Annotated in this window: 58 protein-coding genes, 2 pseudogenes and 1 riboswitch (1 of these 61 cut by a window edge); of the genes and pseudogenes, 44 read left to right on the plus strand and 16 right to left on the minus strand. The window is 37.5% G+C overall.

What is annotated here, in order from left to right; all coding sequences use genetic code 11:
• Window positions 1-305 precede the first annotated feature (305 nt).
• From KHA96_RS21300 to KHA96_RS21310, 3 genes are read right to left on the minus strand one after another with little or no spacing between them, the layout of a single operon-like run.
• The gene (locus tag KHA96_RS21300) at window positions 306-1,103 is read right to left on the minus strand and encodes an ABC transporter permease (RefSeq protein WP_249315847.1); all 798 of its coding nucleotides are present in this window, start codon (window positions 1,101-1,103) and stop codon (window positions 306-308) included.
• 13 nt (window positions 1,104-1,116) lie between these two features.
• Entirely contained in the window at window positions 1,117-1,914 is a 798-nt protein-coding gene (locus KHA96_RS21305) for an ABC transporter permease (protein ID WP_213131362.1), read from the minus strand.
• Complete coding sequence (locus KHA96_RS21310) at window positions 1,895-2,944, minus strand: ABC transporter ATP-binding protein (RefSeq protein ID WP_213131363.1); 1,050 nt, start codon at window positions 2,942-2,944, stop codon at window positions 1,895-1,897. Before KHA96_RS21310 ends, KHA96_RS21305 begins: the two co-directional genes overlap by 20 nt.
• 260 nt (window positions 2,945-3,204) lie before the next feature.
• Between KHA96_RS21310 and KHA96_RS21315 the strand changes: the two genes are divergently transcribed.
• The 9 genes from KHA96_RS21315 to KHA96_RS21355 all read left to right on the plus strand — a co-directional run bounded on the left by KHA96_RS21315 (window position 3,205) and on the right by KHA96_RS21355 (window position 14,392).
• Window positions 3,205-4,185 carry a glycoside hydrolase family 16 protein gene (locus KHA96_RS21315; protein WP_249315848.1) on the plus strand — a complete coding sequence of 327 codons (981 nt, stop codon included), beginning with the start codon at window positions 3,205-3,207 and terminating at the stop codon, window positions 4,183-4,185.
• 48 nt (window positions 4,186-4,233) lie between these two features.
• A complete protein-coding gene (locus tag KHA96_RS21320; RefSeq protein WP_213131364.1) occupies window positions 4,234-6,738 on the plus strand; it encodes a carbohydrate binding domain-containing protein in 2,505 nt (834 codons plus the stop codon).
• A gap of 125 nt (window positions 6,739-6,863) precedes the next feature.
• On the plus strand, window positions 6,864-7,709 hold the full coding sequence (locus KHA96_RS21325) for a DUF72 domain-containing protein (protein ID WP_213131365.1): 846 nt from the start codon (window positions 6,864-6,866) through the stop codon (window positions 7,707-7,709).
• A gap of 172 nt (window positions 7,710-7,881) precedes the next feature.
• Complete coding sequence (locus KHA96_RS21330) at window positions 7,882-9,243, plus strand: bifunctional metallophosphatase/5'-nucleotidase (RefSeq protein WP_213131366.1); 1,362 nt, start codon at window positions 7,882-7,884, stop codon at window positions 9,241-9,243.
• A gap of 50 nt (window positions 9,244-9,293) precedes the next feature.
• On the plus strand, window positions 9,294-9,596 hold the full coding sequence (locus KHA96_RS21335) for a YunC family protein (protein WP_213131367.1): 303 nt from the start codon (window positions 9,294-9,296) through the stop codon (window positions 9,594-9,596).
• Window positions 9,597-9,675: 79 nt separating this feature from the next.
• Window positions 9,676-10,422 (plus strand): sporulation protein YunB, encoded by a 747-nt coding sequence (gene yunB / locus KHA96_RS21340; protein WP_213131368.1) that lies wholly within the window; start codon window positions 9,676-9,678, stop codon window positions 10,420-10,422.
• Window positions 10,423-10,494: 72 nt separating this feature from the next.
• Window positions 10,495-10,677: riboswitch (Lysine riboswitch) on the plus strand.
• A gap of 317 nt (window positions 10,678-10,994) precedes the next feature.
• Window positions 10,995-12,566, plus strand: a complete 1,572-nt coding sequence (locus KHA96_RS21345; protein ID WP_213131369.1) for a Na+/H+ antiporter NhaC family protein — start codon at window positions 10,995-10,997, stop codon at window positions 12,564-12,566.
• A gap of 189 nt (window positions 12,567-12,755) precedes the next feature.
• On the plus strand, window positions 12,756-14,276 hold the full coding sequence (locus KHA96_RS21350) for a sodium-dependent transporter (protein ID WP_213131370.1): 1,521 nt from the start codon (window positions 12,756-12,758) through the stop codon (window positions 14,274-14,276).
• Window positions 14,276-14,392 (plus strand): methionine/alanine import family NSS transporter small subunit, encoded by a 117-nt coding sequence (locus tag KHA96_RS21355; protein ID WP_213131371.1) that lies wholly within the window; start codon window positions 14,276-14,278, stop codon window positions 14,390-14,392. Before KHA96_RS21350 ends, KHA96_RS21355 begins: the two co-directional genes overlap by 1 nt.
• A 33-nt stretch (window positions 14,393-14,425) precedes the next feature.
• On the opposite strand, the gene KHA96_RS21360 is transcribed toward KHA96_RS21355, so the two are convergent.
• Together KHA96_RS21360 and KHA96_RS21365 are read right to left on the minus strand one after the other, a co-directional pair.
• Window positions 14,426-15,409 (minus strand): M23 family metallopeptidase, encoded by a 984-nt coding sequence (locus KHA96_RS21360; protein ID WP_213131372.1) that lies wholly within the window; start codon window positions 15,407-15,409, stop codon window positions 14,426-14,428.
• 71 nt (window positions 15,410-15,480) lie between these two features.
• Complete coding sequence (locus tag KHA96_RS21365) at window positions 15,481-16,152, minus strand: YhcN/YlaJ family sporulation lipoprotein (protein WP_213131373.1); 672 nt, start codon at window positions 16,150-16,152, stop codon at window positions 15,481-15,483.
• A 109-nt stretch (window positions 16,153-16,261) separates the two neighbouring features.
• On the opposite strand from KHA96_RS21365, the gene KHA96_RS21370 reads away from it, so the two are divergent.
• A complete protein-coding gene (locus KHA96_RS21370; protein WP_213131374.1) occupies window positions 16,262-16,537 on the plus strand; it encodes a YutD family protein in 276 nt (91 codons plus the stop codon).
• Between the two features lie 245 nt (window positions 16,538-16,782).
• On the opposite strand, the gene KHA96_RS21375 is transcribed toward KHA96_RS21370, so the two are convergent.
• Window positions 16,783-17,097 (minus strand): cytosolic protein, encoded by a 315-nt coding sequence (locus KHA96_RS21375; RefSeq protein WP_213131375.1) that lies wholly within the window; start codon window positions 17,095-17,097, stop codon window positions 16,783-16,785.
• 134 nt (window positions 17,098-17,231) lie between these two features.
• Here KHA96_RS21375 and KHA96_RS21380 point away from each other — a divergent pair, with 134 nt between their 5' ends.
• Entirely contained in the window at window positions 17,232-17,669 is a 438-nt protein-coding gene (locus KHA96_RS21380) for a DUF86 domain-containing protein (RefSeq protein ID WP_213131376.1), read from the plus strand.
• A gap of 396 nt (window positions 17,670-18,065) precedes the next feature.
• On the opposite strand, the gene KHA96_RS21385 is transcribed toward KHA96_RS21380, so the two are convergent.
• On the minus strand, window positions 18,066-18,566 hold the full coding sequence (locus tag KHA96_RS21385) for a phosphatidylglycerophosphatase A family protein (protein WP_213131377.1): 501 nt from the start codon (window positions 18,564-18,566) through the stop codon (window positions 18,066-18,068).
• Window positions 18,567-18,698: 132 nt separating this feature from the next.
• Here KHA96_RS21385 and yutH point away from each other — a divergent pair, with 132 nt between their 5' ends.
• Window positions 18,699-19,706, plus strand: coding sequence for a spore coat putative kinase YutH (gene yutH, locus KHA96_RS21390; RefSeq protein ID WP_213131378.1), 1,008 nt, complete (start codon window positions 18,699-18,701; stop codon window positions 19,704-19,706).
• 54 nt (window positions 19,707-19,760) lie between these two features.
• On the opposite strand, the pseudogene KHA96_RS21395 reads toward yutH, so the two are convergent.
• A pseudogene (locus tag KHA96_RS21395) lies at window positions 19,761-20,017 on the minus strand (NifU family protein).
• 79 nt (window positions 20,018-20,096) lie between these two features.
• On the opposite strand from KHA96_RS21395, the gene KHA96_RS21400 reads away from it, so the two are divergent.
• Complete coding sequence (locus KHA96_RS21400; RefSeq protein WP_213131435.1) at window positions 20,097-20,438, plus strand: YuzD family protein; 342 nt, start codon at window positions 20,097-20,099, stop codon at window positions 20,436-20,438.
• Window positions 20,439-20,481: 43 nt separating this feature from the next.
• On the opposite strand, the gene KHA96_RS21405 is transcribed toward KHA96_RS21400, so the two are convergent.
• Window positions 20,482-21,549: an NAD(P)/FAD-dependent oxidoreductase gene (locus KHA96_RS21405; RefSeq protein WP_213131379.1), complete on the minus strand. Its 1,068-nt coding sequence runs from the start codon at window positions 21,547-21,549 to the stop codon at window positions 20,482-20,484.
• A gap of 343 nt (window positions 21,550-21,892) precedes the next feature.
• Here KHA96_RS21405 and KHA96_RS21410 point away from each other — a divergent pair, with 343 nt between their 5' ends.
• Window positions 21,893-22,129, plus strand: a complete 237-nt coding sequence (locus tag KHA96_RS21410; RefSeq protein WP_213131380.1) for a YuzB family protein — start codon at window positions 21,893-21,895, stop codon at window positions 22,127-22,129.
• Between the two features lie 73 nt (window positions 22,130-22,202).
• Window positions 22,203-22,565, plus strand: coding sequence for a HesB/IscA family protein (locus KHA96_RS21415; protein ID WP_213131381.1), 363 nt, complete (start codon window positions 22,203-22,205; stop codon window positions 22,563-22,565).
• 191 nt (window positions 22,566-22,756) lie between these two features.
• On the opposite strand, the gene KHA96_RS21420 is transcribed toward KHA96_RS21415, so the two are convergent.
• Window positions 22,757-23,755, minus strand: coding sequence for an NAD(P)/FAD-dependent oxidoreductase (locus KHA96_RS21420; RefSeq protein WP_213131382.1), 999 nt, complete (start codon window positions 23,753-23,755; stop codon window positions 22,757-22,759).
• A gap of 344 nt (window positions 23,756-24,099) precedes the next feature.
• Here KHA96_RS21420 and KHA96_RS21425 point away from each other — a divergent pair, with 344 nt between their 5' ends.
• The 3 genes from KHA96_RS21425 to KHA96_RS21435 all read left to right on the plus strand — a co-directional run bounded on the left by KHA96_RS21425 (window position 24,100) and on the right by KHA96_RS21435 (window position 26,896).
• Window positions 24,100-25,317: an NAD(P)/FAD-dependent oxidoreductase gene (locus KHA96_RS21425; protein WP_213131383.1), complete on the plus strand. Its 1,218-nt coding sequence runs from the start codon at window positions 24,100-24,102 to the stop codon at window positions 25,315-25,317.
• Window positions 25,318-25,654: 337 nt separating this feature from the next.
• Window positions 25,655-25,975 (plus strand): YuiB family protein, encoded by a 321-nt coding sequence (locus KHA96_RS21430; RefSeq protein WP_213131384.1) that lies wholly within the window; start codon window positions 25,655-25,657, stop codon window positions 25,973-25,975.
• Window positions 25,976-26,200: 225 nt separating this feature from the next.
• Window positions 26,201-26,896: a 3D domain-containing protein gene (locus KHA96_RS21435; RefSeq protein ID WP_213131385.1), complete on the plus strand. Its 696-nt coding sequence runs from the start codon at window positions 26,201-26,203 to the stop codon at window positions 26,894-26,896.
• 267 nt (window positions 26,897-27,163) lie between these two features.
• On the opposite strand, the gene KHA96_RS21440 is transcribed toward KHA96_RS21435, so the two are convergent.
• The gene (locus KHA96_RS21440; RefSeq protein ID WP_213131386.1) at window positions 27,164-27,655 is read right to left on the minus strand and encodes a divergent PAP2 family protein; all 492 of its coding nucleotides are present in this window, start codon (window positions 27,653-27,655) and stop codon (window positions 27,164-27,166) included.
• A gap of 148 nt (window positions 27,656-27,803) precedes the next feature.
• Between KHA96_RS21440 and KHA96_RS21445 the strand changes: the two genes are divergently transcribed.
• The 5 genes from KHA96_RS21445 to KHA96_RS21465 all read left to right on the plus strand — a co-directional run bounded on the left by KHA96_RS21445 (window position 27,804) and on the right by KHA96_RS21465 (window position 31,560).
• Entirely contained in the window at window positions 27,804-29,309 is a 1,506-nt protein-coding gene (locus tag KHA96_RS21445; protein WP_213131387.1) for a leucyl aminopeptidase, read from the plus strand.
• A gap of 96 nt (window positions 29,310-29,405) precedes the next feature.
• Window positions 29,406-29,699: a hypothetical protein gene (locus tag KHA96_RS21450; protein WP_213131388.1), complete on the plus strand. Its 294-nt coding sequence runs from the start codon at window positions 29,406-29,408 to the stop codon at window positions 29,697-29,699.
• 127 nt (window positions 29,700-29,826) lie between these two features.
• Entirely contained in the window at window positions 29,827-30,210 is a 384-nt protein-coding gene (locus KHA96_RS21455) for a hotdog fold thioesterase (protein WP_213131389.1), read from the plus strand.
• Window positions 30,211-30,275: 65 nt separating this feature from the next.
• A complete protein-coding gene (locus KHA96_RS21460) occupies window positions 30,276-30,641 on the plus strand; it encodes a DUF2188 domain-containing protein (protein WP_213131390.1) in 366 nt (121 codons plus the stop codon).
• Window positions 30,642-30,669: 28 nt separating this feature from the next.
• On the plus strand, window positions 30,670-31,560 hold the full coding sequence (locus tag KHA96_RS21465) for an aminoglycoside phosphotransferase family protein (RefSeq protein WP_213131391.1): 891 nt from the start codon (window positions 30,670-30,672) through the stop codon (window positions 31,558-31,560).
• 242 nt (window positions 31,561-31,802) lie between these two features.
• On the opposite strand, the gene KHA96_RS21470 is transcribed toward KHA96_RS21465, so the two are convergent.
• Both KHA96_RS21470 and kapB read right to left on the minus strand, forming a co-directional pair.
• Entirely contained in the window at window positions 31,803-33,011 is a 1,209-nt protein-coding gene (locus tag KHA96_RS21470) for an MFS transporter (protein WP_213131436.1), read from the minus strand.
• 131 nt (window positions 33,012-33,142) lie between these two features.
• On the minus strand, window positions 33,143-33,535 hold the full coding sequence (gene kapB / locus KHA96_RS21475; RefSeq protein WP_213131392.1) for a kinase-associated lipoprotein KapB: 393 nt from the start codon (window positions 33,533-33,535) through the stop codon (window positions 33,143-33,145).
• Window positions 33,536-33,800: 265 nt separating this feature from the next.
• On the opposite strand from kapB, the gene KHA96_RS21480 reads away from it, so the two are divergent.
• Window positions 33,801-34,538, plus strand: coding sequence for a peptidylprolyl isomerase (locus KHA96_RS21480; protein WP_213131393.1), 738 nt, complete (start codon window positions 33,801-33,803; stop codon window positions 34,536-34,538).
• Window positions 34,539-34,631: 93 nt separating this feature from the next.
• The gene (locus KHA96_RS21485; protein WP_349305824.1) at window positions 34,632-34,886 is read left to right on the plus strand and encodes a hypothetical protein; all 255 of its coding nucleotides are present in this window, start codon (window positions 34,632-34,634) and stop codon (window positions 34,884-34,886) included.
• Window positions 34,887-34,923: 37 nt separating this feature from the next.
• Here KHA96_RS21485 and KHA96_RS21490 read toward each other — a convergent pair.
• Window positions 34,924-35,220: pseudogene (locus KHA96_RS21490) on the minus strand (IS3 family transposase); the annotation flags it as partial.
• 126 nt (window positions 35,221-35,346) lie between these two features.
• On the opposite strand from KHA96_RS21490, the gene KHA96_RS21495 reads away from it, so the two are divergent.
• Entirely contained in the window at window positions 35,347-35,886 is a 540-nt protein-coding gene (locus KHA96_RS21495; protein WP_213131394.1) for a superoxide dismutase family protein, read from the plus strand.
• 132 nt (window positions 35,887-36,018) lie between these two features.
• Here KHA96_RS21495 and KHA96_RS21500 read toward each other — a convergent pair whose 3' ends face one another.
• Window positions 36,019-37,182 (minus strand): MalY/PatB family protein, encoded by a 1,164-nt coding sequence (locus tag KHA96_RS21500; protein WP_213131395.1) that lies wholly within the window; start codon window positions 37,180-37,182, stop codon window positions 36,019-36,021.
• A 75-nt stretch (window positions 37,183-37,257) separates the two neighbouring features.
• Window positions 37,258-38,073: an alpha/beta fold hydrolase gene (locus tag KHA96_RS21505; protein WP_213131396.1), complete on the minus strand. Its 816-nt coding sequence runs from the start codon at window positions 38,071-38,073 to the stop codon at window positions 37,258-37,260.
• Window positions 38,074-38,281: 208 nt separating this feature from the next.
• On the opposite strand from KHA96_RS21505, the gene yugI reads away from it, so the two are divergent.
• The 18 genes from yugI to KHA96_RS21600 all read left to right on the plus strand — a co-directional run.
• The gene (yugI, locus tag KHA96_RS21510) at window positions 38,282-38,674 is read left to right on the plus strand and encodes a S1 domain-containing post-transcriptional regulator GSP13 (protein WP_213131397.1); all 393 of its coding nucleotides are present in this window, start codon (window positions 38,282-38,284) and stop codon (window positions 38,672-38,674) included.
• Window positions 38,675-39,120: 446 nt separating this feature from the next.
• Entirely contained in the window at window positions 39,121-40,665 is a 1,545-nt protein-coding gene (pruA, locus tag KHA96_RS21515; RefSeq protein ID WP_213131398.1) for an L-glutamate gamma-semialdehyde dehydrogenase, read from the plus strand.
• Window positions 40,666-40,705: 40 nt separating this feature from the next.
• On the plus strand, window positions 40,706-41,896 hold the full coding sequence (locus KHA96_RS21520; RefSeq protein ID WP_213131399.1) for an ornithine--oxo-acid transaminase: 1,191 nt from the start codon (window positions 40,706-40,708) through the stop codon (window positions 41,894-41,896).
• A gap of 42 nt (window positions 41,897-41,938) precedes the next feature.
• A complete protein-coding gene (locus tag KHA96_RS21525) occupies window positions 41,939-43,183 on the plus strand; it encodes a Glu/Leu/Phe/Val family dehydrogenase (RefSeq protein WP_213131400.1) in 1,245 nt (414 codons plus the stop codon).
• Between the two features lie 624 nt (window positions 43,184-43,807).
• The gene (locus tag KHA96_RS21530) at window positions 43,808-45,154 is read left to right on the plus strand and encodes a glucose-6-phosphate isomerase (protein ID WP_213131401.1); all 1,347 of its coding nucleotides are present in this window, start codon (window positions 43,808-43,810) and stop codon (window positions 45,152-45,154) included.
• A 107-nt stretch (window positions 45,155-45,261) separates the two neighbouring features.
• Window positions 45,262-45,666: a YugN-like family protein gene (locus tag KHA96_RS21535; protein ID WP_213131402.1), complete on the plus strand. Its 405-nt coding sequence runs from the start codon at window positions 45,262-45,264 to the stop codon at window positions 45,664-45,666.
• A gap of 67 nt (window positions 45,667-45,733) precedes the next feature.
• Entirely contained in the window at window positions 45,734-45,955 is a 222-nt protein-coding gene (locus KHA96_RS21540; RefSeq protein ID WP_213131403.1) for a hypothetical protein, read from the plus strand.
• A gap of 118 nt (window positions 45,956-46,073) precedes the next feature.
• Window positions 46,074-46,799 carry a TerC family protein gene (locus tag KHA96_RS21545; protein ID WP_213131404.1) on the plus strand — a complete coding sequence of 242 codons (726 nt, stop codon included), beginning with the start codon at window positions 46,074-46,076 and terminating at the stop codon, window positions 46,797-46,799.
• Window positions 46,800-47,247: 448 nt separating this feature from the next.
• Window positions 47,248-48,252: an N-acetylmuramoyl-L-alanine amidase gene (locus KHA96_RS23575; protein ID WP_481748261.1), complete on the plus strand. Its 1,005-nt coding sequence runs from the start codon at window positions 47,248-47,250 to the stop codon at window positions 48,250-48,252.
• Window positions 48,253-48,590: 338 nt separating this feature from the next.
• Window positions 48,591-49,949, plus strand: coding sequence for an ABC transporter substrate-binding protein (locus KHA96_RS21560; protein ID WP_213131405.1), 1,359 nt, complete (start codon window positions 48,591-48,593; stop codon window positions 49,947-49,949).
• Window positions 49,950-50,049: 100 nt separating this feature from the next.
• Window positions 50,050-51,015, plus strand: a complete 966-nt coding sequence (locus KHA96_RS21565; RefSeq protein ID WP_249315852.1) for a carbohydrate ABC transporter permease — start codon at window positions 50,050-50,052, stop codon at window positions 51,013-51,015.
• On the plus strand, window positions 51,012-51,887 hold the full coding sequence (locus KHA96_RS21570; RefSeq protein ID WP_213131406.1) for a carbohydrate ABC transporter permease: 876 nt from the start codon (window positions 51,012-51,014) through the stop codon (window positions 51,885-51,887). The genes KHA96_RS21565 and KHA96_RS21570 overlap by 4 nt, the downstream gene beginning before the upstream one ends.
• 13 nt (window positions 51,888-51,900) lie before the next feature.
• A complete protein-coding gene (locus KHA96_RS21575; protein WP_213131407.1) occupies window positions 51,901-52,824 on the plus strand; it encodes an ROK family protein in 924 nt (307 codons plus the stop codon).
• The gene (locus KHA96_RS21580) at window positions 52,814-53,416 is read left to right on the plus strand and encodes an SIS domain-containing protein (protein WP_213131408.1); all 603 of its coding nucleotides are present in this window, start codon (window positions 52,814-52,816) and stop codon (window positions 53,414-53,416) included. Before KHA96_RS21575 ends, KHA96_RS21580 begins: the two co-directional genes overlap by 11 nt.
• Window positions 53,409-54,068: an aspartate/glutamate racemase family protein gene (locus KHA96_RS21585; RefSeq protein ID WP_213131409.1), complete on the plus strand. Its 660-nt coding sequence runs from the start codon at window positions 53,409-53,411 to the stop codon at window positions 54,066-54,068. The genes KHA96_RS21580 and KHA96_RS21585 overlap by 8 nt, the downstream gene beginning before the upstream one ends.
• Before the next feature lie 2 nt (window positions 54,069-54,070).
• Complete coding sequence (locus tag KHA96_RS21590; RefSeq protein ID WP_213131410.1) at window positions 54,071-55,582, plus strand: FGGY-family carbohydrate kinase; 1,512 nt, start codon at window positions 54,071-54,073, stop codon at window positions 55,580-55,582.
• A gap of 1 nt (window position 55,583) precedes the next feature.
• On the plus strand, window positions 55,584-56,504 hold the full coding sequence (locus tag KHA96_RS21595) for a class II fructose-bisphosphate aldolase (RefSeq protein WP_213131411.1): 921 nt from the start codon (window positions 55,584-55,586) through the stop codon (window positions 56,502-56,504).
• Window positions 56,505-56,529: 25 nt separating this feature from the next.
• A protein-coding gene (locus KHA96_RS21600) for an alpha-mannosidase (protein WP_249315864.1) crosses the window boundary here: on the plus strand, window positions 56,530-57,671 show its start. The gene runs 1,312 nt beyond the window's last position; 1,142 of the gene's 2,454 nt are visible here — the first part of the coding sequence; its start codon is at window positions 56,530-56,532; its stop codon lies off the right edge, out of view.

Here is a 57,671-nt window from a genome sequence, read left to right on the forward strand (position 1 = left end):
CCGATGTGTTTATGTCACCAATAGCTTGATTGGTAGCCTCCGTCCTTGAAAACCGATGTGCAAAGGTCACCAATAACATGATTGTTGACCAACCTCCTTGAAAACCGATGCGCTTATGTCACCAATAGCTTGATTGCTAACCTTCGTCCCTGAAAACCGATGCGCTTATGTCACCAATAGCTTAATTGATAACCTTCGTCCTTGAAAACCGATGTGTTTATGTCACCAATAGCTTGATTGGTCACCTTCGTCATTGAAATCTTATGCCCTTAGGCCACCAAAGCTAGTTTGGTGACCTTGATAAATCAATTCCCCGCACTTTCATATCTCCGCAGCCCATGATTGAAAATAATCGCCGCCATTCCTGCACAGTATATCGCAACCAAAGGAGTCAAATAACCAAAGATGCTCCAATCGGTTTTTCCAAATAACAACGCTGCTGGAAAAAAGCTAATGAAAGCATAAGGTACAATCACTGCCACGAGAGCTTGAACACCTAATGAATAAATCGTAATGGGGTACTTTGCGAAATCACTTACAGTATGAACCATGTTTCCAAATGCGTTTCCAGGACTATGTGTCCAAAAAACAGACGAGCACGCAGCCAAATAAATAGAGACACGGATGACGATTGCCGAAATTAATAAAACGAGCGCCATCATGACCATTCCGACTGACCAATTAATCGTAATATTTCGTAGAGCTTGAGAGATAATGACGGCTCCGATAAAGATATTTCCCACTCCGTTCATTCCGACTGCAGATCCTAATACTTGCAGGATAGGGGATACCGGTCTTACAAGTAAGCGATCCATTTCCCCACGATTGACAAATCTGCTTATCGACCAAATTCCATCAAAAAATAAGGAAGCAAATCCTTCCGTAAAAAAGATCATCGCATAAATAAAAGCCACTTCCCAAAAACCCCAACCATTGATTTCAGGAATTTGTTGATAAACTACCCATAGAAAAATAAACCCGAGTACTTGAGTTAACATGGCGGCCAATAATGTAATTAAGAAGTCTGCCTGATATTCTAATATTGCTTTTAAGTGTTGGTTAAATAAACGAGAATAGATAAATAGTGATTTTTTCAGTCTCAATTCGTAAACCTCCTTATCCGCCATGAATCGTCACTTGACGGACGGCCCAATTCCACATTAATTTTCCTGCCATCCATAAGACGATTACCCAAAATAGTTGTAAGAATATCATCTGTACAGCTTCAACACCTTGTATTTTTCCCAAATAAATAGAAGCTGGTATATAGACGATTCCTTGAAAAGGCAAGATGCTCGCCAAAGCTTTTAGCCAATCAGGGAAAAAGGTTAATGGGATAAGTGCGCCGGAAAATAAATTCGTAATGGCAGCACGTGACCAGGCAATCCCAACAGCGCTCGTCGTCCAAAAACAAAGTAAGGAAAAAATATAAACGATACTAAACTTTAAAACGAGAGAAACAACTAAACTAATTGCGAAAAGCACCGTTGTTACAATATGATCTGGCACTAATACTCCAGCAAAAAGAAAGACAAAAATACTAATAAATATAGCACCGATCAATCCTTCTACTATGCTAGATCCTAATGTTTCCGCTAAACGCGCTTTTTGAAAGTTAAGAGGTTTTAGAAGATCCATCGCCACGCTGCCATCCAATATTTTTCGTGATATTCCAGTTTCTGAATACCATGAAACTAATGAATTTGTCAGAAAGGTAATGAATAAATAAGCTTTCATTTGATCCCAAGTAAATCCGCCTAATTCTGTTCTTCCAGCGTAAATCGATTTCCATAAATAAAACATTGATAATATGAAAATTAAACTAGCTATTAAACTAATGAAATAGTTGAATCGATAGACTAGCGTATTTTGCATCGTAATTTTAGCGATGGATCTATACTTTTTCTGGAACAAGACGAGTCTCCTCCTCCTCATGGCCACTATTTAAATCGAGCTTACCGTCATACACTTTTCTAATGACTTGTTCGATTTTAGGCTCATCAATCCGAAAGTCGATTACTTCGCCGTGCTGCATGACATATGAAGCAATTTCACCAGCAGAAATGTCAAAACGATTGAAGCGGACAGAAAATTGTTGTCCCAATTCATTTTCTAAAATAACTCCTGGCAAGTCATTAATTAATAAAGACAAAGAAGGAATTGCCTCTTTCATTTGAAAGTGAATCGTTCTTTCCTTTACAAAAGCATCCTTTACTGCCTGAAGTTCTCCATCGTAAATGACCCGTCCTTTATCGATAATAACAAGCCTTTCACAAATATCTTCTATATCATCCAAATCATGTGTTGTTAAAATGATAGTCGTTCCTTTTTCACGGTTAATTTCCTTTATAAAAGTCCTGATTCGTTCTTTTACTGCAATATCTAAACCGATCGTCGGTTCGTCCAAGTATACGATTTTAGGATTATGCAACAAAGCGGCAGCGAGATCGGCTCTCATCCGCTGGCCAAGAGATATTTTTCTAGCTGATAAATGGAGAAATTCATCCAGTCCGAGTAAATTTTTAAAGCGATTAAGATTCTCTTGATAAACATCCTCTGGAATTTCATATATATCTTTCAATAGTGAAAATGATTCAATGACAGGTAGATCCCACCATAACTGTGTGCGCTGACCAAAAACAACGCCAATTTTTTGGGCATTTTCCATTCTATTTTTATAAGGGGTAAGCCCATCGACCGTTATGGATCCTGATGTAGGGACAAGTATCCCAGTGAGCATTTTGATTGTAGTTGATTTACCTGCTCCATTTGGTCCTACATAGGCGACCGCTTCTCCTTCTTTAACAGCAAGATCAATATTATTAACCGCAAGTTTTTCAGCATAATTTTGTGTAAATAAATGTTTGATCGCTCCCTTTAATCCAGGATCTTTAATAGGATGCCGAAATTGTTTTGTTAACCCCTTTACTTCAATAAGATTCATGAAATTGACTCCCTTCTAGTTACAAAATTCCCCAAAAAATATAAGTTTTAGTAATCTTCTATAAAAGTAGTTGAAACCCTTTAAATTTTTCAAAGTCATAGTTACTATGTCCTTAGTCCTGTTTTCTGAAGGTTGGGAGGATTCTAACATTTAAGCGATGAATAATAAATGTAGGAAATAAATGTTTGTTCTCTAAGACATAAGGAGGAGGGATTTACATATTCTAGTGGCATATTTACTATTTTTAGGAGGATGAGTAAATGTCAAGAAAGTGGTGGAGTTTGTCGATGGTTTTTTTATTGTTTTTTTCAAATTTATTTAGTTTTAATGTAATGGCAAATGAAACAAAAGAAGCTCCTTCAAGCGATGAGTCAGATTGGACATTAGTGTGGGAGGATAACTTCGATGGTGAGGAGTTAGACTCAACTAAATGGACAATCGATACTGGAAATGGCTATGAACAGGAAGATGGAACTTGGGTTACGGGATGGGGAAATAATGAATTGCAATACTATCATGAAAATAATGTAGAAGTGGAGAACGGAAAACTAATTTTACAAGGTCGGAAGGTAACTGTTTCTGATAATAGAGGCACGTATCAATATACATCTGGTAAAATCCTTTCTCGAGGCAAGTTTAGTAAAAAGTATGGGAAAATTGAAGCGAAGATGAAGCTGCCGGAAGGAAAAGGATTTTGGCCAGCATTTTGGATGATGCCTGAGGATGATGTGTACGGAGGATGGGCTGCTTCAGGCGAGATTGATATTATGGAAGGAAAAGGTAGTAAACTGCATAACGTTGGCGGTGCGATTCATTATGGAGGAAGCTGGCCAAATAATACGTATACAGCAAAGGATTATGATTTTCAAGATGGTAAAGATATTACCGATTTTAATATATATAGCCTAGAATGGGAGCCTGGTGAACTCCGTTGGTATGTAAATGGAGAACTCTATCAAAAGCTTAATAATTGGAGTTCGACAGGAACAGGAAATGCTGCCAAGTTTTCATATCCCGCTCCGTTTGACCAAGAATTTTTTATCATATTAAATCTTGCCATCGGTGGTCATTTTGATGGAAATCCTGATGAGAGCACTGAATTTCCGGGACAAGTAGAGGTTGATTATGTAAAGGTTTATGAACTAACAGGTCGAGATTATTTAGAGCCTGCTGAACCTGGATTTGAAGTGGAGGAATTACCGAGTAATGCGAAAGAAGCCATTAATGGAAACTATATTTAGGATAATTCGTATGAAAATGGCTTCACAACTATAGCTAATAGTTCCGATTTGGAGAATAGGTGGGATTATACGAATTGGAATTTAGTTAATATGAATGATTTCAATGGAAGTGCAACTGCTTCTGTCGAGAAACTTGATGGAAAACCTTTTGCAAAAGTTGATATTAATCAGCCTGGAAATCAATCATACTCTGTACAACTTATTCAAAATGTTACTTTAGGAAAAGGTCGCTGGTATAAGTTAAGCTTTGATGCTAAATCGAATGCAAATCGAAATCTAAATATAAAGTTCGGCGGTGGACCGGAAAGAGGCTATACGGCTTATTCTCCTTCCCCAGATTTTGCCTTAACGAATAGTGCTCAGTCATATGAATTAAAATTCCAAATGCAGCATGATACGGATGCAGCGGCAAGGCTCGAATTTAATATAGGACTCAATGCAAATCCTGTTTGGATTGGAAATGTCATTCTCGAAGAAATTGAAGCTGTGGACCCATATAACGAAGAGGCACCGAAAAAGCCATTATCAAATGGAAACCATGTGTATAATGGAACCTTTGATGAAGGTAGAATGGATCGCATGACGTATTGGAATCTTTATACAGAGGGGGCTGCTGCGAATGCTTCCGTTAATCCTGATAAAAGAGAATTAGAGATAAAGATTATCGATGGTGGCAGTGTTGGGGATGCAGTTAAGGTAGTTCAAAAAGGTGTAAATCTACTAAGTAATGACGATTACGAATTGACTTTTAATGCAAGAGCTAATTCTCCTAGAGACATACAAGTTGCTTTCTTAAATGAGGATGGAACGGTTAATTTTTCTGGAAATCAAACAATTCCTTTAACGAATGCGATGGAAGCGAAATCGATTCGTTTTACAATGCCAGATATCACTGATGTTAAAGGTCAGCTTGTATTCTATCTTGGCGGAAACAACAATAATGTTAATTTGGACGATGTAAAACTTATTCGCTTAACGAATAAGAATGATCAATTAACATTAAATGATATTTTTCCTTTGAAAAATGGAAACTTTTCAAAGGGTTTAGAAGATTGGACGAAGCATGTTCAAGGGGATTATGGTGATTCTAGTTCATCAGGGATACTCCAAGTGGAAGATGGTCAAGCTAAATTCTCCATTGAAAATGTTGGCAGTAATCCTTGGGATCTTATGTTGATCCAGGAAAGAATGAATGTAAAAAAAGGAAACACATATGTAGTACAATTCGATGCCAAATCAACAGTGGAGAGAATGGTAGAAGTAATAGTTGAAAACGCATCCTATACAAGATTTTTTGATGAAAAAATTCAATTGAACGATACAATGAAAACATTCGAATTTGAATTCAAAATGAATACAGATGACGAAGTTGGCCTAAAATATTTACTTGGAAATATTGCAGGAACCCAAGCGATAAACGAGGCGCATCATGTCATCATTGACAATGTCCGCTTTGAAATAAAAGGGGAAAGAGAAAAGCATTTCCCACTTCAAAATGGCGACTTTTCCGAGGGTTTAGCTAATTGGAATCGACACGTTCAAGGAGATTATGACGGAAATTCAAGAGCAACAATGGAAGCAGTAAATGGTGAAGCAAAGGTTTCGGTTCAAAATGTTGGGACGAATCCTTGGGACGTACAATTAAATCAGCCAGGGCTAGCTTTAACTGAAGGAAAGACATATGTGGTTTCATTCGATGCGAGATCAACAATCGATAGATTACTAGAAGTAGTCCTTGATAACGGGGCCCCTTCCTACCATCGTTATTTTAACGATACTGTCCAGCTGACTGATTCTGTAAAATCATATTCCTTTGAATTTACAATGACAAAGGGCGATATGACTACCTTCCAATTTTTGCTTGGTAATGTAGGTGGCCAACAGTTAACGAATCCACATGATGTATTTATTGATAATGTGAAGTTGGAAGTTAAAGGAGCAAGGGATGCATTAGGAGAAAGCGATGAAGATCCAATAAATCCTCCTGAGCAAAAGAAGGATCAAGTTGAAGCAAAGTTTCAAATGAATGGAAATAATGCGATCATTTCGGACTCTGATTTAGAAAATCTATTAGATGAAATGAAAAATGAAGGGACAGTTATCATCAACTTATCTAACAACAAGGATAATACATTCGTCCGTCTTAGTGAAAGACAAGTAAAGTTGTTAAAAGAAAAGGCAGCAATCGTTAAAGTTAATTTGAATGAGGATGTTATTTTATCCATCCCATCACACATTTTTATAAACGAAAAAGGCAAAGCTGAGCTAAGTATAAAGAAAGAAAAAGCTGTTAACGGTGCCGTCAGTACAGTTTATAATTTGGAACTGAAGCAAGGCGGTCATACGATTTCCAAGTTTGGCGACCGAAATGTAACATTGTCCTTAAAGGTGAACAAAGGAAGCGAAGGGCTTAGCGTTTATTATTCAAATAAAGGAAAAAATGATTGGATAAAACTTGGAGGTACACATCGTGATGGACAAGTGACCGTTGACACTAATCATTTTAGTTCATTTGCAGTGTTTGAACATGATCCATCAAATAAAAAGAAGTAATAATTATAAAGAAGACGGCTTCCATTGAGCCGTCTTCTTTTATGCTGAAAACTCGTATTTCTTCAATTATATTAAAAAGTTTGATACATTTTTAATATCACTTTTTAAATAAAGAGGGTGAGCGAATGATTTATATTGGCGTAACAGGATGGGGAGACCATGATACATTGTACGACAACGGTACGACAGTACGTGATAAGTTGAAGGAATATGCTGCTCATTTTCCAACAGTTGAGGTGGATACTTCTTTTTATGCCATTCAACCGGAAAAAAATAGTGCGAAATGGGTTCATGATACACCAGATGGTTTTCGTTTCGTTGTGAAAGCTTATCAAGGGATGACAGGGCATCAAAGAGGTGAAATTCCATTTGCCACGAAAGATGAAATGTTTGAGGCTTTTCTTTTATCAATTCAGCCATTTATCAAAAGTGGAAAGTTAGCAATGGTGTTATTTCAATTTCCGCCTTGGTTTGACTGCACGAAAGAAAATGTTGCTTACTTACGATATTGCCGGGAAAAAATGCAAGATACTCCAGTTGCTCTAGAATTTCGAAATCAAACATGGTTTTATCCTCAATATAAAGAAAGCACTCTTCGTTTTATGGAGGATGAGGGTTGGATTCATAGCATTTGTGACGAACCACAATCGGGATTAGGCTCGGTTCCAACGATTTTGCATCCTACAAATAAAGATAAAACTTTAGTTCGAATGCACGGCCGCAACGTTGCCGCGTGGATGAAGCCGAATGGGAAAAATTGGAGAGAAGTTCGTTATTTATATCGCTATAATAAGGAAGAACTGCTAGAATGGAAAAAATGGATTATTCAACTACAAAAAGAAACGAAAGATATATATGTTCTTTTCAATAATAACTCTGGCGGAGATGCAGCTGATAATGCTAAACAATTTATTGAAATGTTCGGGATCGAGTATACTGGGTTAGCTCCAAAGCAGCTCGGATTATTTTAGTGAAAACTTGCTTGTGTAAGACAGAAATCTTAAAATGTGCGAAGGTATATCCGATAGGACTGAAATTCGAAAAAAATGAATTTTGAGTTCGAAAAGCCGCGTGAATTGAACTGATATTCAATAAATAGAGATGTAAGCCAGAATTTAAAAGAATCGTTGGGAAGTGTACTCTGTGAAAGAAAAGATTCACATTTATCATACGAATGATCTTCATAGCCATTTTGAAAATTGGCCAAAAATTCGATCCTTCCTAGCAGAAAGGAAAGCAATTCATGAATCGGCGGGGGAGGATGTTTTTATTTTTGACTGTGGCGATTTTATGGATCGCTGGCACCCATTTACGGAAGGCTCAATGGGAAAAGGGAATACCCAGATATTAAATGAAGGCCACTATTCGGCTGTAACGATTGGAAACAATGAAGGAATCACCCTGCCTTTTCAAGATTTAGATGGTTTGTATGAAAAGGCAAATTTTGATGTAATTGTGGCGAATTTGTACCTACCCCATTATAAGAGGCCGAAGTGGGTTCAACCATATGTTATTTATGAAACGAAACATGGTCATAAAATTGGCGTTACGGCAGTCACGACCTATTATCAAAAATTATATGAATTGCTTGGATGGGAGCTCACTGAACCTTTTACCGAACTCGAAATGCAAATTAATAGGTTGAAAGATGAAACAGATATGATTATTGTGCTATCACATTTAGGAATCCATGATGATGAAAAAATAGCAGAGTTATTCCCTAAAGTTGATTTAATATTGGGCGCGCATACTCATCACTTTTTTCATGAAGGAAATAAGGTCCATCATACGATGATGGCGGCAGCAGGTAAATATGGCCGATTTGTCGGATATGTAGATGTTGAACTTAAAGAAAAACCTTTAATGATCCAGCCGAAGCTCTTTGAAACAGATTCACTTCCTTCATTAGAAAATGAAGTGAATTTTGGATATGAATTAGAAAGTATCGGAAAAAAGCAATTGGATAGTAGAGTTACCTATTTACATAATACTTTAGAATTTTCATGGGATAAGCCTTCTGCGTTAGCAAACCTTTTATGCGAAGCATTGCAGGAATGGTGTAAAGCCGACTGTGCATTGATCAATTCAGGCTTAGTTCTAACACAGCTTCAAAAAGGATATGTGACCAAATACGATATCCATCAAATGCTGCCCCATCCGATAAATCCTTGTAATGTTGAACTTACAGGGGCTCAATTAAAAGAAGTTCTGCTTCATGCTGAAGAAGATGGTTGGTCTGATCTTGAAGTAATCGGTTTAGGTTTCAGAGGCTCGGTAATGGGGGTGTTTGTTTATTCTGGAATAGAGATAGAGAAGAATGAACAACAAGTTTTTATTAATGGCACCTTAATTGATCCCGTAAAAACGTATACACTTGCAACGACAGATATGTTTACTTTTGGGAGATTCTTTCCGGAAATTCGAAGATCTGAAGTTAAGCATTATTTTATGCCGGAATTTCTTCGCGATATTATGGAATGGAAATTAGGGCAAATGAATGATTGACCAATTTTCTTCTCCTTTCATACATATGAGTATTGGGAGGAGTGAAGGATATGGTTTCTGTAGAACCTTTAACAATAGAAGGACATACGTTTATTGCTACTTCTGTTTTACTGCCTAAGACTACATTACTGACAATATCAAATGATAAAGGCTATATAATGTGTGGTGCACTCGATGTGGCCTTATTAAATAATCGCTTAGTTGATAGGCAAATTATTGCTGGAAGAGCGGTCGGTGTAAAGACGATTGAACAGCTAATGAATGCGCCTCTCGAGTCAGTTACGATTGCCGCCGAAAAATTAGGAATTCATGCAGGTATGATCGGGACGGAAGCTTTATTAAAAATGGTATAACAAAATCTGGGACAAATTTTTTAAAACTTGCCCTAACTTGCCCCTCTTATGCATACATTTGCATTAAGGGGGGATTTTTTTGGCTGTATTTCGAGTTCGGAAGATACGGCGTGGCCCTTTGCCGTTCCGATATGTTATGCTCTTGTCTTTTGTATTTTTTATATTTTCTACCGCTTTGGGTCTTTGGATTGTAAATATTGGTATTAAACCAACATTAATAAGTTACGCCGAAGCTCAAACGAATAAAATCGCTCCTGCGGTTATTAATAAAGCGGTTCATGATGTCATACCTAATGTTAAAAATATGAACGAAGTGGCGGACATCTTACCGAGCGGTGCAGTAGTATTTAAAACGGATATTATTAACAAAACTCAAGCAGAATTATCTAGGGCAATCCAATATAATTTAAAACAAGCGGAAAAAGGAAATCTAGAGGAATTGGAAGCGGAAACGGGTATTCAAATCGATTATCAAAAATCAAGTGAAGGTGAGGGAATTGTATATTCATTTCCAATAGGTCAAGCCACTAAAAACGCCTTGCTCGGGAACTTAGGACCGAGGATTCCCATTAGGTTTACGGTAGTAGGCAGTGTATATACTAATGTTGAACATAAGGTGGAACAATATCCTATTAACAATTTATATGTATCCGTTATTATTCCGATCGAAGTAAGTGTTCAGATTATTATTCCGTTTGGCTCTAAAAAAACCGTTGTCAAACAAGAAGTTCCTCTTGCAATGGGAGTATTTCCTCTTGATGTACCAGATTTTTATAATAGTAATGAAAAGACAAACCCGTCCATCCAAATTCCTACAAAACCTTAGTCGTATTGCGGTAAAACTAAAAAAATGTTATATTAATATAAGTATTTTAACTTAATAAACCTTATCAAAATCGGATGGGGTAGAGGAGCAAAAGAAAAGAGTAGACTGTGTAAGGATGACAACGGTGATCACAGTTCGAAAGGTTTTTTTGCCGAAGCGATTATTTTTGTCAAAGGATTTTCGCTGGTGTTGCTTTGAAGAAGAGTAACACTCTCATATATAGTGATAGTACTATTGTGGGGAGCTACAGATCGCGGTGGAGAAACTGTACATTACAAATAAGAGTAATGATAGGTCTCTATCATTGCTCTTTTTTATTTTCTCTAGACGTAGATAACTGAGGCGAATGCACTCTCTTTATCTGGTTTCAAAGCTTTTCGACTAGGAAGCGGATTGTGCTTATCACTTGAGTAGATTGATTGATCCTAACGGACTCACCATGCTTTCTTAATCTCAGTTATATGTTAAGAGAAGCATCGACAAAACTTCCTTATGTCTTCATTTACGTCCCAGCGGCTGCGGGGCTTTTATGTCGATGGACAAGGAGCTTACATTTTTTTCAGGAGGATAACATGGAAAATTCAATTTTATCTTTGATTCCGCCGATATTGGCGATAGTAATGGTTATTATAACGAAGAGGGTTTTACTTTCGTTAGGCTCGGGGATTATTGTTTCGGCTTTGTTATTGTCGAAAGGGAATATACTTGAAGGAGCCGACATTTTATGGAGTGCTGTAAAAGGAATTTTTATTGAAGATGGGGCTTTGAATACTTGGAACCTATACATTTTATTATTTTTATTTTTGTTAGGGATCATTACAGCTCTCATCAATATTTGCGGGGGGAGCAGAGCTTTTGGAGAATGGGCAATGACAAAAGTGAAAAATCGCGCGGGTGCTCAGATCCTTGCCGCTGTGTTTGGAATTATCATTTTTATTGATGATTATTTTAATGCACTTGCAGTAGGACAAGTTGCCCGTCCAATTACGGATCGTCATCGTGTATCAAGGGCAAAGCTTGCTTACATTATCGATTCAACTTCAGCCCCTGTTTGTGTTGTGTCGCCGATTTCCAGTTGGGGGGCATTTATCATTGGAATTATTGGAACAGTATTAACTACACATCAAGTAACCGATATATCAGCTTTTACCGCTTTCTTAAAAATGATTCCAATGAACCTGTATGTATGGACAACGCTTTCGATGGTGTTTATAATCGCTTGGTTAAACATTGATTTTGGCAGTATGAAAGTGCATGAGGAGCGAACAATCGCCACTGGAATTCCTTACGATCCTAATAAAACGATACAAGGTGAAATAAAGGAAGAATTGCCAATTAGCGAAAATGGAAAAGTCGGTGATTTATTATGGCCGATCATTGCATTATTTGCGGGGACTTTAGCTGCAATCATTTGGAGCGGATTAAGCGCTACAGAAGGTAAAGCAACCGTAATGGATATATTCGGAAATGCCGATGTGTCAGAGGCACTTGTCATCGGTGGATTAATTGGATTATTCGTTACTATTGGATTGTTTTTCCGTCAATCATTAAAATATCGTTCAATAGAAAAGAGTCTTCTTTTTACAGGATTTAGAGTTGGAATTAAATCCATGATGCCAGCAGTTTTGATTTTATTATTTGCATGGGCGATCATTACACTTATTGATGAATTAGGCACGGGGCTATATCTTGGAAGTTTAGTTGAAAAATCGCAATTGAATCCTGCCTTTTTGCCCGTCATATTATTCATCGGGGCTGCATGCATGGCCTTTGCAACAGGAACGTCATGGGGTTCATTTGGAATTCTATTGCCGATTGCCGGTCAAATAGTTTCCGTGACAGATATGGCACTGCTTTTACCAGCTCTTGCAGCAGTCCTTGCTGGAGCGGTGATGGGTGACCACTGTTCACCAATTTCCGATACGACGATTCTTTCATCGACTGGAGCGGCGTGTAATCATATGGATCATGTCATGACTCAGCTGCCATATGCATTGGTATCTGGGTTGATCACGGCAATAGGGTATTTGGTGATTGGAATTTCAGATAGTACAATTTTAGGGCTAATCACGATTATCATTTTATTAATTATCATGTTTGTTTTATTAAGAAAAAATAATAATATTGCTGAAAAAACAGGATGAGCTACGCTGCCCATCCTGTTTTTTATATGTTTTTAGACATTGTACGGAAGAACAGAAAAAGACAAAAGCCGATATTGCATAAAAAATTTAGGTTTTGACAAGTTGGGCTTATCTGGCTATAATACTGTTAGATTAATTAATAATCTGAAAAAATAAAATCTTCCAAATAGGAAGGGAAAGGGGAATTTGATGGAGAATCGCGCGCAGTTCGGTTCGAGAGCCGGTTTCATTTTTGCGGCTGTAGGTTCTGCGATTGGACTCGGGAATATTTGGCGATTTCCAGCGGTAGCGTATGATAACGGGGGAGGAGCGTTCTTTCTTCCATATTTATTCGCTTTGCTTACAGCTGGTATCCCACTTTTGATTCTTGAGTTCGCAATTGGTCATAAGTATAGAGGATCTGCACCATTATCACTCGCGAGAGTTAAAAAAGGTGGAGAATGGATTGGCTGGTGGCAAATCTGTATTTCCTTTGTTATTGCGACGTATTACGCGGTTATCATTGCATGGGCGCTAGCTTATACGTATTTTTCCTTTAAGCTTGAATGGGGAACTGATACAACTCCATTCTTAATTGAAAATTATTTAAAAGTTGGCAGCACTGATACATTTGGAAGCTTTGTTCCCGGTGTATTATTTCCTCTTATTCTTGTGTGGCTAATTGTACTTGGGATACTTTTCGCGGGTGTTAAAAAAGGAATTGAAATGGCAACTAAGATTATGATTCCTTTACTTGTAGTTTTATTTTTAATTATTGTTATTCGTGCAGTCACTCTTGATGGGGCAATGGAAGGTTTGAATCAATTTTTTAAACCTAACTGGTCCACAATCTTGGACGGAAAAGTTTGGGTCGCAGCATACGGACAAATCTTCTTCAGTTTATCAATCGGTTTTGCAATTATGATCACTTATTCAAGTTATTTACCGAAGAAGTCCGATATTACGAACAGTGCATTTATTACAGGTTTTGCGAATTCGGGATTTGAATTGCTTGCAGGATTCGGTGTATTTGCTGCTTTAGGATTTATGGCTGCACAGCAAGGCGTTCCTGTAAATGATGTTGTAAAAGGCGGAGTTATTTTAGCATTCTCTATTTTTCCGACAATCATAAATGAATTGCCGGCCTTTAACGAAATTTTTGGTATCCTATTCTTCGTTTCTTTAACTCTTGCAGGACTAACATCATTAATTTCTATTGTTGAAACGTATATTGCTGGTATTCAGGAGAAATTTAATATTAGCCGTGCGAAGGCTGTTATTTTCGGTGGTGGCTTTACTGCTATAATTTCTCTTGCATTTGCCACGCAAAATGGTCTGAATCTTCTGGATGTTGCGGATTACTTTATTAACCAATTCGGAGTTGCGATGGCTGGATTGTTTGAAGTTATCTTTATTGCTTGGTTTGCAAAACAACTCAAACCTCTTCAAGCTCATGCTGATTCAGTATCCGATATAAGACTTGGGGCATGGTGGAGGATTAGTCTTTCGGTTATCACGCCGGTTGTATTAGGATATATGATGTTTGATAATTTACGTCAAAACTTAACCGGTGATTACGGTAGCGGAGACTACCCGCGTGAATTCTTATTTCAATATGGATGGACCGTTGCTATTGGAGCGATTCTTGTCGGAGTCTTATTTACATTAAAGCCATGGAAAGGGCACGCCATAGAACAGCCTGCTTACGAAGATAAGAAGGAGGTTTCATAATGACAGGTAGTGCAATCGTCATGATGGTTATTGGTGTCGTTATTATTTGGGGAGGCTTAGCTGCAAGTGTTGCACATGCCATTTCTAAAGCAAGGGAAGCAAAGAGAAACGCTTAAATATAAAAGCTTCGGAGTTAAAAACCGAAGCTTTTACTTTTTATTTCTTTCTTGTCTTTCCCATAATCGTAAATGTGGATATGGATCAAAAGACCATTCATTTATTCCATTATCTTTATACATTCCGAAATGTAAATGGGGCGGAAATTTTCCGGAGGTTCCTGGAGGTCCGTATCCAGAACTGCCCACGCTCCCAATAATCTGCCCAGGGGAGACAATATCGCCAATCTTTAAACCTTTAGAAAAACCATTTAAATGTGCGTAATAATGATATGTGTTATTTAAATCACGAATCCCAACTCTCCAGCCTCCATATTTATTCCAGCCTTTTAGTTCCACTACTCCATAAGCTGCAGCACGAACAGGTGCGCCATAACCTGCAAAAATATCCGTTCCTTCATGTATTCTCCTGCCTCCCCAGCCTCGTCTGTCACCCCATGTATTTTTAAATGTATAATTATAACCTTTAGGGATTGGGAATGCTTTTTCATCCAGGTCTATACGGTTGTAATTACGGTATATTCTTGCGTTTGTAATGATCGACCTAACTGACTGGTCACGTTTATAATAATCCCAGACAGCCATTCGAAATGCTTGATCATTTACCCCATACTGCGATAAATAATTGGCTAAAGTAAATAAAAGATCTTCTCCATTTTGTTTGTCAGCTTTTCCATCACCGTTTCCATCTAATCCGATGCCATTAAAAATAGTAATACTGAGTAGTTGGTTATCGGCAGAGTTTGGATTGAGGGCTCCTGCCCAATGTTCAGAGGGAACATAAAATCCTACAATGTCGTCAGGCCGTGGTAAATCTTTTCTTACATATCGGATGCTTCTTTCAAATTGGTCAACTGCTGCTATATAGTACCAAGGAACTTTTGAAGCTGCTTCCGTCTTTTTGTATAAGTGCATTCTTTGTTCATATATTTCCTTTTGAGTTAGTTCTTTGGCGTCGACATTAATAGAATAGGGCAGGAAAAAAAATAAAAGGCTGGCTAGCACGAATTTTTTCATGGATATTATTACCTCTTTTCAAAACAATTAATGAAGCTTGGCCTCTTAAAGACAGGCCAAGCATTCGAAAGTTATTTATTATTTTCAAACTGCTGCCTGTAATTGGATTGTTCCAAATGATGATTTTGGTCACCAATTGTTTCTCCATTAGAATTTTCACCATCATTTATTTTTCTGCCCTGTGGAGAGCGTTCTAGCATTAATTTTACTGTATCACGTACTGTTGTATCCTTATTGCTTGAACGAGCATTCATAGAAGCAATATTTTCTATGTTTTGGCGCAATGTTGGATCATCCGTAATGTATACATGGTAAAAACGCGGGACTGCACTGATCGCGGTTTTTTTCACTTGGTCTGCTATTTCAAAACGTTCAGAATCCCGTTTTTCATTTGTAATATAGGCAATCAAAACCTCTTGATCCGTTACAAGGACACTTGCATCCTCTACACCCGGCAGCATTACTAAAATTTGTCCAATATTATCAGCAGTTTGCTCTTTGTTCATCCCTTTCATAGGCTTCGCAGCTTCTCCCCCGGGAACAGGGCTTTTTACTTGGCGAACAAATCCAAATAAATCATCCTTCTGCTGATTGTGGTTATAGTTTTCTCCGTGTTCCGCAACATTTATGGAATTTCCACTTTTATGATAAACATGATTGTCCTCAGCAGTTTTTTTATTATTCATACCACAGCCAACCAACATTGTACTTATAAAAATAATTGGAATTGATTTGTATTTCATTTCATACACCTCCTCTTTTTATAGAATGCTCAGGAAAATATATTTTTTTCTTAGTAATTGTTGGAGATTAAGCTATAATTTAAATAACATTCGACTTTCGGAGGGAAAAATGATTACTATTAATAACTGTCAATATGAATTAGTTAATGAATTTAGAGACGGATACAATGAAGAAGCGTTTAAAGCAAGATACAGTGATGTATTATCGAAATATGATTATATTGTTGGAGACTGGGGGTACGGACAACTACGTCTTAAGGGTTTTTTCTCGGATCAAAATCAAAAAGCTTCGTTCGATACTAAAATCGGAACATTAACCGAGTATTTATACGAGTATTGCAATTTTGGCTGTTCGTATTTTGTATTAAAAAAGATGGATAAATAAAAAAGTGGAAGCTATGTTTATCGACGTATAGTCCCATGGGATGTAGGTTCGCCGACTTGACATAAAGACGTGGCTTTTTTTACTCTAAGTTCCTTTTTTAGCCTTTAATTGAGGTAAAGGAAACACGAGGTTCTTCAGCATGGATCGATGTTGACTTGCGCAAAAGATTAGGACGAGAAGTATGCTAGCCAATAGACTCTGTAGCTGAAAAAAACAGGTGCCCCTAGTGAATGGGACACCTGTTTTTAACTATCTTCATAAGGAGGTTGAGTTTCCCTTTCTGGATCATCATGTGTAATATGAGCATTCGGGCCTTTACGGGGGTGGCCCTCATGCATCGATTTAAATTCATAGTTAAAGGCACTATAAGAACGTTGCCCCTCTTCCCAAGGTGTTGATTTATTCTCTACAGGTGTATCTTCACCACGCGGAGCGCCATATGCACCTTCTGGAAGCTCCTCGGGTATTATATAATTTCTTTGATCCGCTACATTTGATAAATCAGTATAGGGAGGGTCTTCTTTATCTTGGTTATTTGCTTTAGGACGTTGATCTGCCATATTCATTCTCCTTTCTACATGTACCTTCTCCTGTAAACTTCGATTTATTCTCATTAAGACTTTCCTCATTGGACCACTGTCCATTCGTTTTGTTATGATAATAGGGATCATATAGAGTGGAGGCATCAGCACCTATGTATTTTGTAGATAGGGAAAAAATTGAAGCAACATTAATTTTTATGGAAAAGCAAATAAATCTTATTAAAAGTAACAAAAATTGGGAGTCTGCAATTGAAAAAGCAGCCTTGGAACGGACGTTACATACAATTATTGAAGCTGTTCTTGATACAGGCAATGCTATGATTGATGGATTTATTATGAGGGATCCAGGGAGCTATGAGGATATTGTTGATATTCTGACAGATGAAAAAGTAGTTGATGAGGGTTTATCAATCGTATTAAAAAGATTTATTTCTTTTAGAAAAATGCTCGTTCAGCAATATATAGAAGTGGATCACAAAGCTTTAATAAATGAAACATCAGCATCGATAACTAAACTTCAACTTTTTCCTGATTGTGTTCGTTCATATTTAACGGATGAACTTGGACCAGTATCAGCTTTTAGAAATTAATTAGAATTAAGTGTGGGAGTTTTCGAACTCTTAAAACCTTTAAATTAATGGAAGTATTGTTAATATGCGTTCTAGCGCTTCTCTATCTGCGTGCAGGATGGGAAGAATATTTGATTAGATTTGAATCGAAATGCAAAAGAAGATTCCTAAAGTTTCCGCCTTGATCGGATTCAAATCGCGAAGCAACATTAATTTTCTCGTTATTTCACAATACTCCTACAGAATTCTTTGCGATTTCTGCTCAATCGGTATTATCATTATTACTGACTCAATAAAAAACACCCGCAATATCCTAATAGTGGATTTTGCGAGTGTCTGTTTTATGGCTATTATATAAACATCTAAACAATGAATTATTTCTGTACGTCTCAGTATCCTCAAGCATTTTTTCTACTTTTATATCTCACCTTTAGAACTATGGGCAAGTCTGCTTGAAGCAGCGGCTGCAATTGCTCCAACGATATCATCTAGAAAAGTATGACATTTACCTGATGAATGATCATTTAATTTTTCCAGTATGCCCGGCTTTTGTTTATCGATATATCCGTAGTTCGTAAATCCGATGGATCCATACACATTGACAATTGAAAAGGCGAGAATCTCATCTACTCCATAAAGACTTTCATCACTTGCGATAATACTTTGTAAAGGCTCTTCAAGTTTGCCATTTTCTGCAAGTATATCTAATTGAATCCCTGTTAAAATTGCGTTTTGTACTTCCCTTTTTTGAAGAACGCGCTCAATATTGTAAATACATTCTTCAATTTGCAAGCCTGGATGATATTTTTTTTGAAGGTACATTACTAACTCTGCAATATCCTCAATTGTTACACCACGCTCTTTTAAAAGGCGGCGAGCTGTTTCTTCGGAAATACTTATGAATCGTTCATTCTCCATTTGTCTCATCCTCTCTATATTTTCATCATATAACTAGTTGGTTTCCTGGTACATCAAACTACTCGGCAAGAAAACTTTTTCTTTTCATATAATTGAACTAATAACAAAGAGCAAATGAAAGAGGGATGCTCCATGTCAGAAAAAATACTAGAAAATTATTTTGGAATAACACCAGATCAAACGATACAAGATGGAAGCTCTATTCGTTACAAGGTGGATAACTCACTGTATACTATTATGCAAGTTACTCATTTGGAACAAGAGGCATTAATTGAATTATATGAGATGTCAGATCATATGGCAAAGTATGGAGATAATAAAGTCTCCACTTTTGTTCCAGGAGTGAATGAAAAGTTTCTTGTCACACATGAAAATCAAGATTATGTACTTATGCATAATTATTATTTTCCACCATCACGAAATAAAAACACAGGAAGAAAACTAGCTAAATTTCATGAAAAGGGAAAATTGATTCAGGCTCCGCTTTCTGGAGCAAACCGGTTAGGACAGTGGAAATCATATTGGATCAAAAGACTCGAACAAATTGAAAAAGTTTATTCGAGTGTTGTTCAGGATAGAACGGGTGAAGAGTTTGAAAAATTATTTATCAAATCATTTCCTTACTATCTTGGACTTTGTGAAAATGCCATTCAGTATATAACCGACACAGAACTTGATGAAGATTTGACTTTTTCTGATATGGGAACAATAGGCCATCAAAGATTTCATGAAAATGTATGGAATAAACAAATGGAAATCAGGAATCCGTTTGATTGGGTATTTGACCATCCTTCAAGAGATTTAGCGGAATGGATTAGAGATTGTTACTTTCGAAACGTTAGATCCTTTCAACCGGATATAATTCAATTTTTACGCGGATATGAATCCGTATCACCATTAAGTGCATTTTCCTGGCGGTTGATTTATTCACGATTACTTTTCCCGATACATTATTTTACTTGTATTGAAGATCATTATTTAACTTCATCGCAATGGACTCAAAAGCAATTAGAAGAAAGATTGAATAAATATTTGCGGGATGCAAGGGATTACGAACGATTCTTAGGAAACTTCTACCAATTGGCAGAAGTAAGTCATGGACATTTTCCCGTCATTGATTGGCTGGATCCTTCTTTATGAAAATGAAAAAAGAGCCTAAATTTCTTAGGCTCTTAAACACAATGTAAATTAGTCTTAGAATACCTGCTCTACTTCTAGTACGCCAGGAACTTCCTCAACCAATGCACGTTCTATTCCAGCTTTCAAAGTGATAGTGGAGCTTGGACAAGTTCCACATGCACCAAGTAGACGTAGTTTTACAATACCGTCATCTACATCAACGAGTTCACAATCTCCGCCATCTCGAAGGAGGAATGGACGCAATTTATCTAATACTTCTTGAACTTGTTCCATCATTGTTTGTTCATACATTGATATCGACTCCTTTCCATATAACCATTATAATCAGTATGAAGAAAAAAATCTATAAAACAATTCGATTCGATCGTTCAAGAAAAAGGGGAGAGTGGTATTTTGAAGAAGGAAGTTGAAATTTTTGTTTATGGCGCTGAGCAAATCTGTGCAAGCTGTGTCGGTATGCCTTCATCTATAGAGACTTATGAATGGCTAGATGCGGCTATTTCCCGAAAATATTCTAATCAACCCTTTTCAATACGATATATAGATATTTTTAATCCACCAGAAGATGAAACACATCAATCATTTGCGAATCGGGTAATTAAAGAGGATTTATTTTATCCAGTCGTAACAATTGGAGAAGAAATTGTGGGTGAAGGGAATCCGAACTTGAAAGATATATATTTGGAGATGGAAAAGTACGGATATGAAGGGGTCAGTCCAAAGAAAGACTGACCCTAAGTTTGTATGTCGATTAGCAGGGTACTCAAGTGTTTCCTTACCCTTTATGAAATTTATACATCCACAGGACACCAGATTTAAGAATTCTAGCTATTCTTCCTGTTATAGCGCGATCTGCCATTAAGCCAAATCCTTGTTTTTTCCCTAAGGAACCAAGAACACCCTTCAATTTAATGGTAGGCATTTCCTCTGGGAGATCTTTTCCTTCCCAACGCTTAGTAAGAATTGTCACGATTTGCTCAGCTTGTCCTTCTGCTAGTTGTGCACTAGGAGCATATGGTAAGCTCGCACAATCTCCCACCACATATATATTTTCGCGATTAGGGATATTATGATATTTTGTTAATGTGACTCTGCCTTGCTTATCCTTTTCAACATCCAATTCTCGAACAAGTTTATTAGGCTGGATCCCCGCAGTCCAGACAATTACATCGGTAGAAATGGGTTCATCGTTGTTAAACAATAACTGATCTTCTACCTTAGTAATATTCGCTTCGTTGATGACATCGACACCATTCATATTAAACCAATTTTGTACATAACGGCTAATTCTTTCGGGAAAAGAAGAAAGAATCGTTTTACCGCGGTCAAATAATTTAATAATTAAGTCGGGACGGCTTTCCCGGAGTTCACTCGCAAGCTCAATACCGCTTAAGCCACCACCCACAATGCTGACAATTGAGTTGGCTGGTAGATTATTGAGTTTTTGATATGTATCTCGTGCTTTTCCGATCGTTTGAATACTATAGGTATACGTATCTGCTCCAGGAATATTGTGGAATTTATCTTCGCAACCTAGTCCGATAATCAATTCATCAAAAGGAATAGGATCTGAATTAGATAGAATAATTTCTTTTTGTTCCAAGTTTATATTTGTTACTTCACCATATAAAATATTTAAGTTTGGATGCTCTGGAAAAGCTACTCGCACTTCTTGGTCTGAAATGGTCCCTGCTGCTAGAGCATAATACTCAGTTTTTAAGGAGTGATATGGAACTCGGTCAATTAATGTAATGGTCACATCGTTCGGCAGATGATTTGGCAGTAATTCACGCAGGACACGCATGTTTCCGTATCCTCCACCGAGCAATACTAATTTTTTCATGAAAAATATCTCCTTTTTGCCGTCTACTTGAAGAAAAATGTTGATAATGATAACACATTGATATTAATCCCACGTAAAAGTATAGCTGATTCCTATTTTATATACAACAATCGAATAAGGGTTAAGGTGGTATAACTGGATTTTATTAAAGTATTTCAACCTTAATATTATATACGTACCCTTTGACTATAAAGGTCTAAACAGGTAGGATTGTACTTGTATTGTTTAGCTTTAACGCCTAACGACTAGCAAACTTGCAGCTTCTTTCTGCGATAAGGAAAAAGTTTAAAAAGTTTACATGTCGCTAAACGGGCGTTGGCGCTTTTCTTAAGAGGTGATCTCTATGAATCCAATTATCGAGTTTTGTATTAGCAATTTAGGCAGTGGGGGATATGAAGCTTTGCAGCTATTAGAGGAAGATCCAAACTTAGATATTATCGAGTATGGCTGTCTTGACCATTGTGATTTATGTGCGGAAAGTTTATATGCACTTGTTAACGGTGAAGTTGTAACAGGGGAGACACCTGAAATGCTTGTTAAAGCCATTTATCAATATATTGAAGAAAATCCAATGTTTTAATATGACTCATCAGTTGAGAATGAGCCATTTCAAGTATATACTTAATATATATGTAAATGGAAGGAGTGCACATATGAGTACAACCATAACATTAACAGAAGCCGCAGCTCTACAAATTAAAGATATGATGAAACACAATGGGGAAGAAGATGCTTATTTTCGATTTTCCATTAATGGTGGTGGCTGTAGCGGCTTATCATACGGCATGAGTTTAGACCACGAAAAATCAGACACCGACACATTTTTCGAGCAGTTTGGTATTCCTGTTGTCATAGATGAAGAAAGCGCGCCGTTATTGACTGGAACGGTCATCGACTATAAGCAAAGCTTAATGGGTGGCGGATTCACTATTGATAACCCAAATGCCCTTGTTTCTTGCGGATGCGGTTCATCTTTCCGCACTGCGAAAGTTGAAGGTACGCCTGAGAAATGTTAAGACATTTTTTTTAAAAAAGAGCCAGAGGAATTGAAGCCTCGGCTCTTTTCTTTTTCTATAGTAACGTACTCTAATGCTAGTATAAGTAAAGCCAATACGGCACCCACTTGCTCGCAACTGGACGTTAAGCCTTACACCCATCGTGGCTCAAACTGTTTCCATTAAATTAATCGATGATCCAGAAGCTTGTGTTACTGTTCAAACAAAGACGTACTATGCATTGGCTGCAAGCGTGCTTTCGGATCTAAATATGCTTTTGCATTGCTTACGGCAGTAGGAGCTTCGCCAAAACCGGTTGCGATTAATTTTACCTTTCCAGGATATGTTGTAATATCTCCTGCAGCGTATATACCTGGAATGTTTGTTTCCATCCTACTATTAACGACGATAGAATTTTTTTCAATTTCGAGACCCCAGTCCTTGATTGGCCCTAACGATGAAACAAATCCATAATTTACGATTAAAGAGTCAAGTTCTACTGAAACTTTTTTATCTCCTTTTACTTCTTCCAATAATAGTTCCCTAATTGCTTCTCCATCACAATTAAGATCAGATGCGACAAAAGGAGTTAAAATTTCCACTTTAGAATTCATCAATTGAACGACACTGCTTTCATGAGCACGGAACTTATCTCTACGGTGGATCAACGTGACTTTTTCTGCAATTGGTTCAAGCATTAACGCCCAGTCAACAGCTGAATCGCCGCCTCCAAGAATAGCGACTTTTTGGCCGGCAAACTTTTGCATATCGTCAATAAAGTAATGAAGGTTTCTTCCTTCGTATTGTAAAGCCGGCTCTATTTCAAGTCGACGCGGCTGAAAAGCACCGATGCCAGCAGTGATGATAATTGTTTTGGAATAGTGGATTTCTTCATCAGAAGTAAGTTTAAACGTTCCATCTTCTAATTTTTCTACACCTTTAATAGCTTGTCCAAGGCACACAGTCGGAGAAAACATAGACATTTGTTGTGTTAAATTATTCACTAATTCCTGGGCTTTTACTTTTGGAAAACCCGCAACATCATATATATACTTTTCAGGATAAAGGGTAGCAAGCTGACCGCCAAGCTGTGGGAGGCTTTCAATAATTTTCACACTGGCATCTCTCATGCCTCCGTAAAATGCGGTAAACAGACCTGTTGGACCTCCTCCTAAAATGGTAATATCATATATTTTTTGATCTTCTTTCAAAGAAAATCCCTCCCATAATACTTGAAAAATTCATCTTACACATCATATCACATACGAGCGAATCTTACATAATGCTATTAATTTTGTGCATATTAAGTAAATAAAATAATATAAAACAAAAGATTAGGTTTTCGAATATTACCAATTTTCGTTCTTTTTCAATATTGCTTGAAAAAGAAGTAGAAAAGCATATAATGTAAAGGAGATGTTAATAATTTATGACATTTTTCTGGCTTTTTTTTTGCTTTGTACGTGAATTGAATCACATTAGGCACTTATAACATTTTATTATAAACTCTCGTACAAACTAATAATAATACGTAGTAAAGGTGGAAGTGTATATTATGAAGAGGCCCAAGATCGTTGTATTAGGTGCTGGTTACGGGGGATTAATGACAGTAACCCGTCTGCAAAAACAGCTTGGTAATAACGAAGCTGACATCGTTTTAGTTAACAAAAATGATTACCACTACGAAACTACATGGCTACATGAAGCTTCTGCAGGTACACTTCATCATGACCGTGTTCGCTATGATGTTAAAGATGTTATCGATCGAAGCAAAGTTGATTTTGTACAAGCTACCGCTTTAAAAGTCGACCATCAAGCAAAAAAAGTAATCCTAGATAATGGTGAGCTTGATTATGATTATTTAGTCGTTGCTCTTGGTGGTGCTTCAGAGACTTTCGGCATTAAAGGTTTGGACAAATATGCATTCTCGATTGTAAATGTAAATGCAGCTCGTCAAATTCGTGAACACATTGAATATCAATTTGCCACATATAAGGCAGAAGAGGTAAAAAACCCTAATCGTTTAACAATCGTTGTGGGTGGTGCTGGTTTTACAGGCATTGAATTTTTAGGTGAATTAGGCAACAGAATTCCAAAACTGTGCAAAGAATATGATATCGATCAAAAATTAGTAAGAGTTGTATGTGTTGAAGCAGCACCGAGTGCTCTACCTGGATTTGATCCAGAATTAGTTAAATATGCGATGGCTCACTTAGAGAAAAAGGGCATCGAATTTATGATTGGTACCGCAATTAAGGAAGCAACTCCTGAAGGAATTATTGTAGCAAAAGGTGAAGAAGAAACGGAAGAGATTAAAGCTGAAACCGTTATCTGGGCAGCGGGTGTTCGTGGAAACCCAATTATTGAAGCTTCTGAATTTGAAAATATGCGTGGTCGGGTAAAAGTAGATCCTGATTTACGTGCACCTGGACTTACCGATGTTTTTGTCATTGGTGACTGCTCCTTAGTTATTAATGAAGAAATTAATCGTCCATATCCTCCAACAGCTCAAATTGCTATGCAACAAGGTGAATTAGTGGCAAGCAATATTGCAAAGTTGGTTAAAGGGAATACTCATTTGAATTCATTTACTTTTGATAATAAAGGTACTGTTTGTTCTCTTGGTCATGATGATGCTATTGGAGTAGTATTCGGAAAGAAAATTACAGGTTCTAAAGCATCATTTATGAAAAAGATGATCGACAACCGAGCGTTGCTTATGATTGGCGGAGTTCCGCTTACGATGAAAAAAGGGAAGTTTAACTTTTTTTAAGCATTATTAAAGGAAAGGGCGGAATCTTATATCGATTTCGCCTTTTTTGTTTTTGAGAGACATTTTTTGGTGCAAGCCAGCTTGAGCACTAATCGACTAGTAAGCTTCAAACGATAAGTTATCATCTGTTGGTTCTTTACTGTATTTTCTTAATCTCAGTCAAAGCCGAGAAAGGAATGTTGACTAAGACCACCACATCCTTATGCCTTCGTCAATGGACGTCAATAAGACGCATCCACTTTTGTTTTGTTCATTAAATTGTCTTAATTATGACGATTGACGCTCCTACCTTCATCTAGTAGACTTAGAAATAGTGTAAATCAAGGGGGATTTATCCATGTCAATAATTCCAATATTACTAGTATCCATGCTGTTGTTTTTTGTCTTATTTTTTGGTATTGGATTTTTATTAAATATGTTGCTGCGAATGACATGGATCATGGCGGTTATATATCCAATCATTGCAATATTAATCATAAACAAGGCAGATTTTAGTGAGTACTTTACGAACACTAGTGCATCTTTTTCAAGTTTAGGAAAAAGCATATCTACACTTGCACCATTTGATATCGCCATCTTAGTGAGTGGATTGTTAGGTGCCATTAGTTCGGGAGTAACAATGCGAGTACTTCGTGCCAAAGGCTATAGAATGTTTTAAGGACTTTCTCATATGGAAGTCTTTTTATTTTGTTTAGAAAATGGTAAATGAATACCTGATCTAGAATAGTTTATGTCTAGATGAGTGCTTAGAAAACTTCAGACTTATCATTACAATTAATCATCTTTATCGTTGTTCTACAATTTTTATTTTTCAGTATTTTATAAACTAGAGGAATAATTCCTCTCAAAATGGGAAAGTAATATTTTTGAGAGGAGTGTATAAATGTTATACTTTAAACAAATAAGTAAAAGAATGATGATGGTTTTACTATTAATTGGAGCGTTGTTTGCAACATTTGAATCTATTACGGGTATGAATGCAAGGACATTAGTAGCATCGGCTGCTCCAAATGTGATTACAGAATTTGAAAAAAAGTTTTTTGTGATCCCCCACATAACAGAAAGAAGATATTCATTAAAAAATATGTATAACGCGTTAGAGGAACAAATTACATATAAGGTAAGTTCCGCTAAAACTAGTGAACCAAAATCATTGGAAAATGAAGATTGGTCTCAATTTCCTACTATGGAAGTTGTAGCAACAGGCTATACAGCAGGTGTGGAGTCAACTGGGAAAAAACCAGGTCACCCACTCTATGGTATAACGTATTCAGGAGTAAAAGTTAAACGAGATTTATATTCAACGATTGCAGCGGATACAAGTGTTTTTCCTCTTGGTACCATTTTATATATTCCAGACTACGGTTATGGAGTGGTGGCAGACACTGGATCAGCCATTAAAGGGAATACGATTGATTTATATTATGAAACCGTAGATGATGTGTATAAAAAGTGGGGGAAACGAAAACTTGAAGTATACATCATTCAAAAAGGAAATGGTAAATTAACAGAAAAAGATTTGACCACATTAAATGAAAATGAAACAATGCAGGTGTTTCGTCAAAGGTTTCTAAAATAAATGAAAAAGAAGCGGATTATGTAAACCCGCTTCTTTTCTTATGATTTTAGGAAATTATAAACTGGAAGTATTGTGGGTAACTTTTTCGCAAATAGTTTCAGGGTCCTACTGCAGCACTAGTAAACTTCTGTCAGATAAATCAACACCCGACATCGGCTAGATTCTTCGCCGTGTTTCCAATATCTCAGTCAGAGGACATCGACTCAGACTGCCGCATCTTTATGTCTTCGTCGGCGGGCCGCTTTTGCACGTCGACGAATTTTGTTCTTAAAAAACACCTAGTAATTTATGAAGGGCTAATGCCCAAACAATTCCTGTTAGTCCACCAAAAAATACTTCAACAGGTTTATGCCCTAATAATTCTTTTAATTTTATAAATTCCATTTGTTTTTCTTTATGTGTTTTTCCTTGCCAAACATGTATATCTGAGATCATTTTTTGAAAGTCTACGGAAAGTCTATTAAGTACGGCTGCCTGTTCTCCAGCTTGTCTTCTGACTCCCGTTGCATCAAACATGACGATGATGGCAAATATAGCTGATACTGCAAAAAGAGTTGAACCTAATCCTGCATCAAGTGCAACACTTGTTGTTAATGCTGTCACTCCTGCTGAATGGGAACTTGGCATTCCACCTGTTGAGGTTATAAGTGTCCAATCTGCCTTTTTAGTCATAATAAAATGCAAGGGCACTTTAATAAATTGTGCAAAGAATATGGCGGTAAGTGCAGCCCAGAAGGGAAAATTATGCAGGAACTCCATTCAAAACATCCTTTCACATTGAAGCAATTGACGGTTCCATTTATAATACCACATTATAATAAAAGAAATCATGTTTAATTTCGCTAATAAACTTCGTTAGTCGAAATATACTTGCATATCATTTATAATTTTATTTGAGGTGAATGGGATGTTCAAAATAACAAATGAGAATCCATTTAAAAGTAAGGAAGAATGTTTAATTGTTGGGCTTTTTGAAAAACCAGAAAAGTTTACGGGGATACTCGAAAGTTTAGATGGAATATATGATGGAGAATTAACGAAACTTGTAAAGTCGGGTGACATATCGGCAAAATATAAATCACTTTCTGTCATTCATGGTTTAGGAAAATCTCAAGTGAAACGTATTATATTTGTCGGTCTTGGCAAGGAAAAAGAATTAAGCTTACATTCATTGAAGGAAGCATATGGTGCAGCAAGTAAAAAAGCGGCAAGCATGCGCCTTAGAAAGTTGGCATTAGCTCTTGATACATTCGTTTCTTCTAAAATTACAGCCGAAGATGCCGCGCTTGTGTTTTGTGAAGCATACATATTATCGACTTATCAATTTCAAGGGTATAAACAAAAATCAAACGAACCGGAAATCAATATTGAGATAATTGAGATTTTTACTGATGCTGATATTGAAGAAATTGAATTTGCTGCAGAAGTAGGCAGCGCATACGGTAAAGGGACCAATTCAGCTAGAACGCTTGTTAATTTGCCCGGTAACATGCTAAAGGCTTGTGATCTTGCAGAATATGCAAAAGAGTTGGGGCAAACTCATTCATTTGAAGTAGAAATATTAACTAAATCCGAAATTGAAAAGCTTGGTATGGGGGCTTTTTTAGCAGTAAATCAAGGTTCTACTGAGCCGCCTTTTATGATTGTCTTAAAATATCAAGGAAAAGATGACTGGAATGATGTTATTGGCCTTGTTGGAAAGGGGATTACGTTTGATACAGGCGGTTACTCATTGAAGCCAAAAGATGGTATTGTCGGGATGAAGATGGATATGGGAGGTGCGGCTTCCGTATTAGGGGCAATGGAAATAATCGGAAGACTGCGTCCAAAACAAAACGTAGTAGCTGTCATCCCAGCAACAGACAATATGGTAAGTGGAAATGCGTTCAAACCGGACGATGTGATCATTTCCTTAAGTGGAAAAACGATTGAAGTCCTTAATACGGATGCTGAAGGCAGACTCGTTCTCGCAGATGCCGTTACATACGCTAAACATCAAGGAGCAAACTATTTAGTAGATGTAGCAACCCTTACAGGGGGAGTTATAGTAGCACTCGGTTTAGATAAAACAGGAGCTCTCACAAATGATGAGGAATTATTTGAAAAGGTATTAGAAGCTTCTTATGAGGCAGGGGAATTCATTTGGCGCCTACCTTATACAGAAAAAGATAAAGAAAGAGTACGCAATAGTAAGGTGGCTGATCTAAATAATTCTCCAGGACGTGAAGGGCATGCTATTATGGGCGGTGCTTTTATTGGAGAGTTTGCAGAAGCGACTCCATGGGTGCACCTCGATATAGCTGGCACTGCGACTACAAAGAGCGATTATGATTTAGGTCCTGCCGGGGCTACTGGAGTAATGGCACGAACGCTGGCATTGCTAGTTGAGAATTTTGATTTTGAAAAAGAATAACGATGTAATTTCTTAATTGCCCATGCCATATAGTCCCTTGTCGCATAAACAGATATAGAAGGGCATTTGTTTAGAGACAAAGGAGGTTGCTAATAAATGATGTATTATCGCGGCCCCGTACCTTATGCTGATAGTCGCTTTTTTTGGGGATTTGGCGCCCCTCTAGTTGGAGGCTTTTTTGGAGGCTTGATAGGTGGAGGAATTGCCGGAGGACTTGTCAGTGCATTTACCCGTCCTCGTCCAATTATAGCTTATCCGCCGATGGCACCATATGGATACGGAGCAGTGCCGCCCCCAGGGCCATATGGATACGGAGCAGCGCCAGCCCAAGCACCTTATGGCTATGGAGGTAATGTAGGCACTGGAGGATATTCTCCATATAATTATTAAGGAAAACGTGTAGCTGTTTAGCACACTAATACGAAGGGCTCTCCGATTATAAAAGGAGAGCTTTTTGTTTGAAAAAGGATTCTTAATACTTATATAGAATACTATAAAAGGAAATGGAGTGAAGATGATGGATGAGCAAAGAACTCTTCTTGATGCCTTAGGTATTAATATTGTTGAAGTGACTAAAGGAAAAGTAATAGCTACGATGCTAGTAAATGATCGTACAAGACAGCCATACGGTTATTTACATGGAGGTGCATCAGTGGCTTTAGCAGAAACCGTAGCAAGTGTAGGAGCCGCCGCCATGATTGATGCCGAAAAAGAAATTTGCTTTGGGTTAGAAATCAATGCCAATCATATCCGGTCAAAAAAGAGTGGAATGGTAACTGCCATTGCAGAGATCCTTCATGGCGGTAAAAGCACAATGGTATGGGATATAAAAATAAAGGATGAAGAAGAACAGCTTATTTGCATTTCACGTTGCACCATCGCAATCGTAGCAAAAAGATAATATGTTTTGGTGTAATTTTTTTAGGGAAAGGTATGGTAAAATCGCTATGAAGGAGTGATTGAGACATGCCATGGTCAAAGCATGACTATCCTGTTTCAATGAAAAATTTACCGGATGAAGTTCGCAATAAGGCGATTGAAATTGCAAATGCTCTCGTTGAGGATGACAAAGACGAAGGCAGGGCGATTTCCATCGGCATAGCTCAGGCTAGGAAATATTTTGAAGATGGTCACGATGATAGGACCGAGTACCATGTAATGGGGGATGGAGAAGATTGGGTATTGAAAAGAAAAGATGGCGAGCGAGCAATAAAAAGAGAAGATACGAAAGAAGATTTATTGGAAGAAGCTAAAGAATATGTAAAGGACCATAACGGAGTCTTGTTTGTTCATAATAAGGATGGCGATATATCGCAAAAGCTTTATGATTAATTAAAGCATGGCTCGTCGCTGTTAGGGGATGGATGTTATTATTTTAAACAATAAAAAAGCGATTGATCACAACATTGCTGCATTAAATAATGATCATTTGCTAGATTTTATGATCTTGGATTGGAAAGAATTGAGTGGTGGAACTTCAAGCAATGTTTGGAAGCTAATAGGTGATAACGGCAGATCATATGTATATAAGGGAAATGAAAAGGATGTTGTCATAGAAGAAACACTTTTTTTAAATTCTTATAAACATATTAAAATGTTGCCTGAAATCATATTCATAGATGAAAATCAAGAGTTTTATATATACGAATACATAGAAGGTGAAATAAGGCCTACTTTAAATGATAAAAAATCAAATCTAGAGCTTCTTGTCGATGATCTTATTCTTCATTATGTACCATTTGCTGATAATAAATGGGGATATACATACCAACGATATGATAGTTTCAATGAATTCCTTCTTTCAGAAGTAAACGATGCAAAAAAAACGATTGATACTGTATTAACGATCGAAGATTATGAACTAGTCAAGTCATTGACTGAGACTAGGCAGATTGGCGAAAAACCGTATTTGCTTCATGGGGATTGTGGAGTTCATAACTTTTTGCAAAAAAATAATCGGCTCATTGGCGTTATTGATCCGTTGACACTTGCTGCTCCGCCACTGTTTGAACTTGTTTTTGCTTTTTGTTCTTCACCGGATCAACTAACCTATGACGTCATTTATGAGGCAGCTCGAAAGCTTCCCACTTACAATCAAAGTAGAAAGTATTTAGTGGAGGAAGTACTTATAGGACTTTATCTTCGCATAGAGAGATGCTTATATCATCATCCAGATGATTTAAAAGACTATATAGAGGCATGGACTTATTGGACGGAATTGCATGAAACGGTAAATAAAAAAAGCCAATGAGAGATAAAAGTATCTCACTCATTGGCTTTTTGTGTTTAAGAAAATAGTTTTTTCGACTAGCTCCTGCGCGCAGCGCCAAGCGAACCTTTGTTTCTTCATCCGATACGTCAACATTGGCTCGCTTTATATGTCTATGTCCGGCTACAGGCGCCATTCGCTTTTCGTTACTCACCGTGTTTCCTTTATCCCTTATAGAATCCAAAAACTTTGTACGTCCTTAAACAGGCTCTTCCGCTTTTGTTTTAATAACTCTCTTTAAAATGTTGCTGTTCGTGTTTTATATTCCACCATAAGATTCCAAATGCCAACAAGAATAAACTACCTGTGACATAAAAGACTGATGAGATGCCTGCGTGCCCTGCAACAAATCCCCCTAATGCCGGCCCAATCACATTTCCCAAAAAGCGGAAGCTTTGATTATATCCAAGAATTTCTCCTTGCATATCAAGCGGTGCTTCTATTCGAATATAAGCCGTTATACAAGGGAGCATTCCACCGACAACCATTCCATAAAGGAATCGCAATCCGACTAATTGCCACAATTCTGTTACGAGTGCTTGTGGGACGATTAAGATAGAAGAGAGAACGAGGAGGATAAGTAATACTTTTTCATAGCCAATTGAATCTCCAAGCTTTCCCCATTGACGGGTTAATAATAAATTACCAAAGCCTGTAGCTGAAAAGGCAAGTCCCGATAAAAAAGCAATGCTCGTTGCTTTCGTTAAGTCACTTACGTAAAGAGCAAGCAAAGGCTGAATACTAAAGTTTCCTACTTGAATGATTAAAGCGATGACCATTACCATAACAAGCATTTTTCGATTTAGGATTTGTTTAATAACTGCTTTTTGAGTGCGGGGAATATTAGTTTTACTACCTGTTGGCTGTTTTATTTCTTTGATTCCAAATAATACAACCGTGGTAGCAATCATGACTGATGCTGAAGTGATAATGAAGGTATAATGAAAACCGAAACTATCCGCCATCATTCCTCCAAGCAGTGGTCCAAAAAGACTTCCCGCGACATTTCCCATCTGTAAAGTACCTAATGTTTTTCCTGCTTCACTTTTAGGAGTTTGTTTAGAAATGAGTGCAATAGAGGTTGGAATAAATCCAGTGACAAAGCCCATAATCATTCTTAAAATAAATAGTCCAAAAACACTATTTATAATACCCATGAAAAAAACGGAGGAGGCAATTCCATAGCCTGTAATTAAAAGAATTGGCTTAAAGCCATACTTATCACCAATTCTCCCCCAAAGAGGCGAGACGATAAAAGCACTTAAAAACGTGACACCAAAGACGAGTCCAGACCAACGCTGTATATAATCATGACTAAAATCACCAAGTGTACCAATATATAACGATATAAAAGGAAGAACCATCGTCATACTTGCAGCAATAAGAAAATTGCAAATCCACATAATGAGGAAATTGCGTTTTTCGATACTAATTGAAAACACCTTCTTATTTAGTTTTGAATATTATTTCGACTCCCTAAATAATAGTATAAAGGTTTTTATAATAATTTCAACAGGTCCGTACGGAAATCAAAAAAACAACCCTTTTTTCAAGGGCTGTCTCATTAAAAACGTATGGAGTACAAAAGTTCATATTCTTTTATAACTCCATCTAATGCTTGAAGACTTTTTACACTGTATGCATCTTCAGGCTTAGCTTTAAGTTGAGTCTGCAGCTTTTGTACTGCGGAGATTAACGATTCTTTATAATCAAGAACTTCATCCTCATAGGGTCTGACCATTTTTAGAGGAATGTTTGCCTGTTCACGGAAGGCTAGTGCTTTTCTTTCGTGGAAAAATGGCACATCCGCCTCATTTGGATTATGCAAATCTCCTTGTCTCGGATGAATCAGTACAGCAAGACAGCGAACCGTATATGTATCCTGATTAACAGCTGTAATTTCACCAATATATTTGCCGGTTTTATTAAAAGCCGTAACAATTTGGCCAACTTGCATGTTTAATCCCCTCCCTTTCTTTCCATTATGAAAGAATGATGCATTTTTTTCAAAGTTAAAGAAGGAATCTTGTTTTATTATTGTCCTATTTAATACTTATCTACTTGTAAACTACTTGTCCATTTCTTTTGCGAAAGTTATAGGTGATGACCGCTGCGTCCTTATGTCAAGTCGACAGTACTGATTCCTGCTATCCAGAATGTTGATGAGCAAGGCACTTGCGCTTTTCGAGATTTCCTGTAAAGTAATTTTCGGAGGGCTTTATATGAAGAAATTTCTTTTTTTACTAATGTTTGTTACGATATTGTCTGCGTGCGGCATGAAGTCCCAAGAAATAAAGCTGAATAAGGAAACTGTTACAGGCAGTGATCAATCTGAAAAGAAAGAAGGAGATGCAAAAATGACAGAGCAAGTTGTTTATCCACAATTGTCCACTGAAGTGGCGGAAAATGAAAAATTAGTACAGATGAATACAAATATGGGATCAATCAAAATTAAACTATTCCCTGAACAAGCTCCCAAAACAGTAGAAAACTTTTTAACACATGCAAAAGACGGCTATTACAATGGAATTATTTTTCATCGTGTTATTCAGGACTTCATGATTCAAGGTGGGGACCCGACTGGTACAGGCCGCGGTGGAGAAAGTATTTACGGTGAATCATTTGAAGATGAATTTTCAATGCAATTATTTAACCTTCGTGGAGCCCTTTCGATGGCAAATGCTGGGCCTAATACGAATGGAAGTCAATTTTTTATTGTGCAAAATAGCCAAATGGATCCCCGTGTGAAAAGTCAGTTAGAGAATGCTGGTTTCCCAAAAGAAATCATTGATGCGTATATTGAAAACGGGGGTACTCCTCATCTTGACCATCGCCATACTGTATTTGGACAAGTTGTAGAGGGAATGGATGTTGTGGATAGTATCGCTAATGTAAAAACCGCGCCTGGAGATAAGCCGGTTGAGGATGTAGTAATTGAAAGTATTGATATTATTAAATAATAAGTTATAGCCGTCCGATATGGGCGGCTTTTCACATTATTGTCGACTTTTTCGGAATGGGCATCTTGGTTTTATTAAAAAGACTTTGCTATAATGAAAACAGTAACCATAAAGGAAAGGATGTTTTCCTTGTTTTCAATTTTTAATTCATTTGTATTATATATGCCATTTCTTTATTTCCCTGAGGATAAATCTGAATATATTCCAGCAGGTATTACAATGTCGTTTTTTATTCTCGCGGCCGTACTTACTTTTAGACTCATAAAGAAAATTTCCAAAAAGCAAGAAGCAAAAACAAAAGAATTAGAAGAACAATTAAATCGTGAACATCAGAAAAAGCATCTTTAAATGAAGTGACCCCTAAAAGTTAGACACGGTTATTTCATTAGGCAACTTGCTCAAAATGAGTTCGGTATTGTACGTATTGTACCGGACTCATTTTTAATTTTGCCTTCATCCGTTTCGTATTATAATATTCCATATATTTTTTAAGTTCTTGTTTAAAATGCTCTACACTCTCGAATTCCTTATAGTAGAGGAAATCTGATTTCATAATCCAAAAGAAATTCTCCATCACTAAATTATCCTAACAGTTTCCTTTGCGAGACATACTTTGTTTAATTCCTTTTTCTTGGGGGGCATGACGATATGGTTTCATTTGATAATGCCAACCCTGATCCGATCAATATTTGTTTTAAAGACAAAATCTTTAATCTAAATGGAAAAGAGCCTTTTTGAATAGAATCAGGATAATTCAATTTTTGCATGGCAATAATGACGAAAAGGGTATTTTAATGGAGGGTTGGCTATGAGAAAAATAATAATATTATCATTTTGCCTTTTTCTGTCTGCATGCACAAATCCACTTCCAAAAAAATTAGATGTAGATATTAAAAATTCAGATGGCGACTCTCTTGGAAAAATAACACTTGAAGAAAAAGCGGAGGGTGTTACATTTAAAGTTGATTTGAAGGGATTGCCTCCCGGTGAGCATGCGATACATATTCATGATAAAGGGCAATGTACCCCACCCGACTTTTTATCTGCTGGAGAGCATTTCAATCCAGATAAAAAAGAACATGGACTCTTAAATTCGAAAGGACCTCATGCAGGGGATTTGCCAAACATAACTGTGAAAGAGGACGGTAAAGTAAAAACGGATTTTTCTGCAAAAGGAGTCACATTTAATGAGGCAAAGAACTCTCTTTATACAACAGAAGGGACATCGATTGTCATAAATGAAGGAGCCGATGATGGCATGACTCAGCCAGCAGGTGATTCAGGAGAAAGAATTGCGTGCGGTGAAATTACAAAGGATCGAAAACCAGCAAAATCAACTGAAAAATAAAGAAAAAGTACTGTTCTATAAAGTGAGCAGTACTTTTACCATTTAAGAAATAAAGAAGCATAAAGTTTTTACGATCCTAATTTAAAGAAGTCTTTCCTTGTCTAGCTTCAGGCACCAGCAACTTGCGATTTACTAATTAAAAGCCTTTTTTAATCTTACAATACCTTCTTCGATAATTGAGCGAGGGCAAGCGGTGTTAATTCTAATAAAGCCTTCTCCACCTGGCCCATAAGAATTTCCAAAATTGACTGCTAATCCGCCTTTTTCAATTAATCTTTCACGTAATTCTTTTTCGCTCAATCCTGTTTTTCGGCAGTCGACCCAAACAAGATATGTACCTTCCGGCTCTATCACTTCTAGCTTGGGTAATTCTTTTTCAATTCCCATTTTAAGGATCTCTATATTCTCTTTTATGTAAGCTAAAGCATCATCCAGCCATTTTTCACCATGTTGATAGGCTGCTTCCATCGCTATAATGCCAAACGTATTTAATGTGTGGAAGCCTTCCTTCTTTTGAATGTCTGCTAATTTTTTCTTCATATCGGTATTTTGAACGACGATAAAGGATGCCTGCAACCCAGCGAGATTAAAGGTCTTGCTTGGCGCCATAAACGTTGCGATAAAGTCTGAATAGGAAGGATCCAAAGAACAAATGGGTATATGCTTGTGTGGAGGAGCAACAATATCTGCATGAATTTCATCAGACACAATGATGACTCCATATTCTCTGCAAAGCTCTGCCATTTTAACGAGTTCATCCTTCGACCAGACTCTTCCTGAAGGATTGTGTGGGCTGCACAACAAAAATAGTTTTACTCCGCTCTTTAATTTTTCCTCGAAATCGACAAAATCTATTTCATATCGACCATTCTTTAATACGAGTGGTGAATTGACAACCTCTCTCATATTACTTTCAATCATATTAAAAAAAGGTGTATAAACGGGAGATTGCAAGAGGACCTTATCGCCGAGCTCCGTAAATGCCTGAATTGCCGTACCGATGGACGGAACGACTCCGTGGCTATACATTAGCCAAGAAGGTTCAATATCCCAATGATGGCGTTTCTTAGTCCAATTAATAATGGCTGCTGCTGTGTTATCCCCTATAATCGTGTAGCCGAAAACACCATGTTCTACACGCTTTTTCATAGCTTCTAGTACTTCATGCGGCGGACGGAAATCCATATCGGCTACCCACATCGGAAGTAATTCATTTTTACCGAAAGCCGCTTTCATTCCATCCCATTTTACAGAAGATGTATTTTTCCGATCAATATTTACATCAAAATTATTCATTATGGGCTCCTTTCAAATCCAAAATTCTCTCTTTCATCATAAGGCTGAAAGGATGAAATTTACAAGTAACTATATTCATACAAAATGGATAATTTCCTTGTACACTTCATCAGGTTTTTCTTCAGGCAATAAGTGACCGGCATTTTTCAATACGACTAATATAGAATTCGGCAAATCTTTGACAAGACGATTTCCAATATGTAGCGGGACGATTTTATCATGTTCTCCCCAAATTAGTAAACATGGTGTTTGAATCGTTTGAAGAGCCTCTGGGGCGAGATCTCCTTCACGATGGCGAAGCATTTTTGCTAAAGCGCGGAAAATGTCATTATGATGAAAAGGCTCCTCGTATCCTTTAATCATTTTCTTATCGATAATAGATCGATCATAAACAACTATATTTAAATTTCCTTCCACACCTGATTTTTTAAGATAAAGCTTTACAAAGTGTCCGATAAATGGAATATAAGTTAAAAATTTAAGATGTTTTTTGGCTTGTGGCACATATCCGGAACAGCATATTAGAACGGCCTTTTTTATAAAATTTGGTCTCAGTAATGTCATATTTAAAACGATTTGGCCACCCATTGAATGTCCAGCCGCAATTATATTTTCGTAGCCGAGTTTTTCAAGGAGTTCCAGAATAGTATGAGCAATATTCGCATATGTATAACGAAATTTCCGCGACTTACCGCTTTTCCCAAATGGAGGAAAATCAATAGAAATAATATTCATATCAAGTTCTAAAAGAGGAATTAATTTGCGAAAACTAAAAGTGGATGACAAAAATCCATGTATCAAAACGATCGTATCCGTTGCGAGCGGGTTTTTAAATTCCTCGTAATAAATGTCTATATCATTGATTTTTTTAGAAGATTGTACGTCGGCCATCGCTCCACCTCCAATAAATATAATAGCGCTCTCGGTATTCAGATAGGTCTATTATATAATACCCGATTATAAAGGTTTGAAAGACTGAACGCGGGGAAAATTTTCTATAAAGGAAAAACAGTGGATTTTTGATTCTCTTCTATCTCTATGTTATAATTTACAATTGCGTAAATTAGGAGAAAATCTAATATAAACTAGGAGTGTTTTCATGAGTACAAAATATGAAGCGGGAGCGATACTGTCAGGCAAAGTGACAGGAATCCAACCATATGGTGCCTTTATCGCATTAGATGACCAAACTCAAGGACTTGTTCACATTTCAGAAATAAAACATGGCTTTGTAAAAGATATCAACGAAGTTTTAACAGTTGGTGATGAAGTTAAAGTTAAGGTTTTAAATGTTGATGAAGAAAAAGGGAAAATAAGCCTTTCAATCCGCGCTACTGAAGAAGCACCAAAGCAACCAGAAGCTCGAACTCCACGTCGTCAAGGTTCGATTAAAGTAGAATCAACTCAAACGAGCAGCGAAGGTTTTAACACTTTAAAAGATAAACTACAAGAATGGATCGAACAGTCACGCGATGAACTAATTAAAAAATAATTTTTTTCGGGATGTCCTCATAAGGGCATCCTTTTTATTAATTGAAACTATATGTGGATACTTTTTAGAGGGTAGTTTCCGTCTAGTGCATAACAAACTTTCGGTTTCTGAATATGATGCATCGGCTCCTTTTTTGTCCAGTTCCTCAAGGTCATAAAAAGGTGTTACTAAAGGTTTAAATGCGATTTTTTACCTCAGTACATTTGCTTGTTTAAGGTACAGGTTGTGGGGCAGGAAGGTGTTGCGACGTGCATGGTTGTTATTATGCAGGCGAAGCGACAGGACATTGTAGTCTTAGCCTTCCTTCCATCTGGCCGCCTTCTACTTTTTTTCGTGTTTCACCGTGTTTCCTTGTTCCTGTCATACACTTACGCTTTTGTTCTTAACATACTGAAAATATGTTACTATTTATGTGAAGAAAATAATTGCCATGAGGGGGAAACAGTGTGATTCTTTATCGTCATGAACCATTTACGGACTTTTCTAGAGAAGAAAATCGGCTGGCTTTTGAAAAAGGATTGCAATTAGTGAAAAGTTATCTCGGGCGGGAATATCCATTAATTATTGATGGAGAGCGCATCTTAACCGAGGACAAAATTGTTTCTATTAACCCGGCAAATAAAGATGAAATCATTGGTTACGTTTCAAAGGCGAATAAGGAGCTTGCGGAAATGGCAATGAACAGTTCACTTAAGGCTTTTGAAACGTGGAAAAAAACAAACCCAGAAACGAGAGCAGATGTTTTACTTAAAGCAGCTGCCATTGTTAGGCGGAGAAAACATGAATTTTCTGCACTATTAGTAAAAGAAGCAGGCAAACCATGGAATGAAGCAGATGCTGACACGGCTGAAGCGATTGATTTTATGGAGTACTATGGACGTCAAATGCTCGAAATAAAAGATGGAAAGAGAGTGAAAAGCCGGTTCGGTGAATTTAATCGATATGATTATATACCACTCGGTGTAAGCGTTGTTATTTCTCCTTGGAATTTTGCACTCGCGATTATGGCCGGAACTACAGTTGCCGCGATGGTCACAGGGAATACAGTTCTTTTAAAGCCGGCCTCCACAACTCCCATAATTGCTGCGAAGTTTGTTGAGGTCCTTGAAGAAGCGGGGATGCCAAAAGGAGTAGTCAACTATATACCAGGAAGTGGAGCGGAGGTCGGAGATTATTTAGTCGATCATCCAAAGACACGTTTTATTAGTTTTACTGGATCACGTGAAGTCGGGACGAGAATTTATGAACGCGCATCAAAAGTGAATGCTGGCCAAATTTGGCTAAAGCGCGTGATAGCTGAGATGGGCGGAAAAGATACGATTGTTGTAGATAAAGAGGCAGATCTTGAATTGGCTGCAGAGTCTATTGTAAGATCTGCATTCGGATTTTCTGGCCAAAAATGCTCAGCGTGTTCTCGAGCGGTAATTGTAGAAGATGTATACGATCAAGTGCTTGACCGCGCTGTTGAATTAACGAGAAACTTAACAATCGGGGATACAACGAATCAAAATCATTTTATGGGACCCGTAAATGATCAAAATGCGTACAATAAAATTATGAAATATATTGAGATTGGTAAACAGGAAGGCAAGCTAATGGTTGGAGGAAAAGGGGACGACTCAAAAGGCTATTTTATTAAGCCAACCATATTTGCTGATCTTGATCCAGAAGCAAGAATTATGAAAGAAGAAATTTTTGGACCCGTTGTGGCATTTGCGAAAGCGAAGGATTTTAAAGAAGCTATTGAAATTGCAAATAACACAGAATATGGTTTAACAGGTGCTGTCATCACGAAAAACAGAGAACATCTTGAATTTGCTCGAGAAGAATTCCATGTGGGAAATCTTTATTTTAATCGTGGATGTACTGGTGCAATCGTCGGCTACCAGCCTTTTGGCGGTTTCAATATGAGTGGAACCGATTCAAAAGCAGGTGGCCCAGACTATTTACTACTTCATATGCAGGCAAAAACAACGTCCGAAATGTTGTAATTTTCTCACTTGGTCTACCGATCAAAAGGAGGTTAGGGATTTGGGTACGGAGGAAATCATTGCGCAAACCGAAAAATTCGGAGCAAGAAACTATAATCCTCTGCCTGTTGTTATTTCCGAAGCAGAAGGGGTATGGGTAAAAGACCCAGAAGGAAATAAATATATGGATATGTTAAGTGCATATTCAGCAGTTAACCAAGGACATCGTCATCCGAACATTATTCAAGCATTGAAAGATCAGGCCGACCGAGTTACTTTAACTTCAAGAGCTTTCCACAATGATATGCTTGGACCCTGGTACGAGAAAGTAAGTCTTATAACGAATAAAAATATGGTACTCCCTATGAATACGGGTGCTGAAGCTGTAGAAACAGCTATAAAAGCGGCAAGACGCTGGGCATATAAAGAAAAGAAGATTAAAGAAAATCAGGCTGAAATCATCGCGTGCGAAGGGAATTTTCATGGTCGAACGTTGGCGGCTATATCCCTATCATCTGAAGATGAATATAAATATCAATTTGGCCCAATGCTACCCGGTATAAAGCTCATTCCATACGGCGATATAAAGGCTTTAAAAAGAGCGATTAATGAAAATACAGCTGCATTTTTGATAGAACCTATTCAAGGAGAAGCTGGAATTATCATTCCACCTGATGGATTTTTGCAAGAAGCTTATAAGATTTGTAGAGAAAAGAATGTTTTATTCATAGCAGATGAAATACAATCGGGGTTAGGTCGATCAGGAAAAATGTTTGCCTGCGATTGGGAAGCTGTTGTACCAGATATGTATATTTTAGGCAAAGCACTCGGAGGCGGGGTTTTTCCAATTTCTTGTGTAGCGGCAAACACTGAAATTCTTGGCGTATTTAATCCAGGCTCCCATGGCTCTACCTTTGGTGGCAATCCCATCGCATGTGCAGTGTCCATTGCCGCACTAGATATCATAATTAATGAAAAACTTTGTGAGCAATCACTTGAACTTGGACTATATTTTATGTCAAAATTAAATGAAATTGACAATCCGTCGATAAAAGAAATAAGAGGAAAAGGATTATTTATCGGTGTTGAGTTATATAAAAATGCGCGGGCCTACTGCGTATCTTTAATGTCAGAAGGGCTTCTTTGCAAAGAAACGCACGAAAGTGTTATCCGCTTCGCGCCTCCACTAACGATAACAAAAGAAGAATTGGATTGGGCGATAGAACGGATTAAAAAAATACTGTCTAAATGATATAATGAACTTGATTACACAATAAAGAGGCGAATAAAAACAATGGCTGAAAATCTTAACCTATTTACATCAACACAAGAGGTAATCAAAGATGGCCTCCATAAGCTTGGTTTCGGCGAGGAAATGTATGAACTTTTAAAAGAACCGATGAGAATGTTAACAGTACGAATCCCAGTTCGGATGGATGATGGATCTGTCAATGTATATACAGGTTTCCGTGCACAGCATAATGATTCAGTTGGTCCTACAAAAGGTGGCGTCCGCTTTCATCCAGATGTTACGGAAGAAGAAGTAAAGGCAATGTCTATGTGGATGAGTATAAAATGTGGAATTGTCAACCTTCCTTACGGTGGAGGTAAAGGTGGAATCATTTGCGACCCCCGCACGATGTCAATGGGTGAAATAGAACGTCTTAGTCGTGGTTATGTACGTGCAATCAGCCAAATTGTTGGTCCAACAAAAGATATTCCTGCTCCTGATGTGTACACAAACTCACAAATTATGGCATGGATGATGGATGAGTATAGTAGACTACGTGAAAATGATTCTCCAGGATTTATTACAGGAAAACCGATTGTGCTTGGTGGTTCCCAAGGAAGGGAAAAGGCTACCGCTCAAGGTGTGACGATTTGTATTGAAGAAGCTGCCAAAAAACGCGGCATTGATTTAAAAGATGCAAGAATTGTTATTCAAGGATTCGGAAATGCTGGTAGTTTTCTTTCAAAATTTTTAAATGATGCCGGAGCAAAAATTGTAGGCATATCTGATGCATATGGGGCTCTTCACGACCCCGATGGTCTTGATATTGACTACTTACTTGACCGTCGCGATAGCTTTGGTACGGTAACGACTTTATTCGATAATACGATTACTAATAAAGAACTATTTGAATTAGATTGCGATATAATTGTTCCTGCTGCAGTTGCAAATCAAATTACCGCTGATAATGCACCTAATATTAAAGCATCCATCGTCGTTGAAGCTGCAAATGGACCGACGACTGAGGAAGCAACAAGGATATTAAGTGAAAGGGGCGTTTTACTCGTTCCTGATGTACTGGCGAGTGCCGGAGGTGTAACTGTTTCTTATTTCGAATGGGTCCAAAACAATCAAGGCTATTATTGGACAGAAGAAGAAGTAAACGAAAAACTTCGCACTAAGCTTATTGAGGCATTCGAAAATGTGTACAATACCGCGGAAAGCCGCAGGGTCAATATGCGACTTGCGGCATATATGGTAGGAATGCGAAACATTGCAGAGGCTTCCAGATTTAGAGGATGGGTGTAAATTTAATAATACCTAATACCACAGTGAGTTGTTGCTGTGGTATTTTTATTGGGGGATGTTATCGTTCGAGTTGAATAAAAGGATTTGTCTATAGTGGATAAATTTGTAAAAATATTAAGGAGACAGAGTTGTGGCTGAATGTTCCTAATATCTGGATTTGGATAAAGTAATTACCGATGAAACAACTCTAAATTTCGATTTGGACGAGAAATAAATCTTCATTCGATGGGGAAGATCAACAATTCGAATATTGATGCCCTTCCTAGGTTGGATTTCGGTGAAGAAGGTAAGCAATCCAGCAATTGATGCCTGCCCGCGTTGGTTTTGATGAAGAAGAGGTAACCAATCCAGCATATAATAGCTTGCTGACACTAGATAAAGGCTTTCATGCCATCCCTTAATGTAAATTAAAATAAATATAGTGTTGCTTATCCGTCCTTTAATTAGGGATGAATCTTTTTCACAATATTAAAGATTAGACTTTTAATTCACAATGAAAATACTCGAAGTTTCGAATCGGACGTTTTCCACGAAGATGACAACAATTATTTAACTTTCTTGAAAAACTTCGCTTGTTCGGCTAGAGTATTACCATATAGATTTTGAACATAAGGAGGAAAAGTAATGGGACATATTAAATTTGATTACTCAAAAGCACTTACTTTTTTCGGTGAACATGAAATTACATATTTGCAGGCAGCGGTAGAAACAGCTCATAAGCAATTACATGAAAAAACCGGAGCTGGCAATGATTATACAGGTTGGGTGGAGCTTCCGCATGAGTATGATCGGGAAGAGTTCGACCGCATAAAAAAAGCTGCGGATAAAATCAAAGAAGATAGCGATATCTTACTTGTTATTGGAATTGGTGGTTCCTATCTAGGCGCTCGTGCAGCGATTGAAATGCTCAATCATAGTTTTTACAATGCTCTTCCAGGAGAGAAACGTAAAACTCCACAAGTCTTCTTTGTAGGTAATAATATTAGTTCGACATATATGAAGGATTTAATGGATGTGCTTGATGGAAAAAATTTCTCCATCAATGTGATATCTAAATCTGGAACAACAACAGAGCCAGCGCTTGCTTTTCGGATTTTCCGTAAACTTCTGGAAGAAAAGTATGGAAGTGAAGAAGCGAAAAAACGAATTTATGCTACAACAGATCAAGCAAAAGGTGCGCTAAAAACACTAGCTGCTGAAGAAGGATATGAATCCTTTGTGATCCCTGATGATGTCGGAGGACGCTATTCTGTTTTGACTGCGGTTGGATTGCTTCCGATTGCGGTGAGCGGTGTTGAAATAGAAGAAATGATGAAAGGCGCTGCAGATGCCAGCGATGAATTTAGCAGTCCCGAGCTTGAGAAAAATACTTCTTACCAATACGCTGCGATTCGCAACGTTTTATATAACAAGGGAAAAACGATTGAAATGCTTATTAACTATGAACCAGGATTACAATATTTTTCAGAGTGGTGGAAGCAATTATTTGGAGAAAGTGAAGGAAAAGACCAAAAAGGAATATTCCCAGCGTCAGCGAATTTTTCCACAGATCTCCATTCGCTTGGACAATACGTTCAAGAAGGACGACGTGATTTGTTCGAAACGGTTATTAAAGTTAAAAATTCACGCCACGAACTTTTCATTGAAAGTGAAGAAGGCGATTTGGACGGTTTAAATTATTTAGAAGGCAAAACAGTTGATTTCGTAAATGATAAAGCGTTCGAAGGAACACTGTTAGCACATACTGATGGCGGCGTACCGAATTTAGTTGTGGAAATTCCTGAGATGGATGCTTACACTTTTGGCTATCTAGTCTATTTCTTCGAAAAAGCATGTGCAATTAGCGGCTATTTACTCGGTGTTAATCCATTTGACCAACCAGGGGTAGAAGCATACAAAGTTAATATGTTCGCTCTTCTTGGAAAACCAGGTTTTGAAGACAAAAAAGCTGAATTGGAAAAAAGATTATAAGAACGTTGCTTGGGCACCTACATTAATGTAGGTGCTCTTTTATTTTATTTAGAATAAGTCCTTATTTTCAAAGGAATAATAGTTTAAAAAAGAGGGGCGATTTTAAAGTGATTGAAATTAACTCAAAAATTGAAGGCGGGCAATACAATTTACATAAGCTTGAACAACTTATGAAACCGAAGGGATATGTCATAGGTGGCAACTGGGATTATGATAGAGGATTTTTTGATTATAAAATGGCAGATGATGATGGATATCAATTTTTACGCATTCCATTTACTGCTGTGGAGGGCCAGCTTGATACGCCTGGTGTCTCTGTTCAATTAGGAACTCCATTTGTTTTATCGCATGTATATCAAAAGGGGTTGGATGACCAAGCTGATAGTAGCAATATGTCCGCTGCTTTTAACCAATTTTCCGAACCCGAAGATCCAGATGGAAGCCTTGATGAAAAATATATTCGTATGGGAAAAGATTTAATAAAGGAACTAGAATCAATATTGTCATTTTGATAACAGCATTTACCATTGAGTTTTACGAACGTATGTTCTATAATATTTTCAAAAGGAGGGTCTTAAGATGAGAAAACTGCTGACAGAATCATTGACATCTGGAGTTAGGTTAGAAATGATATATTTATCCGATAAGAAAATTGTAACTCAAAGGAAAATCAAGGTTTTGGCAATTGATGACGCATCATTTAAGGCCTTCTGTTATTTACGGGGAGGCCAAAGGTTCTTTAAAATTGATAATATCCTTTCCATTGCAGTAGAAAAAAATAGGTATATTCGGGGGGCGTGAACGAAGCAGATGTATTTGCTGTTTTCATTTACTTTCCAATTATAGCTAGTCTGTAGTAGCGTTTTTGAAAGTATGCTATAATTACATAGTTAAGTTCCTGAGAAAGAAGGAAACAAAAATGGAAATAGCAACTACTATAATGGGAATAACTATAACTACTGCTGCAATCGTTGCGCTTTTAAAAATAATAGCTATTGATATAGTACTATCAGGTGATAATGCTATTGTGATCGCCATGGCTACGAGGAGCTTGCCAAAGGATTTACAAAACAAAGCGATTCTGTGGGGGACAGCCGGAGCTGTAACACTAAGAATACTATTTGCTATCATTATCGTTTGGTTACTGCAGATACCTTTTGTAAATATTATTGGAGGACTGTTGTTATTATGGATTGCCTACACTGTTCTTGTAGGTGGAAAAGATGAGGCGAATATTTCATCACATACTGGATTTATGAAGGCAATAGGGACGATTATAATGGCGGATGCTGTTATGAGCTTGGATAATGTTATAGCGGTAGCTGGTGCGGCTAACGGCCACATACTGATGATAGCTGTAGGAGTGGCGATCAGTATTCCAATCATGATTTTTGGCTCGAAGTTTATTGTTAAAGCAATGGACAAGTATCATTGGATTGCTTATGTGGGTTCAGGTATATTAGCGTGGACAGCAGGCGAAATGCTTTTGAAGGACAAGCATGTTGACCAGCTTTTAGGCATTACCGAAGGGTTTATGACCTATTTAATCATAGTGCTCCTTACAGTACTAATATTATTTTTGGGATACTCTACAAATAAAAGAGCTGCTTATAAAAGAAGAGAGAGACAACAATATAGTCAATAATAGAGTAAACAACCAATTATCATTCTTAGATAATCGGTTGTTTTTTTTATTGTCCAGCTCCTCGAGGTCAAACGTTCAGCCAATAAAAATCAAAGAGCGACTTTTTTTGCCGAAGAACATTTGCTTGTCAGGGTTGAGCAGGCGCCTTCCACTTTTCATAGCGCATCATTTTTCCTTTATCGCAGTCGAAGAAGGCCAAAGATGGAATGTCGACTAAAACACTCTCGTCCCATGGCCGATGTCGACGTTCCCACATCCTGTAACCAGTACATCTATGATAAAGACCTTGCGATTTTCTTAATGTGACCGTAACTGTAAGCAAGGTTTACTCATATCATAATAAGTAGAAGGGGATAATGGATCGGTGTTGATAGAGATTGTCCAATAGTAAAAAAACATGAGGTGATTGCGTTCAATTACAATAATTGCGTTAAGGAGAAGATGCAATATGGTGAAAATATTTATTGATCCGGGTCATGGAGGAACGGATACAGGAGCCACTGGTAACGGATTACGTGAGAAAGACTTAACATTAAGTATTTCAAGGAGAATTGAAACAATTTTATTATCTGAATATGACGGTGTACAAGTAAAGATCAGTCGTAAAGGTGATCAAACTGTATCATTAAGTGAACGGACAAACGCAGCGAATGCTTGGAAAGCTGACTTTTTACTGTCGATTCATATTAACGCTAGTGGTGGAACTGGTTTTGAGAGCTATATTTATATCGGGAATTATCCTAGTCGAGCTGCAACAAACCAGAAACGTAATGTTATTCATGATGAAGTAGTAAAAGCTACTGGATTTATTGACCGTGGAAAAAAAGAAGCTGATTTTCATATGGTACGGGAATCGAGTATGCAAGGTGTATTGACTGAAAATGGTTTTATTGACAATGCCCACGATGCAATCCTGCTAAGTCAGCCATCCTTTTTGGACAAGATTGCAAGAGGACATACAAATGGTTTGGCGAAGGCGTTAACTTTAAAAAAGAAACAATCTAAACAAAGTGCGCCTGAAGCTTCCCTTAGTGGAAAAACAAAAGATGATGATGAAATGTACAAAGTGAATAAAACTTTAGACGGCTTTTTGACAGCTGCTGACGCAAAGGCGGGAAAAAATAAGAAATCTAAAGTGAAAAAAGGGGCATATTACGTATTCAACCGCTCACAAGGAATGATTAATGTTACGAAAGAAAAAGGGATGCCGGGCAGTTGGATTAATCCTCAAAATAATACAAGCGCTAAAACACCGAGCACTTTCTTAATTAGAGTGAAAGCAACTGAATTGTGGTATTATAACAACTCCGACTGGAACGCTCGAGAAGGGACAGCTAAGAAAGGAGATGTTTTTACAGTTGTCGACACTTTAACAGTAAATGGTTCTAAAATGTATGAATTAAAGAGTGGTGCGTATATTACGGCGAATCCCAAGTATGTGGAGATTGTGTAGGATCCATAAGCTGTAAAACCTAATAATAGAGGTTTTATAGCTTTTTTTTGTTATAAAAAGAAAAGACAACAAAATGACTTATAAAAACTTATGAAAGCACACAAAAAGAGTTATATACTAACTTTGTTTGTTTCTCTTATTAAGACAAACAAAAATAATAAATAAAAGATTTAAATATTATTGACATTGAAAGCGTAATCATATAATAATATATAAAAGCAACCAAAAACACTAAAATGCACATAAAAACATTAAAATACCTCTCAATACCAATGAAAGTAGATTGGTATTAATAGAACCTGTGGTGTTGCTTAAAAAATTTACAAGGGGGAAGAGATTTGCAAGATTTAAAGAAGTCATACAAGCTGTTATTTGTTCTTTTAGTTGCCCTAAGTCTTTTTTTAGCAGCGTGCGCTGGCCAGCCGGAATCTAAACCAACCGGAAAATCTGAGGGGAGTGGTGGAGAAACCGCATCGCCTTCAAAAGATAAGGTAGTACTAGATTTTTGGACATTTTGGGGATCGGAAACTCGTCGGCCTATTATCGAAAAAATCATTGATGATTTTAACTCATCACAAGATGAAATAGAAGTAAAACATACTTATTTGCCATGGGGCGATATTTGGACGAAGGCACTTGCTGCTGGTGCAGCCGGAGATCCACCAGATGTGATCATTAATGATATCAACACAGTTGCACAACGTGCCGAAAAGAAACAAAATACAAATCTAGCAGAATATATCAATAGTGAACCAGGGTTCGCAGATCAATTTTATCCTCATTTATGGAGTCCAATGTTATACGAAGGCGATGCATATGCCCTGCCTTTTAATACTGATACTTATATGCTTTTTTACAATAAAGAAATATTTAAGGAAGTGGGTTTAGATCCTGAACAACCACCTAAGACATGGGCAGAGCTTGAAGAGTTTGCTAGAAAAATAGACAAGAAAAATGGTGATCGATACGAGAGAATTGGCTTTTTACCTCGGCATGGAGCAGGTCATAATATTTGGATGCTGAACGCAGATGGAAAATCTTATTGGGACTATGATGCGAATAAACCAATTATCAATCAACCAACGGATGTAGAAACACTTGAATGGTTAATTAAATATGAGAGCCACTACGGACAAAAAGTGATTAATGCTTTTACAGCTGAATTCGGTTCTGAAACAGCAAATCCTTTTATTGCAGGAAAAATTGGAATGTATATACAACCAGGAACTTTCTATACACAAATTCGTGATTATGGTGACGGTATGGAATTTGGTGTTGCTGAATTGCCTGCGAGAGAGGAAGATTCTGGACATACAACATGGGGCGGAGGGTTTGTTGCTGAGATTCCTTATGGAGCAAAAAATCCTGAAGCATCGTGGGAATTCCTGAAATATTTAGCAGGTCCGCAAGCACAAGAGCATTGGGCAGTTAAAAACTTCGATAATGTAGCCAATATTCAAGCTGCTGAAGCTGCTTCTCAAAGCTCCGAATTGACTGATGATGGTCGTGCTACTTATGAAGCGACTGTCGAGAATTTAAAAAATACAATTTTAACACCAAACCCGATAGAAGCGCCGGATTATACAACTTTAATAGATCCTGAAGTTGAAAAGGCTTTATTAGGCGACCAAACACCACAGGAAGCTTTGGACAAAGCCCAAAAAGCGGTTGAGAAGTTAATTGAGAGCACGAAGTAAATATTGTTTTTAATCAAGGAGTGCTAACCCCACTCAAGGGGTGTCCAAAAAATTTGTTTTCAGGGCACCCCCTTAAATATTTAATATAGGAAGAAAGGGGATGCACAGAATGCGTACCTTGCCAACTACAGATATAGAGATTTCTTCCAAAAAAAGAAAAAAACCAATGTCGTTGGAAAAGAGAGAAACAATACAAGGGTATATATTTATCGCACCTTGGATTATTGGATTTTTATTTTTAACTGGAGGACCTATATTATTTTCCCTGTATGGAAGTTTTACTAATTATGACGTTACATCAAGAATGGATTTTATTGGACTGAAAAACTATATTCGTATGTTTACAAATGACGACTTGTTTTGGACTTCTTTATACAACACTCTTTATTATGTTGTAATATCAGTACCTTTAACTACAGCTGGTGCTGTTTTGCTGGGAGTTTTACTCAATCAAAATGTTCCAGGAATGAGAGTATTCAGAACGATTTATTATTTACCTGCGGTTCTTTCAGGTGTCGGGGTTTATTTACTATGGATGCAGCTATTAAGCCCAGATACGGGTCTAGTTAATACGATGTTAAGTTGGGTTGGGATTGATGGTCCAGCTTGGCTCTCAGATCCAACTTGGACAAAACCAGCTCTCATTTTCATGAAGCTATGGAGCTTGGGTGGTGGAATGCTTTTATATTTGGCTAGTTTACAAGGCGTGCCAAAATCATTATATGAAGCGGCAGAAATGGATGGGGCGAATGTTTTCCATCGTTTTCGTCATATTACAATTCCAATGATTACTCCAGTCATCTTTTTTGATTTAGTTACAAGTTTAATAGGAGGATTCCAAATTTTCCAAGAGGCGTATGTTATGACGGATAGCGGAAGCGGAGGTCCGGCGAATTCATTAGTTTTCTTTAATCTTCATATGTGGAATAAGGCCTTTAGGGTTTTTGATATGGGATATGCCATGGGCATGTCATGGGTATTGTTTGTTATTGTTTTTATTCTAACGCTTATTAATATTAAGCTTGCTCCAAAATGGGTTCATTATGAAGGAGAGGATAATCGATGAGCACTATAGCGCATAAAAAAGGTACTTATTTTGAAAGTACTAAAAATAGAAAACTCATATTAAAAGTTATCTTCACTAGTATTCTCATTTTGGGAAGCTTATTAATATTATCTCCGGTTTGGTGGATGATTTCGACTTCGTTAAAGGATATGAAAGAGGTTATGGTTTATCCTCCAACGCTTTTTCCAAAAGAATTTCATTGGGAAAACTATAAAAAAGTATTAAATGCAGCACCTTTTATCGGATATGGTGCTAATACGTTGATCATTACTTCTATAAGTGTAATAGGGAGTGTTTTATCTAATACATTTATTGCATATGGTTTTTCAAAAATAAGATTTAAAGGTAGAAATGTTTTGTTTGCAATCGTGCTTGCAACAATGATGATACCAGGATTTGTCATGCTCATTCCTCAATATATTATTTTTTCGAAATTAGGGTGGCTAAATACATGGTTGCCTTTAACGGTACCTTCATTTTTTGGCAGCGCCTTTTTCATCTTTTTAATAAGGCAATTTTTCTTAACGATTCCAAATGAGTTAATTGAAGCTGCAAAAATTGATGGGGCTAATCACTTTTATATTTGGTCAAGATTAATGATTCCTTTAACCAAACCAGTCATCGCAACAGTAGCAATATTCTCTTTTAATGGAGCGTGGAATGATTTCCTTGGACCTTTACTATACATAAATGACCCGGCATTTTATACATTGCAACTAGGCCTGCAAGTATTTAAGGGGCATACGAATACGCAATGGAATTTATTAATGGGCGGTTCATTATTAGTGCTTCTGCCAGTCATCATTCTCTTCTTCTTATTCCAACGATACTTCATTGAAGGGATGAACATTACGGCTGGAACGAAAGGGTAAGGAGTGGAATGCTTTGTCAAAAGTAGTCGCGGGAATAGATATAGGCGGGACAAAGACTCTAATTGGTCTTGTTGATCGAGAGGGACACATACTGGCAAGTCAACAATTTCCAACCAACATTCATGATGATCCTACAATTCATATTGGAAAATGTATCGAAAGCGTACGAAGTTGTATGAAAAAGATAAGTATTGATGATCAATCACTTCTTGGAATTGGTGTAAATGTACCCGGACTAGCCGATCCGAAAAATGGCATTTTAATCCATGCACCTTATGCTGGTTGGAAAAACGTACCTGTTAAACAGTATTTACAAGAAGAATGGCGAACAATACCGATTCGAATTGCAAATGATGTAAATTCCTGCGCGCTAGGTGAACTTATCTTTGGAAGAGGAAGGGATTTCCAAAGTTTCCTTTGGGTAACGATTAGCACTGGAATTGGCGGCGGGATTATTATCGATCGCAACATTCTTGAAGGGGAGCATTTTATTGCCGGTGAGATTGGGCATTTAGTTGTTGAATGGGATAATGGCAATCTTTGCGGCTGCGGCAACCGAGGGTGCTTGGAGGCACATGCATCGGGTACAGCAATTGCAAAAATGGCCGAAAAAGAGAATCTATTACAAGCTACAGCTAAAAATGTGGCGGAATTAGCTTATACTGGAAATGAAACTGCTCTACATATTTATAGAAAAGCTGGCGAGTATATTGGACGGGCATTTTCATATGCAGCGAATGTCTTAAATCCTGGTGCAATTATTATAGGTGGTGGAGTAAGTTTATCATTTGACTTGCTTGAACCGCATATACGTAAAACTTTTCAATCTGCAGTAATAGATGATACAAATAAAAACATTCCAATTTTAAGGACAGCACTAGGTTATGAAGCAGCCTTAATAGGGGCCGCAAGTTTAATATATGCAAATGAAAGATAAGGGGCTGAACATATTGTTTCGAGCTTACTATAGTGAATATCAATCTGAATGGTTAAAGGTGATGTATCAGCTAGATATACATATCATTGAGGAAATTTATGAATCGATCAAAAAATCTACTGAAAACAATCAACAAATTTTTGTATTAGGCAATGGTGGAAGTGCCGCTTCAGCCTCTCACTGGGCTTGTGATTTTGGAAAGGGCATTAATGTTGATGGGGTTAAAAGACTTCGAATTTTTAGTTTAACGGACCAAGTACCTCTAATCACTGCCTACGGAAATGATATGAGTTATGCAGATATTTTTGTAGAACAATTGAAAAATATTTTAAACCGAGGAGATATCGTCATTGGTCTTTCCGTTTCCGGAGACTCTGAAAATGTAATTCGAGCATTTCAATATGCAAAGGATACAGGCGCACAAGTCATTTCGCTTGTTGGAGAAAAAGAAGGAAGAATGAAAAATCTTTCGGATATATCTCTTGTGATTCCATCAAGTGATTATGGAATAGTGGAGGATGTTCATATGTATGTAAACCATGTAATCTCACAATATATGAGAAAAGAAAACGAGAGGTTGAAACATGAGTAAGACATTAGCCATTATTCATACAACTCCTGTCACGGTAGGACCATTAAAGCAGTTAGCGAATGAAGTTTTATCTGAAATCTCCATCATGAACTTTATGGACGACTCTATTTTGCCGCAATTAGCACAAAATGGCGGCAATTTGAATGATGTTAAAGAAAGATGGATTCAATATGCACAAATTGCTGAGCAAATGGGTGCGGATATTATTTTAAATGCATGCTCATCAGTTGGTGAATTAGTTGATATAGCTGGGAAAGTAGTAAAAGTCCCTATTGTTCGCATTGATAAAGCAATGGCAGAGGAAGCTATTAAGCGCGGCACTAAAATAGGAGTAATTGCAACCTTATCCACAACGATGAATCCTACTCTTAACCTATTAAAAGCTACTGCAAAAAAGCGAGAAAAAAAGGTAGATTTCCTGCCTGATCTTGTTGAAGAGGCATACAAGCTTTTAATAAGCGGAGATCAAAAAGGCCATGATGATCTATTAGTCGAGCACATGTCCAACCTCTCGGAACGGTCCGATATCGTAGTCCTAGCGCAAGCATCGATGGCGAGAGCGGTTCCATTGCTAGCAAAAAAGCAACAAAGGAAGTTCCTAACAAGCCCCAAGTTTGGCATAATGAGTGTTAAACAAATATTGGAGGAATAACCATGAGTAAAATGCTGCTTGGCATTGATGTAGGAACGACAAATTGCAAGGCTGCCGTATTTGATGAAACTGGAAAATGCATGAAAATCGCCAGCCGTCCAACGAAAACTCATTATCGAGAAAATGGTCAAGCTTTCTATCGTCCAGATGAAATATGGGCAATCGTTTCTTCGAATATTAAAGAAGCGATAAAAGATCATAAGGATTCTATTGTTGTGGTTGGTATTACAAGTATGGCAGAAACTGGACTGCTCATTGATAAAAGATCAGGGCTGGCTAAAACAGAAATGATCCCATGGTTCGATAAACGAGCAATGGAAGAAGCGGAGTATATTTTTAAATTATCCGATCCTGTCGACCGCTTTTCTAAATCAGGATTGCGTCCAAGCTTTAAATATGGACTGCCGAAATTGCTGTGGTTAAAAAAACAAGGTTCTACTATTACAAAAGATTCCATTTGGCTTTCAGCTTCAGATTTTATTGCGTATAAGCTTACAGGTGTATTTGGAACTGATTATTCGCTTGCGGCGAGAACGTACGGATTTAGAATTGATGAGAAAAAATGGGATGTTTCATGGTTAAACTCATTTGGATTGGATGATTCATTATTTCCTACAGCACACTTGGCTGGCACACCAATAGGAGAAGTAAATAATCAAGAATGTATGGAATACGGGTTGTCAAAAGGTACTCCTGTAGCTGTTTCGGGTCATGATCATGTTTGTGCTGCTTTAGCAGTCGGAGCGGTGAATCCTGAAACGGTTCTTGACTCTATGGGCACAGCAGAAACCTTGGTAGGTTCTTTTATAGAGCATCCACTAGGAGAAAAAGAGTTCAAATCCGGTTTATCGTATGGCTGTCATGTTGTGAAAGATCGTTATTTCTGGATGGGAGGAAATCCGTCTTCAGGTGGATCGATTGAATGGATGCGTTCTCAACTTTCAGATACTCAACTATCATATGATGAAATGCTTCGTTTGCTTTCGGAAACTACTGAAAGTCCTACTGGAATATTATATTTTCCTTATTTGTCAGGAAGCGGGGCACCGAATCCTAATCCATACGCAAAAGCTGCTTTTATCGGATTGGAAAAAAATCATGGAAGAAAAGACATCATTAAGTCGATGCTCGAAGGTACGGCTTATCAATTGAAATTAGTTCAAAAATCTGCTGAGCAAATAGCTGGAAAAGAGATTACGAAAGTAGTAGCCGTAGGCGGGGGTACGAAAAATAAATATTGGATGCAAATAAAAGCAGATGTGTCGGGATGTACATATGCCATACCTGATATAAGCGAGTCCACTCTACTCGGAGCTGCTATGGCTGCAGGGATTGGCAGTGGAATATATCGTAATGAACAGGAAGCCCTTGATAAAATCAGCAATCAATTTCGTAATGAAATCACTCCGATTGAAATGAATCATTCCGCTTACCTAGCTGTTTATAAAAAAAGCTATTTAACGATGGAGAAGTTACTTCGTACGTATTATCAAAATCAACTGGGAGATGAGTAATGTGACAATAAACACGAAGCCCCAAAATGTAATAACGTTAAAGGAAATGTTAAAAACGGCTGAAGAAGGAAGTTATGCGGTTGGATCATTTTCGCCGCGTTATACGAAAATGATACGTCCAATTTTAAGTGCTGGTCAGAAATCAGCTTCTCCTTTAATTATTCAAATTTCCGAGCGGGAATTAATACGCTACGGGTTAACCCCCGCTGAGTTTGCTGAGGAATTTTATAATGTTCTTTCAAAAGAAGAAATTACGGTTCCGGTTGTACTTCACCTTGATCATACGAAAGATTTTTCGGTCATAAAGGATGCAATATCAGCAGGATTTACTTCCGTGATGATCGATGCCTCTGAACATAACCTTGCAACAAATATGAAGATAAGCAAGGAAGTTGTGGAATTTGCCCATTCCAAAGGTGTATCAGTCGAAGCCGAATTAGGTAAGATCGGGACGACTGATTTTGTCGAAACAGATTCAGATGAGGAATTATATACCGACCCCGAAGAAGCACTTCAATTTGTACGAGAAACGAATATCGATGCATTGGCAGTTTCGGTTGGCACCGCCCATGGCGTTTATGTCGTAAAAGAACCGAAGATTGACTACGACCGATTAAAAGCCATTAGGGCATTAACGTCCGTTCACCTAGTCTTACACGGAGGATCGGACGTACCTGCAGAAATGATTCAAAAGGCGATTAATCTTGAGAACGGTGGAATCAGCAAGGTGAATATCGCTACTGATTTAGAAAACTCGTTATTACACGCTATTGGCAGGGACGAGCGCATGACGAACGAAGAATGTAACAACCTATCTATTAATCAATTAGAATTAGGACGGAAAGCAGTAGAAAAAACAGTTATGGAAAAAATACAAGTCTTTTTAAAAAGCAATAATCATGCCGATGATTTTAATCTGTAAAAAGTGAGGGATGGAAGTGGAACAAATGACTATTCAAGAAAATAAAAATAAGTCAAAAACGACTAACCAAACATTACATATGATTGGAAATGCCCATCTAGACCCAGTATGGCTATGGCAATGGCAAGAAGGATTTCAAGAAACGAAAGCAACCTTTCGTTCAGCACTTGATCGAATGAAGGAATACGATGATTTCTTTTTTACAAATAGTTCGGCAGCAAATTATGAGTGGATTGAACAAAATGAACCTGAGATGTTTAGAGAGATTAAACAGAGAATCAAAGAGGGACGTTGGGAGATTGTTGGCGGCTGGTGGGTACAGCCAGATTGCAATATCCCTGGTGGCGAATCCTATGTACGTCAAGGGTTGTACGGACAGCACTATTTTCAAGAAAAATTTGGAGTAACAGCAAAGGTCGGCTATAACGTAGACAGCTTTGGTCATCACGGCATGCTCCCGCAAATTCTTAAAAAGAGTGGAATGGATTACTACGTGTTTATGAGACCAAATCCTCAAGAGAAAGGCCTTCCGGGGCGGATATTTTGGTGGGAATCAGATGATGGATCACGCGTGCTCACATATAGAATTCCATTCGAATACTGTACTTGGGGAAAGGATATTGAGAAGCATGTTCGCAGGAATGCTGGAGAATTCAAAGAGCCGTTTAATGACTTAATGTGCTTTTATGGTGTCGGGAACCACGGAGGAGGACCGACAATTGAAAATATAGAAAGCATAAAGAGAATGAATATTGATCTGAATTTTCCAAATATGATTTTTAGTACACCTAATAAATATTTTTCAGAAATGATAAAGAAAGATTTGCCTTATCCGGTCGTACACGATGATTTGCAGCATCATGCGAGCGGCTGTTATTCAGTCCATTCAGGCATTAAAAAGTGGAATCGGGAAGCTGAAAATTTATTGATGGCAGCTGAAAAGCTGTCTGCCATTGCAAACTGGACAACAGGCCAAAAATATCCGGAAAATTATGATTTAGCATGGAAAAATGTTCTGTTTAACCAATTTCATGATATATTAGCGGGAACAAGCCTTCAGACTGCATACGAAGATGCTCGAAATATGCATGGAGAAGCAATGTCGATTGCAAGTAAAGGATTGAACTACGCGATACAGTCGTTGTCGTGGAGAATTGATATCGAAGA

This window comes from Bacillus sp. FJAT-49711 (genome assembly GCF_018343715.1).
Taxonomy (GTDB): Bacteria; Bacillota; Bacilli; order Bacillales; family Bacillaceae_C; genus Lederbergia.

Bases quoted from the DNA above. Each gene is read 5' to 3' on its own strand.
- KHA96_RS21570 (WP_213131406.1), top strand. From the start codon at position 51,012: ATGAGCACTATAGCGCATAAAAAAGGTACTTATTTTGAAAGTACTAAA.
- KHA96_RS21360 (WP_213131372.1), bottom strand. From the start codon at position 15,409: ATGAAAAAATTCGTGCTAGCCAGCCTTTTATTTTTTTTCCTGCCCTAT.
- KHA96_RS21540 (WP_213131403.1), top strand. From the start codon at position 45,734: ATGAGAAAACTGCTGACAGAATCATTGACATCTGGAGTTAGGTTAGAA.
- KHA96_RS21445 (WP_213131387.1), top strand. From the start codon at position 27,804: ATGTTCAAAATAACAAATGAGAATCCATTTAAAAGTAAGGAAGAATGT.
- KHA96_RS21435 (WP_213131385.1), top strand. From the start codon at position 26,201: ATGTTATACTTTAAACAAATAAGTAAAAGAATGATGATGGTTTTACTA.
- KHA96_RS21590 (WP_213131410.1), top strand. From the start codon at position 54,071: ATGAGTAAAATGCTGCTTGGCATTGATGTAGGAACGACAAATTGCAAG.
- KHA96_RS21500 (WP_213131395.1), bottom strand. From the start codon at position 37,182: ATGAATAATTTTGATGTAAATATTGATCGGAAAAATACATCTTCTGTA.
- KHA96_RS21410 (WP_213131380.1), top strand. From the start codon at position 21,893: ATGAATCCAATTATCGAGTTTTGTATTAGCAATTTAGGCAGTGGGGGA.
- KHA96_RS21405 (WP_213131379.1), bottom strand. From the start codon at position 21,549: ATGAAAAAATTAGTATTGCTCGGTGGAGGATACGGAAACATGCGTGTC.
- KHA96_RS21545 (WP_213131404.1), top strand. From the start codon at position 46,074: ATGGAAATAGCAACTACTATAATGGGAATAACTATAACTACTGCTGCA.
- KHA96_RS21465 (WP_213131391.1), top strand. From the start codon at position 30,670: ATGGATGTTATTATTTTAAACAATAAAAAAGCGATTGATCACAACATT.
- KHA96_RS21430 (WP_213131384.1), top strand. From the start codon at position 25,655: ATGTCAATAATTCCAATATTACTAGTATCCATGCTGTTGTTTTTTGTC.
- KHA96_RS21585 (WP_213131409.1), top strand. From the start codon at position 53,409: ATGAGTAAGACATTAGCCATTATTCATACAACTCCTGTCACGGTAGGA.
- KHA96_RS21385 (WP_213131377.1), bottom strand. From the start codon at position 18,566: ATGGAGAATGAACGATTCATAAGTATTTCCGAAGAAACAGCTCGCCGC.
- KHA96_RS21355 (WP_213131371.1), top strand. From the start codon at position 14,276: ATGACAGGTAGTGCAATCGTCATGATGGTTATTGGTGTCGTTATTATT.
- KHA96_RS21335 (WP_213131367.1), top strand. From the start codon at position 9,294: ATGGTTTCTGTAGAACCTTTAACAATAGAAGGACATACGTTTATTGCT.
- KHA96_RS21495 (WP_213131394.1), top strand. From the start codon at position 35,347: ATGAGAAAAATAATAATATTATCATTTTGCCTTTTTCTGTCTGCATGC.
- KHA96_RS21345 (WP_213131369.1), top strand. From the start codon at position 10,995: ATGGAAAATTCAATTTTATCTTTGATTCCGCCGATATTGGCGATAGTA.
- KHA96_RS21350 (WP_213131370.1), top strand. From the start codon at position 12,756: ATGGAGAATCGCGCGCAGTTCGGTTCGAGAGCCGGTTTCATTTTTGCG.
- KHA96_RS21325 (WP_213131365.1), top strand. From the start codon at position 6,864: ATGATTTATATTGGCGTAACAGGATGGGGAGACCATGATACATTGTAC.
- KHA96_RS21365 (WP_213131373.1), bottom strand. From the start codon at position 16,152: ATGAAATACAAATCAATTCCAATTATTTTTATAAGTACAATGTTGGTT.
- KHA96_RS21460 (WP_213131390.1), top strand. From the start codon at position 30,276: ATGCCATGGTCAAAGCATGACTATCCTGTTTCAATGAAAAATTTACCG.
- kapB (WP_213131392.1), bottom strand. From the start codon at position 33,535: ATGCAAGTTGGCCAAATTGTTACGGCTTTTAATAAAACCGGCAAATAT.
- KHA96_RS21580 (WP_213131408.1), top strand. From the start codon at position 52,814: ATGAAAGATAAGGGGCTGAACATATTGTTTCGAGCTTACTATAGTGAA.
- KHA96_RS21530 (WP_213131401.1), top strand. From the start codon at position 43,808: ATGGGACATATTAAATTTGATTACTCAAAAGCACTTACTTTTTTCGGT.
- KHA96_RS23575 (WP_481748261.1), top strand. From the start codon at position 47,248: ATGGTGAAAATATTTATTGATCCGGGTCATGGAGGAACGGATACAGGA.
- KHA96_RS21450 (WP_213131388.1), top strand. From the start codon at position 29,406: ATGATGTATTATCGCGGCCCCGTACCTTATGCTGATAGTCGCTTTTTT.
- KHA96_RS21380 (WP_213131376.1), top strand. From the start codon at position 17,232: ATGTATTTTGTAGATAGGGAAAAAATTGAAGCAACATTAATTTTTATG.
- yugI (WP_213131397.1), top strand. From the start codon at position 38,282: ATGAGTACAAAATATGAAGCGGGAGCGATACTGTCAGGCAAAGTGACA.
- KHA96_RS21310 (WP_213131363.1), bottom strand. From the start codon at position 2,944: ATGAATCTTATTGAAGTAAAGGGGTTAACAAAACAATTTCGGCATCCT.
- KHA96_RS21525 (WP_213131400.1), top strand. From the start codon at position 41,939: ATGGCTGAAAATCTTAACCTATTTACATCAACACAAGAGGTAATCAAA.
- KHA96_RS21425 (WP_213131383.1), top strand. From the start codon at position 24,100: ATGAAGAGGCCCAAGATCGTTGTATTAGGTGCTGGTTACGGGGGATTA.
- KHA96_RS21480 (WP_213131393.1), top strand. From the start codon at position 33,801: ATGAAGAAATTTCTTTTTTTACTAATGTTTGTTACGATATTGTCTGCG.
- KHA96_RS21315 (WP_249315848.1), top strand. From the start codon at position 3,205: ATGTCAAGAAAGTGGTGGAGTTTGTCGATGGTTTTTTTATTGTTTTTT.
- KHA96_RS21485 (WP_349305824.1), top strand. From the start codon at position 34,632: ATGAAAACAGTAACCATAAAGGAAAGGATGTTTTCCTTGTTTTCAATT.
- KHA96_RS21455 (WP_213131389.1), top strand. From the start codon at position 29,827: ATGGATGAGCAAAGAACTCTTCTTGATGCCTTAGGTATTAATATTGTT.
- KHA96_RS21565 (WP_249315852.1), top strand. From the start codon at position 50,050: ATGCACAGAATGCGTACCTTGCCAACTACAGATATAGAGATTTCTTCC.
- KHA96_RS21370 (WP_213131374.1), top strand. From the start codon at position 16,262: ATGATTACTATTAATAACTGTCAATATGAATTAGTTAATGAATTTAGA.
- KHA96_RS21505 (WP_213131396.1), bottom strand. From the start codon at position 38,073: ATGGCCGACGTACAATCTTCTAAAAAAATCAATGATATAGACATTTAT.
- KHA96_RS21415 (WP_213131381.1), top strand. From the start codon at position 22,203: ATGAGTACAACCATAACATTAACAGAAGCCGCAGCTCTACAAATTAAA.
- yutH (WP_213131378.1), top strand. From the start codon at position 18,699: ATGTCAGAAAAAATACTAGAAAATTATTTTGGAATAACACCAGATCAA.
- KHA96_RS21440 (WP_213131386.1), bottom strand. From the start codon at position 27,655: ATGGAGTTCCTGCATAATTTTCCCTTCTGGGCTGCACTTACCGCCATA.
- KHA96_RS21375 (WP_213131375.1), bottom strand. From the start codon at position 17,097: ATGGCAGATCAACGTCCTAAAGCAAATAACCAAGATAAAGAAGACCCT.